Annotated in this window: 47 protein-coding genes and 7 pseudogenes; 34 read left to right on the top strand and 20 right to left on the bottom strand. The window is 70.0% G+C overall.

The features are described from left to right. Positions 1–575: 575 nt before the first annotated feature. Together ACIF80_RS14855 and ACIF80_RS14850 are read left to right on the top strand one after the other, a co-directional pair. The gene (locus tag ACIF80_RS14855) at positions 576–1232 is read left to right on the top strand and encodes a DUF3105 domain-containing protein (protein ID WP_399804137.1); all 657 of its coding nucleotides are present in this window, start codon (positions 576–578) and stop codon (positions 1230–1232) included. Continuing rightward, positions 1229–1921 (top strand): DUF305 domain-containing protein, encoded by a 693-nt coding sequence (locus ACIF80_RS14850; RefSeq protein WP_399804134.1) that lies wholly within the window; start codon positions 1229–1231, stop codon positions 1919–1921. The genes ACIF80_RS14855 and ACIF80_RS14850 overlap by 4 nt, the downstream gene beginning before the upstream one ends. A 244-nt stretch (positions 1922–2165) precedes the next feature. Here ACIF80_RS14850 and ACIF80_RS14845 read toward each other — a convergent pair whose 3' ends face one another. Beyond that, positions 2166–3269: a sensor histidine kinase gene (locus ACIF80_RS14845; protein ID WP_399804131.1), complete on the bottom strand. Its 1104-nt coding sequence runs from the start codon at positions 3267–3269 to the stop codon at positions 2166–2168. Next, positions 3266–3931 carry a response regulator gene (locus ACIF80_RS14840; protein WP_399805240.1) on the bottom strand — a complete coding sequence of 222 codons (666 nt, stop codon included), beginning with the start codon at positions 3929–3931 and terminating at the stop codon, positions 3266–3268. The genes ACIF80_RS14845 and ACIF80_RS14840 overlap by 4 nt, the downstream gene beginning before the upstream one ends. 322 nt (positions 3932–4253) lie before the next feature. Between ACIF80_RS14840 and ACIF80_RS14835 the strand changes: the two genes are divergently transcribed. Beyond that, the gene (locus ACIF80_RS14835; protein WP_399804128.1) at positions 4254–4808 is read left to right on the top strand and encodes a histidine phosphatase family protein; all 555 of its coding nucleotides are present in this window, start codon (positions 4254–4256) and stop codon (positions 4806–4808) included. A gap of 314 nt (positions 4809–5122) precedes the next feature. Here the strand turns inward: ACIF80_RS14835 and ACIF80_RS14830 are convergent, their stop codons facing one another. From ACIF80_RS14830 to ACIF80_RS14820, 3 genes are all read right to left on the bottom strand, one after another. Next, entirely contained in the window at positions 5123–5866 is a 744-nt protein-coding gene (locus ACIF80_RS14830; RefSeq protein ID WP_399804124.1) for a DUF1775 domain-containing protein, read from the bottom strand. Between the two features lie 409 nt (positions 5867–6275). Then, positions 6276–6893: a sigma-70 family RNA polymerase sigma factor gene (locus tag ACIF80_RS14825; RefSeq protein WP_399804121.1), complete on the bottom strand. Its 618-nt coding sequence runs from the start codon at positions 6891–6893 to the stop codon at positions 6276–6278. A 183-nt stretch (positions 6894–7076) separates the two neighbouring features. Further along, a complete protein-coding gene (locus ACIF80_RS14820) occupies positions 7077–7811 on the bottom strand; it encodes a hypothetical protein (RefSeq protein WP_399804118.1) in 735 nt (244 codons plus the stop codon). A 244-nt stretch (positions 7812–8055) separates the two neighbouring features. Between ACIF80_RS14820 and ACIF80_RS14815 the strand changes: the two are divergent. Continuing rightward, a pseudogene (locus ACIF80_RS14815) lies at positions 8056–8184 on the top strand (MFS transporter); the annotation flags it as partial. A gap of 264 nt (positions 8185–8448) precedes the next feature. On the opposite strand, the gene ACIF80_RS14810 reads toward ACIF80_RS14815, so the two are convergent. Next, positions 8449–8991, bottom strand: a complete 543-nt coding sequence (locus ACIF80_RS14810) for a hypothetical protein (RefSeq protein WP_399804115.1) — start codon at positions 8989–8991, stop codon at positions 8449–8451. Positions 8992–9555: 564 nt separating this feature from the next. Here ACIF80_RS14810 and ACIF80_RS14805 point away from each other — a divergent pair. From ACIF80_RS14805 to ACIF80_RS14770, 8 genes and pseudogenes are all read left to right on the top strand, one after another. Next, complete coding sequence (locus ACIF80_RS14805; RefSeq protein ID WP_399804112.1) at positions 9556–11232, top strand: FAD-dependent oxidoreductase; 1677 nt, start codon at positions 9556–9558, stop codon at positions 11230–11232. Then, on the top strand, positions 11229–12746 hold the full coding sequence (locus ACIF80_RS14800; protein ID WP_399804109.1) for an ATP-binding protein: 1518 nt from the start codon (positions 11229–11231) through the stop codon (positions 12744–12746). The genes ACIF80_RS14805 and ACIF80_RS14800 overlap by 4 nt, the downstream gene beginning before the upstream one ends. Continuing rightward, on the top strand, positions 12743–13093 hold the full coding sequence (locus ACIF80_RS14795) for a UBP-type zinc finger domain-containing protein (protein ID WP_399804106.1): 351 nt from the start codon (positions 12743–12745) through the stop codon (positions 13091–13093). The genes ACIF80_RS14800 and ACIF80_RS14795 overlap by 4 nt, the downstream gene beginning before the upstream one ends. 394 nt (positions 13094–13487) lie before the next feature. Then, positions 13488–13862 (top strand): annotated as a pseudogene (locus tag ACIF80_RS14790) (AAA family ATPase); the annotation flags it as partial. Then, a complete protein-coding gene (locus ACIF80_RS14785; protein WP_399804103.1) occupies positions 13862–16075 on the top strand; it encodes an RNA repair domain-containing protein in 2214 nt (737 codons plus the stop codon). The pseudogene ACIF80_RS14790 and the gene ACIF80_RS14785, both read left to right, overlap by 1 nt. 492 nt (positions 16076–16567) lie before the next feature. Continuing rightward, on the top strand, positions 16568–17593 hold the full coding sequence (locus ACIF80_RS14780) for a glutathione S-transferase family protein (RefSeq protein ID WP_399804100.1): 1026 nt from the start codon (positions 16568–16570) through the stop codon (positions 17591–17593). Between the two features lie 86 nt (positions 17594–17679). Further along, positions 17680–18033, top strand: coding sequence for a DDE-type integrase/transposase/recombinase (locus tag ACIF80_RS14775; protein ID WP_399804097.1), 354 nt, complete (start codon positions 17680–17682; stop codon positions 18031–18033). A 1005-nt stretch (positions 18034–19038) separates the two neighbouring features. Continuing rightward, entirely contained in the window at positions 19039–19287 is a 249-nt protein-coding gene (locus tag ACIF80_RS14770; RefSeq protein WP_399804094.1) for a hypothetical protein, read from the top strand. Positions 19288–19413: 126 nt separating this feature from the next. On the opposite strand, the gene ACIF80_RS14765 is transcribed toward ACIF80_RS14770, so the two are convergent. Next, positions 19414–20832, bottom strand: coding sequence for a sugar porter family MFS transporter (locus tag ACIF80_RS14765; RefSeq protein ID WP_399804091.1), 1419 nt, complete (start codon positions 20830–20832; stop codon positions 19414–19416). A 510-nt stretch (positions 20833–21342) separates the two neighbouring features. Here ACIF80_RS14765 and ACIF80_RS14760 point away from each other — a divergent pair. Further along, positions 21343–21543: a class I SAM-dependent methyltransferase gene (locus ACIF80_RS14760; protein WP_399805237.1), complete on the top strand. Its 201-nt coding sequence runs from the start codon at positions 21343–21345 to the stop codon at positions 21541–21543. Beyond that, positions 21543–21986, top strand: coding sequence for a hypothetical protein (locus ACIF80_RS14755; RefSeq protein WP_399804088.1), 444 nt, complete (start codon positions 21543–21545; stop codon positions 21984–21986). The genes ACIF80_RS14760 and ACIF80_RS14755 overlap by 1 nt, the downstream gene beginning before the upstream one ends. A gap of 351 nt (positions 21987–22337) precedes the next feature. On the opposite strand, the pseudogene ACIF80_RS14750 reads toward ACIF80_RS14755, so the two are convergent. The 4 genes and pseudogenes from ACIF80_RS14750 to sufC form a co-directional block, all read right to left on the bottom strand. Then, positions 22338–22638, bottom strand: a pseudogene (locus ACIF80_RS14750) (DDE-type integrase/transposase/recombinase); the annotation flags it as partial. Positions 22639–23112: 474 nt separating this feature from the next. Then, entirely contained in the window at positions 23113–25263 is a 2151-nt protein-coding gene (locus ACIF80_RS14745) for a hypothetical protein (protein WP_399804085.1), read from the bottom strand. Between the two features lie 266 nt (positions 25264–25529). Beyond that, positions 25530–26048, bottom strand: coding sequence for an isochorismatase family cysteine hydrolase (locus ACIF80_RS14740; RefSeq protein WP_399804083.1), 519 nt, complete (start codon positions 26046–26048; stop codon positions 25530–25532). Positions 26049–26458: 410 nt separating this feature from the next. After that, positions 26459–27223: a Fe-S cluster assembly ATPase SufC gene (sufC, locus tag ACIF80_RS14735; RefSeq protein ID WP_399804080.1), complete on the bottom strand. Its 765-nt coding sequence runs from the start codon at positions 27221–27223 to the stop codon at positions 26459–26461. A 159-nt stretch (positions 27224–27382) separates the two neighbouring features. Between sufC and ACIF80_RS14730 the strand changes: the two are divergent. Beyond that, positions 27383–27806 (top strand): annotated as a pseudogene (locus ACIF80_RS14730) (inorganic diphosphatase). A gap of 229 nt (positions 27807–28035) precedes the next feature. Here ACIF80_RS14730 and ACIF80_RS14725 read toward each other — a convergent pair. From ACIF80_RS14725 to ACIF80_RS14715, 3 genes are all read right to left on the bottom strand, one after another. Next, positions 28036–28494: a DoxX family protein gene (locus ACIF80_RS14725; protein ID WP_399804077.1), complete on the bottom strand. Its 459-nt coding sequence runs from the start codon at positions 28492–28494 to the stop codon at positions 28036–28038. Positions 28495–29370: 876 nt separating this feature from the next. Beyond that, positions 29371–30033, bottom strand: coding sequence for a class I SAM-dependent methyltransferase (locus ACIF80_RS14720; protein ID WP_399804074.1), 663 nt, complete (start codon positions 30031–30033; stop codon positions 29371–29373). A 589-nt stretch (positions 30034–30622) separates the two neighbouring features. Further along, positions 30623–32086 (bottom strand): short-chain fatty acid transporter, encoded by a 1464-nt coding sequence (locus tag ACIF80_RS14715; RefSeq protein WP_399804071.1) that lies wholly within the window; start codon positions 32084–32086, stop codon positions 30623–30625. 909 nt (positions 32087–32995) lie between these two features. Here ACIF80_RS14715 and ACIF80_RS14710 point away from each other — a divergent pair. Together ACIF80_RS14710 and ACIF80_RS14705 are read left to right on the top strand one after the other, a co-directional pair. Beyond that, positions 32996–33716, top strand: a pseudogene (locus tag ACIF80_RS14710) (IS6 family transposase). 77 nt (positions 33717–33793) lie between these two features. After that, positions 33794–33910 (top strand): annotated as a pseudogene (locus ACIF80_RS14705) (integrase); the annotation flags it as partial. A gap of 452 nt (positions 33911–34362) precedes the next feature. Here the strand turns inward: ACIF80_RS14705 and ACIF80_RS14700 are convergent. Beyond that, positions 34363–34860, bottom strand: coding sequence for a peptidylprolyl isomerase (locus tag ACIF80_RS14700; RefSeq protein ID WP_381218891.1), 498 nt, complete (start codon positions 34858–34860; stop codon positions 34363–34365). 146 nt (positions 34861–35006) lie between these two features. Further along, entirely contained in the window at positions 35007–35522 is a 516-nt protein-coding gene (locus ACIF80_RS14695) for a GNAT family N-acetyltransferase (RefSeq protein WP_399804068.1), read from the bottom strand. 77 nt (positions 35523–35599) lie between these two features. Here ACIF80_RS14695 and ACIF80_RS14690 point away from each other — a divergent pair, with 77 nt between their 5' ends. Together ACIF80_RS14690 and ACIF80_RS14685 are read left to right on the top strand one after the other, a co-directional pair. Further along, on the top strand, positions 35600–36178 hold the full coding sequence (locus tag ACIF80_RS14690) for a TetR/AcrR family transcriptional regulator (protein WP_399804065.1): 579 nt from the start codon (positions 35600–35602) through the stop codon (positions 36176–36178). Between the two features lie 478 nt (positions 36179–36656). Next, positions 36657–37409 (top strand): IS6 family transposase, encoded by a 753-nt coding sequence (locus ACIF80_RS14685; RefSeq protein WP_399804062.1) that lies wholly within the window; start codon positions 36657–36659, stop codon positions 37407–37409. Between the two features lie 150 nt (positions 37410–37559). On the opposite strand, the gene ACIF80_RS14680 is transcribed toward ACIF80_RS14685, so the two are convergent. Further along, positions 37560–39320: a PucR family transcriptional regulator gene (locus tag ACIF80_RS14680; RefSeq protein ID WP_399804059.1), complete on the bottom strand. Its 1761-nt coding sequence runs from the start codon at positions 39318–39320 to the stop codon at positions 37560–37562. Positions 39321–39575: 255 nt separating this feature from the next. Between ACIF80_RS14680 and ACIF80_RS14675 the strand changes: the two genes are divergently transcribed. The 14 genes and pseudogenes from ACIF80_RS14675 to ACIF80_RS14610 all read left to right on the top strand — a co-directional run bounded on the left by ACIF80_RS14675 (position 39576) and on the right by ACIF80_RS14610 (position 53930). Continuing rightward, positions 39576–40103, top strand: coding sequence for a general stress protein (locus ACIF80_RS14675; RefSeq protein ID WP_399804056.1), 528 nt, complete (start codon positions 39576–39578; stop codon positions 40101–40103). A gap of 68 nt (positions 40104–40171) precedes the next feature. Next, positions 40172–42088 (top strand): molecular chaperone DnaK, encoded by a 1917-nt coding sequence (dnaK, locus tag ACIF80_RS14670; protein WP_399804053.1) that lies wholly within the window; start codon positions 40172–40174, stop codon positions 42086–42088. 10 nt (positions 42089–42098) lie between these two features. Continuing rightward, entirely contained in the window at positions 42099–42683 is a 585-nt protein-coding gene (gene grpE, locus ACIF80_RS14665) for a nucleotide exchange factor GrpE (RefSeq protein ID WP_399804050.1), read from the top strand. Between the two features lie 6 nt (positions 42684–42689). Beyond that, positions 42690–43631 carry a DnaJ C-terminal domain-containing protein gene (locus ACIF80_RS14660; protein ID WP_399804047.1) on the top strand — a complete coding sequence of 314 codons (942 nt, stop codon included), beginning with the start codon at positions 42690–42692 and terminating at the stop codon, positions 43629–43631. Next, positions 43631–43999: a chaperone modulator CbpM gene (locus tag ACIF80_RS14655; RefSeq protein WP_399804044.1), complete on the top strand. Its 369-nt coding sequence runs from the start codon at positions 43631–43633 to the stop codon at positions 43997–43999. Before ACIF80_RS14660 ends, ACIF80_RS14655 begins: the two co-directional genes overlap by 1 nt. Then, positions 43990–46629 carry an ATP-dependent chaperone ClpB gene (gene clpB, locus ACIF80_RS14650; RefSeq protein WP_399804041.1) on the top strand — a complete coding sequence of 880 codons (2640 nt, stop codon included), beginning with the start codon at positions 43990–43992 and terminating at the stop codon, positions 46627–46629. The genes ACIF80_RS14655 and clpB overlap by 10 nt, the downstream gene beginning before the upstream one ends. Then, positions 46626–47084: a thioredoxin gene (gene trxA, locus ACIF80_RS14645; RefSeq protein ID WP_399804038.1), complete on the top strand. Its 459-nt coding sequence runs from the start codon at positions 46626–46628 to the stop codon at positions 47082–47084. Before clpB ends, trxA begins: the two co-directional genes overlap by 4 nt. A 6-nt stretch (positions 47085–47090) precedes the next feature. Continuing rightward, a complete protein-coding gene (locus ACIF80_RS14640; RefSeq protein WP_399804035.1) occupies positions 47091–47351 on the top strand; it encodes a UBP-type zinc finger domain-containing protein in 261 nt (86 codons plus the stop codon). Continuing rightward, the gene (locus tag ACIF80_RS14635; protein ID WP_399804032.1) at positions 47351–49132 is read left to right on the top strand and encodes an FAD-dependent oxidoreductase; all 1782 of its coding nucleotides are present in this window, start codon (positions 47351–47353) and stop codon (positions 49130–49132) included. The genes ACIF80_RS14640 and ACIF80_RS14635 overlap by 1 nt, the downstream gene beginning before the upstream one ends. 47 nt (positions 49133–49179) lie before the next feature. After that, positions 49180–49668: an Hsp20/alpha crystallin family protein gene (locus ACIF80_RS14630; protein WP_399804029.1), complete on the top strand. Its 489-nt coding sequence runs from the start codon at positions 49180–49182 to the stop codon at positions 49666–49668. A 475-nt stretch (positions 49669–50143) separates the two neighbouring features. Then, entirely contained in the window at positions 50144–52075 is a 1932-nt protein-coding gene (locus ACIF80_RS14625; protein WP_399804026.1) for an MFS transporter, read from the top strand. 26 nt (positions 52076–52101) lie between these two features. Next, positions 52102–52494 carry a DUF2267 domain-containing protein gene (locus ACIF80_RS14620; RefSeq protein ID WP_190177582.1) on the top strand — a complete coding sequence of 131 codons (393 nt, stop codon included), beginning with the start codon at positions 52102–52104 and terminating at the stop codon, positions 52492–52494. A 391-nt stretch (positions 52495–52885) separates the two neighbouring features. Continuing rightward, positions 52886–53500 (top strand): annotated as a pseudogene (locus ACIF80_RS14615) (IS630 family transposase); the annotation flags it as partial. A gap of 100 nt (positions 53501–53600) precedes the next feature. Further along, positions 53601–53930, top strand: a complete 330-nt coding sequence (locus ACIF80_RS14610) for a hypothetical protein (protein WP_399804021.1) — start codon at positions 53601–53603, stop codon at positions 53928–53930. Between the two features lie 258 nt (positions 53931–54188). Here the strand turns inward: ACIF80_RS14610 and ACIF80_RS14605 are convergent, their stop codons facing one another. From ACIF80_RS14605 to ACIF80_RS14595, 3 genes are all read right to left on the bottom strand, one after another. After that, the gene (locus ACIF80_RS14605) at positions 54189–55388 is read right to left on the bottom strand and encodes a PP2C family protein-serine/threonine phosphatase (protein WP_399804018.1); all 1200 of its coding nucleotides are present in this window, start codon (positions 55386–55388) and stop codon (positions 54189–54191) included. A gap of 237 nt (positions 55389–55625) precedes the next feature. Next, positions 55626–55748 carry a hypothetical protein gene (locus ACIF80_RS14600; RefSeq protein ID WP_399804014.1) on the bottom strand — a complete coding sequence of 41 codons (123 nt, stop codon included), beginning with the start codon at positions 55746–55748 and terminating at the stop codon, positions 55626–55628. Positions 55749–55881: 133 nt separating this feature from the next. Then, positions 55882–56331, bottom strand: coding sequence for a DUF1931 family protein (locus ACIF80_RS14595; protein ID WP_350856401.1), 450 nt, complete (start codon positions 56329–56331; stop codon positions 55882–55884). Positions 56332–56883: 552 nt separating this feature from the next. On the opposite strand from ACIF80_RS14595, the gene ACIF80_RS14590 reads away from it, so the two are divergent. Continuing rightward, on the top strand, positions 56884–57369 hold the full coding sequence (locus ACIF80_RS14590; RefSeq protein WP_399804010.1) for a hypothetical protein: 486 nt from the start codon (positions 56884–56886) through the stop codon (positions 57367–57369). Positions 57370–57671 lie beyond the last annotated feature (302 nt).

The raw sequence follows: 57671 nt of genomic DNA, 5'->3' as shown, positions 1-57671 counted from the left end.
CCCAGGGACCGCTTAACATCACTCGTGATGAGAAGCGGTGCGCAGCCGGCGCGAGACGGAGGACGCGGTCCGCGGTGGACTGTTCGCACCGCGGTCCTCTGCCCTGTCCTTGCCTTCCTGCTCGCCGCCTTGGTGGTGTGCCTGGGATACACCGGGCACAGTGGCGCCGTTGATGACGCTGCTCCCTCGACGGCCATGCCCGTCGGCAGGACAGTGGCGGCCGGGCCCCCGGCCGAGCATCACATCACGCCTCCCGTCCGGCAGGGCGACTGCTCCCCCGGCGATTCCTGCTGTTCTTCTGCCGTCCACGATGTGGCGGGCGTACTCGGCGCGCCCTCGCACACCCTGCCTCTGGTCCTGACCCGCATGCCGGGCTTCCCGCGGCCGGAGCAGCGCCCCACGGTCCTCGCACAGCCTCCGCCGGTGCACAGTGCTCCCGACCTCCACGTCCTTCAGGTGCAACGGACCTAGACGGTTCCTCGGCGCCCTGCGCTCACGTTCGCGCAGGTGCCGAGCGGTATCCGTCCAGCGCCCCTGTACCCACCGCCGTCCGGCGGGGAAGGACACATTCAGTCATGAGCAAGACCGGCAAGAAGGAAGCCGCGGCTGCCCGCAAGGCCCGCGTCGAAGAGATGCGTCGCACCGAGAGAGTTCGGGAGCGTCGCAACCGCGTCATCACCATCACGCTCAGCACGGTCATCGTCGCGGGCCTGGTCGGGTGGGGCGGGTATGCCCTCAACAACGCCAACGAGAAGAGCGAGCAGCAGGCGGCCGAGGCGAAGAAGCCCGTACGGGGTGAGAAGACCTGGGAGGCGAAGGAGCTCGGCCGGGACCACGTCCAGGGCACCGTGAAGTACGCGATGAGCCCACCGGTCGGCGGCGACCACAGCCAAGCGTGGATGACCTGCGACGGCACCGTCTACACCGAGGCGATACCGAACGAGAACGCCGTCCACTCCCTCGAGCACGGCGCAGTCTGGGTCACCTACAACGACAAGGCCGCCGACGCCGACCTCAAGGCTCTCGGGGACAAGGTTGCCAAGACCCCGTACAGCCTGATGAGCCCGGTCACGGGCCAGTCCGGGACGATCATGCTGTCGGCCTGGGGACGCCAGCTCACCGTGGACAAGGCATCGGATCCGCGGATCGACCAGTTCTTCACCAAGTACGTCCAGGGGCCTCAGACCCCTGAGCCGGGTGCCGCCTGCTCGGGCGGCCTGATGGCATCATGACCGGCACGGTCATGGCGGAACGAGCCACCGGTTCAGGAGAGGCGCACGGCCGACGGCCCGGCCTCACCCGCTGGCTGATCGTCGGCGCGGCCGCCCTCGTCGCCGTCGTCGTGACCCTGTCGGTCCTGGTCATGGTGAGCGAGGAGAACGATCGGGCGGCCGGCGTTCCGGCTGCGGACTCCGCCGACGCGGGGTTCGCTCGCGACATGGCCGTCCACCACCAACAGGCGGTGGAGATGTCGTACATCGTCCGAGACCGCACGGCTGACGAGGACATCCGGCGTCTCGCGTACGACATCGCGCAGACTCAGGCCAACCAGCGCGGCATGCTGCTCGGCTGGCTCGATCTGTGGGAGCTGTCGAAGATCTCGCCCGACGGGTACATGGCGTGGATGCGGGGTGGCCACGGGGGCCACTCGTCGAAGGACGGGTCCCTGATGCCGGGCATGGCCACGCCCGCGGAACTCGGCCGGCTCGGCGAGCTCGAGGGCGATCAGGCGGAGATTCTCTACCTCCAGCTCATGATCGACCACCACCTGAGCGGCGTCGACATGGCCCGTGCCTGTGCCTCGCAGTGCGAGGTGGACACCGAGCAGAGGCTGGCGCAGAGCATGGTCGAGGGCCAGCAGTCGGAGGTCGAGTTGATGACCGACCTGCTGAAGGAACGCGGGGCCGCGCCCCGGAAGTGATTCCTCTCCGGTCGGGTGCCGCCCAGCGGCGGCGCCCGACCGCTTTCCCAGCTCCGTGCAGGCAGCGCCCATAGGGCATGGGGGCACCGTCTGCGCCCTGTCTGCGTCCGTCAGCGTGCCGATACGTCGCCAGCGGACACCGCGCCGGGAACGAGTGGTCATGACCAGCACTTTCGCAACACGCTCCCGTGCTGACGAGTCGCTCCACCGGCCTCGACGCACCGGACCGTTCGGGCTCGCCCGCTCACCACGTGCCGTCGGCCGGGAGTTCCAGGCACAGTTGGTAGCCGCCGTCCGTGGTGGGGCCGCAGGTGACTGTGCCACCGAGCAGCTCGGCACGCTGACGCAGGCCGATCAAGCCATAGTGGGCACTGGGAAGGGGCAGAGCGGGCCGGGTCGGTGCCGTATTGGTGACTGTGACACGGACGGTTGTGTTCTCGTGGCGGATGCGGACGGCCGCTGTCGCGCCGGGGGCGTGCTTGCGCACGTTGGTCAGCGCTTCCTGGACGGTGCGGTAGATGGCGCGCTGGACCGGCGGTGGAAGGCTGTCGGACAGGTCCGTGTGCAGCTCGGCCTCGATGCCGCTGTTGTCGACCAGCTGAGGGATGTCGACCAGGGAGGGCTGTGGGATGAGTTCCGTGGGGCGGCCCCCGGAGGCCCGCAGGACGCTGACCATGTGCCGCAGTTCGTCCAGGGTCTGCACGCTCAGCCTGCGGATCGTGGCTGCGGCTTGTTTGACTTCGGCGTCCCGGCTGCCGACCTGGAGTACTCCGGCCTGCACCGCGATGAGGCTGACCTGGTGGGAGACCACGTCATGCATTTCTCGGGCGAGCGCCGTGCGTTCCTTGGCCAGCACGGTCTGGGCTGTCAGCTGCCGCTCGTGGTCGCGTGCCCGGGAGATCTCGGCGAGCCGCAACGACAGATCACGCCGGGTTTGGACGAGCTGGCCGAGGAAGACGGGCGCGGCCGCCGTCGCCGCTGTGTAGCCCAGGGTGACAAAGGTCGACGGTGCCGAGAGGTCGAAGTCCGGCGACGGCAAAGAGGTCATGTCGCTGAGGGTGAACGCCACGGCGCAGACGGCCAGCAGGGCGCGGCGGCGGGTGAGTGAGGCGAGCGTGTACAGCGCGGCCAGGGCGGCGAAAACCGCGTCGGAGACGAGGACTGCGGGAAGGGTGAGCAGGAACGTGAGCAGCGGCAGGCGACGGCGCAGGAGAAGAGCGAAGGCAGCGGCCAGGGCGCAGACCAGGCGCAGCGGCTCGGAGGTGTCGACATGGCCCCAGACATCGATCAGTGAGGCTCCGACGAGGGCGGCGTCCAGCAGCGGGGCGGGCAGGCGGCGCGTGCTCATGATCTCTTCCGGTCCCGCGGCGGCTTGAGCAGGCCGGCTCGTTCCGCGAGCAGGGCGGCCTGGACGCGGCTGCCCACCTCCAGCTTGGTGAGGATGGCGCTCACATGGTCCTTGACCGTGCCGGTGCTCAGGTGCATCCGTGCGGCGATGTCGGTGTTGGACAGCCCCTCGGCGATGAAGGCGAGTACGGCGCGCTCGCGGCCGGTCAGCGGGTCGAGGCTGCGGGCGGCGTCTTCCTGCAGGCCGGAGTTCAGATAGCCGTCCACGACGGTCCGGGTGACCTTGGACGACAGAACGGTGCCGCCGGCGGCCAGGGTCCGCACCAGGTAGGGCAGTTGATCCGGGTCGGTGTCCTTGAGCAGGAAGCCGGCGGCGCCCGACCGGAGTGCCGTGGCGACGTACTCGTCCATGTCGAACGTCGTGAGCATGGCCACCACCGGGGGGTGCGGCAGCCGAAGGAGGTCGGCCAGGACGGTGAGGCCGTCCACGTCGGGCATCCGGATGTCCAGCAGCACGACGTCGGGGCGTCTGTCCTGCGCCGTTCGGACCGCCTGGCCGCCGGGGACCGCCGCCACGACCTCGATGCCGTCGGTCGCCTCGAGGAGGTGCTGGAAGCCCGTACGGATCAGCGCCTCGTCGTCGACCACCATTACCCGGATCACGCGTGCTCCACTCACCATCGGGCCCACTGTCCGATTCGTACCATGCGAGGCCGGTCCCGGGGGTGGCCGACACTGAATGCGGCCGGGTGGCGGGAGTGTGCCGGCCAGTCGGCGGGGTCGGTTCCGGACGGGTGCCGGATGGTTGCCGTGCATGGCTCTGCCCGACTGTGGAGGTGGGATTTCCGCATACCGCCACCAAGCCCGCCCACCTGATCAACCGACTGGCGGCGGACGCAAGAGTTCCGTGCCACACCACCGGTTCCACGGAACCTCGGCCGTCCCGCACCGGCCGGCCCGTTGCCGGGCAGGAAGGGGATCAGCCATGACGATCCGCCTGACACTTCTGTGCGCGATCGCCGGGGACGACACCGGCGGGGCTGTCTTCGACGACGATGCCCTGGGTGAGCGCGGCCTGTCCGAGGCAGACGCCACCGGGGCAGCCCTGCCCCGGTACTCGGTGGCCGTCCGGGCACCTTCGGCCCGCTGCGCCCGGACTGCTCACGCTCTGGCCCTCAAGACCACCCTCGAGCCCGCGCTACGCGGCTTTGACTACGGCAAGTGGCGCGGCCGCACAGCCGCCGAAGTCGCCGCCACCGACCCCTGCGGGTTCTCCGCCTGGCTGACGGACCCGGATGCCACGCCCCACGGAGGCGAGTCCGTGCGCCGGCTCTGCCAACGGATCGCGCATTGGCTGAACAGCCTGCCGCCCGACATGGACCGCGCACTGGCCATCACGGAACCGGCCGTTGCCCGGGCCGCGCTCGTCCACACTCTGTCAGTACCGGTGAAAGCCTTCTGGCACCTCGAAGTGCCGCCTCTGTCGACGGTGTCCGTCACGTCGCGTGCCTGCCGAGCAGCGCGCGCCTGCGCCGCGTGACCCGGAGAGTCGCCCTGTTTCAGAGCGTCCGCCGGATCGCCGTACAAGCGCGCAGCGCGAGCAGGATTCGCCTTCTCCGACGCCTGGGCGTCGTCTTCGAGCGACTGCAGGCCCGGAACAGCCGACAGGACCACTCACCAGCCTCAGCGGCGAAGGGGCGGTCGCGTCGTTCGGTGCGGGCATGACCCCGCACCATGCCCTCGTCCACGCCTCCCCGAACACCGAGGCAACCGGGATCCAAGTCCGCCGGGACCGGCCTGCGCGGCGCCGCACGGGGCGCCGCGCAGGGTGCGCCTCCGTCCTGAGCGGGAGACTCAGGCAGAGCCGCTACGACGGCTCTTGAACCACCAGACCCCTCCCCCGAGCAGGAGGGCGGCTGCCCCGATACCGAGGGGCGCGGCGACAGGCATGCCGTCGTCGTTTGTGCTGTCCGCCGTGGGCCGCGTCGACGGCGTGGCCGAGGGGGTCGTCGGCTCGCCGGAGACGGTGTCGGACGAGGGCGCGGCCGTCGTGGGCTCTTGCGTGGGGCTGGGACTCACCGGCTTCGCGCCGGGAGCGGCGGGTTTCAGTTCCAGGCGGGGTGCGGGGTGACCGTGACCGTGGCCGTCCTCGCTGGTGTCGTCCTGTTCGATCCAGCGGTCCACGTGGTCGTCGCTGTAGGTCTGCAGGGTCTTGAAGACCAGCGATCTGGCATCGGGCAACTGGCGGACGGTGACGACGTGATCGGCGTCCTCTCCCACGGCGAGCTTCGGTCCCGAGACGGTGTAACCCCGGCCGGTGGGAGTGAGCTTCCAGCCGTCCGGGCCTTCCTTGTAGGTGATGTCGCCGGGTTCCATGCCCTTGGGCAGGATCACCTCCAGCTTGGTGATGCCGGCCGAGCTCGATTCCGAGGCGGCGGAGAAGGTCAACGCGACGTTCTGGTCGAGGGCTCGGGCGCCCTCCGCCTCGACCTCCGCGTGGGCCGCGGCCGGCCCCGCGGTGGCGACGGCGACCACGAACGCGGCCGCTGTGAGGGCGCAGCAACGGCGCAGGCTGCGTACCGAAGTGGTGTGGTGCACTGGGAACTCCCTTGTTCTGATGGTGTGGGGGCTGCATTCACCTGCGGGAGCAGGCTTTGTGATCAGGGCGGGGCACTCGGCCGATGGCCTCCGGTCCGCCTGGAGACAGGCGCCGGTCGAGGGCGATCGGCCGGCGGCGCGCCGGCTCGGGCCACGGCGCCCCCGCACGGCTTCGGTCACCTCGTAGCCGGCCTCGGTGATGCTCGCCGCGCGGTGGCCGCAGTTCATGCCGGGCACGGTGTGGGCGTTCCCAGCCATGGAGGGTGCTCCTGTCTCTCTGTTCCGGGTGGTTGTACGTCTGGGAGATCCGGGGTTTCGGGGCCGCGGGACACACGGTGCGGCGCCGGAACCATGGACCGCACCACGCTGCCGCCGGACGGCGAACCGGGCGGCAGCGTGGTGCGGTCGGTCAGGCCGCGGCGGCCACCGGCGTGCAGTGCTCGGCGTCCTCCAGCCACTCGATCAGCGAGATGCGGGCGCGGGCGACGCGTGAGCGCACCGTGCCGATGGGGCAGTCGCTGACGCTCGCCGCCTCCGCGTAGGGAAGGCCCACCAGCTGGGTGAGGACGAATGCCTCCCGGCGGTCGTCCGGAAGCGTGTCCAGAAGTTCGACGAGGGCGATGCCGTCGTCGAAGCCGGGCAGGCCGCGCGGCTGGGTGCGTTCGGCGGCCGACTGCCAGTCCTCCGTGTCCGCCAGGCGCGGGCGGGAGGCGGTGCAGCGGATGCTGTCGACCACCGCGCGACGGGCGATGGACAGCAGCCAGGTGCGGGCCGAGGAGCGGCCCTCGAAGCGGTGCAGGCTGCCCAGGGCCCGCATGAAGGTGTCCTGGGTCAGGTCGTCGGCGCTTTGGGGGTCGGCGCCGAGGAACGTCACATAGCGGCGGACGTCCCGGTGCAGGGCACGGACGAAGCGTTCGACGGCGTCGGGGTCGCCGCTGCGGGCGGCGAGTGCCCATGCGGTGATCGAGTCGTCCCTCGACGCTTCTCCTGATTTTTCATGTGCTGAAGGCAGGGCAGGCGTGATCACCTGGTGTCTCTCCTTCTCGGGAATCCGGACAACCGGGGTCCGTACCGGCACGCGGAACAGCGGGCGGCACGGTGCGATCCGGTGAAGGGGTGGACGGCCGGGCACAGGAGTGCGCGGCCGATGCCCGAGGCGGGAGCCGACGGCTCGTCGTCCTCGTGGACGGCCTCGGGAAACCGGCTGTCGTCAGGCGACAGCGGTCCCCGCGGGCGGTCCCCGAGAAGTGATCGCGTGAGCGAGGAGGAGCCGGCGCAGCGCGCGGTCCGAGCGGCCCCGGCGGGCGCGGATGCGCGGCCGGTGCGGCGGCTCGGGCAGCCGCAGGATCAGGCTCAGCGGTGCGACGAGCCAGCCCGCGAGTGCCCGCAGGATGCGGAAGACGGCACGCTCGCCGTGGGCGAGCCACAGGCCGCACAGCAGCGCGGCCAGCAGGTGGGCGGCGAGCATGCCGGTCGAGGACATGCCGCCCATCCCGTGGTCCGGGGAGTGCGCCGCCCCCATGTGGTCCATCGACCCCATGGAATGCAGGGCGCCCGTCGGGTGGTGCATGAAGCCCGTGGAGGCCGGGGCGGCCTCGTGTTCCGCGCCCGGTCCCCCGTGCGAACCACCCACCAGGTGGTCCAGCCACCGCCGGACGAGCGTTCCGTCGCGGGACGTCTCCGGGTGGACGACTGCCTGGGCGAACGAGAACCACGCGTGGAGCACGGCCTGTGCGACGACCGTGAAGGAGCCGACCAGGGCCGGCCCGCGCTCCCGGCCGGCCGACCGCCAGGCCGTGCCACCGATCGCCGCCGCTCCCGCGGCCATGGCCCACCAGGACACCGCGGTCTCCGACATCATGACGTGGCCCAGGGAGGTGAGCAGCACGCAGACGGCCGCGAACACAGCGGCCCTGAGCGTACGAGAACACCCCCCAGCAGTCATGGCGGCCTCATCCTCGCAGTCCGGATCCCACGCGTCACGAGAGAGTACGCAGATGACCCCGGGTCCCGACTCAATCCAGTCACTGTGACGCAGGCCATAACAGCCGACCGGAACTCACGGGTCGTCGCTGCCGACTCCTGCTGAGGACCCGGGAAGTACCGCCGGGGCGGAGCGGGGTCGGGGAGGGGTGCCGGTGGCGGCGGAGCGGAGTGGGATCCGGGCTATGGCCGAAAGCCGTCCGGCGAGGGCGGCGCCCGGCCGGGCCGGGCAGGACTCGGCCCTGGTCTCGGCCGGCTTCTTCGCCGGGTTCGCGATCGGCCCGCCGCTGTTCGGCCTGCTGGCCGCGGCCGGGCAGTACGGGGCGCGGTGGCTGCCGGGCACGGCCCTGCCGCTCGTCGGGAGTCAGCAGTCCACGCCTTCTGGTGCGTTGGCTCGTGGGAGGGAGCCGTTCTTCAAGGACTGTGAGCATCCGCGGTCGCGGTGGTCGAAGTGCCCGCATCCGTACAAGATCCGGTATCGGTCTGCGGCCGGGTAGCAGATGAAGGAGTCCGGGTTGCGACCCAGGACAAGGCCATCGCGCGTTCGACGGAGGTCTACAACGCGAAGAAGGCGGCGTCACAGGGGTGGGCGATGGCGGTCAGGGCTCGTCCTCCTCCCGTTCGCCGTCCGGTCCCTGGGCCCGCACCCGCTGGACGTGCTCCAGGGAATCACGCAGTTCGGTGAGCCAGTCGTCGGTGTGCCGCTGGACCAGGCGCACGCACCAGGCCAGCGCCTCGCTGCGGCTGCGGGCCACCCCGCCGGCGATCAGTGTGTCGAGGACCAGGCGCTCCGGCTGGCGCAGCCGGGTCATGACGGGCGCGGCGACATGGGTGAACAGGGCGCGCCGCCCGTCGCACTCCACTCCCCAGGAGACCTTCCGGCCGAAGCGGTGCTCCGCATCCCGGGCGACCGCGATCCGGGCATCCCGGGTGCGTTCCCGGAACTCCTGGATCCGGCCTTCGATCGCCGCTTCCCGCTCGGCCGGAGAGGCGTCCTCTACCGGCCGGGGTCCGGGAATGCGTCCGATCACCGTGATCTCCTCGCGGTCGACCGTGACCTCGGCCAGTTCCTCGAAGAGATCGTCGGGGAGCCGGCCGGTGAACCAGCCCCTCAGTTGCTCTCGCTGCTGTGCCGTAATCATGTAATGACGATTACTCGGCATCTTCATGAACACAAGGGCTTGCGGAACGGTCTGCCGACAGCAGAATCGGAATTTCAGGTCTATTGACCTGGGGCTTTCACGGCACTGGGCTTCCCGAATACTGATCGAATGCCCAGAGAACGCCACTGACCTGGGAAGACGGGCTTGCCGAAGGCTCCCTCCGCCGCGGAAAAGAAGTCACTCACCAGGCGAAGCGCGCGGCTCTGTCTCCGCGTGCTCGCGTCCGGGCCGGGGCGTCGGCGACGGTCTCGCAGGCCGGCGGTGCTGCTGGTGGGGACGGACCGCAAGACCGGACCGGATCAGGCGATTCCGATCCGTCCACCCCTGCCGTGATCGGCCGCGTCATGCCGTCCGCCTCCCTGTGTGGTGAGCCGTCCTCGGTCCGGCCTCCCCCACCGGGTGATCACGGAAGCGGGCGGGCGGGACGGCAACCCTCCGCACATTCGGACAAATCGGACGATCGACCATACGATGGGCGGGAGCCGGCGCGGTGCCGCAAGGGCGCACCGGGCCGCCTGTCCGACCACGCGGGGTGGCAGACACATGGCACAGGCCGTGGAGCCGACGCGGACCGTCATCATGACCGTGGACGACGACCCGGGGGTCTCCCGCGCCGTCGCCCGGGACCTTCGGCGGCGCTACGGCGCCTCGTACCGGATCGTGCGCGCGGAGTCCGGCGAGTCCGCGCTGGACGCGCTGCGCGAGCTGAAACTGCGCGGCGACCTCGTCGCCGTCATCCTCGCCGACTACCGCATGCCGCGGATGAACGGCATCGAGTTCCTCGAACAGGCCCTGGACGTGTACCCGGGCGCGCGGCGGGTCCTGCTGACCGCGTACGCGGACACCAACGCGGCGATCGACGCGATCAACGTCGTCGACCTGGACCACTACCTCCTCAAGCCCTGGGACCCGCCCGAGGAGAAGCTCTATCCGGTCCTGGACGACCTGCTGCAGGCCTGGCGGTGCAGTGACTACCGGCCGGTGCCCAGCACCAAGGTGGTCGGGCACCGCTGGTCGGCGCGGTCGTCCCAGGTGCGGGAGTTCCTGGCCCGCAACCAGGTGCCCTACCGCTGGTACTCCTCCGACGAGCCCGAGGGCAGGCGGCTGCTGGCTGCCGCCGGGCAGGACGGGCAGCGGCTGCCGCTGGTGGTCGCCCCGGACGGCACCCCCCTGCTGGAGCCGGAGGCACCGGAGCTCGCGGCCCACGTGGGGCTGGCGACGACACCGGCGGCCGACTTCTACGACCTCGTCGTGGTGGGCGGCGGCCCGGCCGGGCTCGGCGCTGCCGTGTACGGGGCCTCGGAGGGGCTGCGGACGGTGCTCGTGGAGCGCTCGGCGACCGGCGGACAGGCCGGGCAGAGCTCCCGGATCGAGAACTACCTGGGTTTCCCGGACGGCGTCTCCGGCGCCCAGCTGACCGACCGGGCCCGCCGGCAGGCGGCGAGGTTCGGCGCCGAGATCCTCACGGCGCGCGAGGTGACGGGCCTGGAGGTGGGCGGCGCGGCCCGGACCGTACGGTTCTCGGACGGCTCGGCGGTCGCCGCACACAGCGTGATCCTGGCGACCGGGGTGTCCTACCGGCAGCTGTCCGCGGTCGGCGCGCGAGACCTGACCGGCTGCGGGGTGTTCTACGGTTCGGCTCTGACCGAGGCGCCGTCCTGCCAGGGCCAGGACGTCTACATCGTGGGCGGCGCCAACTCGGCGGGGCAGGCGGCGATGTACCTGGCACGGGGCGCCAAGTCGGTGACCCTGCTGGTGCGGGGCTCCTCCCTGTCGGCGTCGATGTCGTACTACCTGGTCCAGCAGATCGAGGAGGCCCCCAACATCTCCGTGCGCACGGGCACCGTGGTGGAGGCCGCGCACGGCTCCGGCCACCTGGAGAAGCTGACCCTGCGCGACACGGCGAGCGGGCGGAGCGAGCTGGTCGACACCCAGTGGATGTTCGTGTTCATCGGCGCGGCCCCGCTCACCGACTGGCTGGACGGCATGGTGCTGCGGGACGGGCGCGGGTTCATCCTGGCCGGGCCCGACCTCACGTCCGACGGGCGTCCGCCCCCCGGCTGGGAGCTGGACCGGCCGCCGTACCACCTGGAGACCAATGTGCCCGGCGTGTTCGTCGCGGGTGACGCGCGCGCGGAGTCCGCCAAGCGGGTCGCGTCCGCCGTAGGAGAGGGAGCCATGACCGTGATGCTCGTCCACCGGTATCTGGAGCAGTCATGAGCGGCCGGCCGATGCCGTGCGGCCCGAAGGAGATCGGCTCGCTGTTCCTGTTCGAGAAGCTGTCGGGCGAACAGCTGGGCCGGCTGTGCCGCGAGGGGCGGACGGAGCTGTTCGACCCCGGCCCGGTTTACACCGAGGGCGAGCCGGCTGCCTGTTTCTACGTGATGCTGGAGGGCACGGTGGTGCTCTCCCGCCGGGTCGGTGGCGACGACGTGGAGGTCATCCGGTCCTCGCAGCGCGGGGTTTACGCGGGCGCCATGCAGGCGTACCTCGGGGACCGGCTGCGGCAGGTCTACAACAACTCGATGCGCGTCACGGAGCCGACGCGGTTCTTCGTGCTGCCCGCCGGGACGTTCGCGGACATCATGCGCGAGTGGTTCCCGATGGCGGTGCATCTCCTGGAGGGGCTGTTCTTCGGGTCGAAGAGCACCCAGGCGGCCGTAGGGCAGCGGGAGCGGCTGCTGGCGCTCGGGTCGTTGTCCGCCGGGCTCACCCATGAACTCAACAACCCGGCGGCGGCGGCCGTCCGGGCCACCGCGACGCTGCGGGAGCGGGTGGCCCGGATGCGGCACAAGCTCGCCCTCATCGCCGAAAGCCCTTTTTCCAGGGACCAGTTGGCGAATCTCATCGACATCCAGCAACGGACCGCCGAGCGGGTCGCCAAGGCACCGGTGCTCACCCCGCTGGAGGCGGCCGACCGCGAGGACGCCCTCACCGACTGGCTGGAGGACCACGGCATCGAACAGGGCTGGCAGATCGCGCCGGCCTTCGTACAGGCCGGGCTCGACGTGGACTGGCTGGAGCGGGTCGCGGCGGCCGTCGGGCAGGAGATCCTGCCGGGCGCCGTGGGCTGGCTCAACTACACGGTGGAGACCGAGCTGCTCATGGACGAGATCGCGGACTCCACCACCCGAGTCTCCCGTCTGGTGGACGCCGCCAAGCAGTACTCCCAGCTGGACCGCGCCCCCTACCAGGTCGCCGACGTGCACGAACTCCTCGACAGCACGCTGCTGATGCTGTCCGGCAAGATCGGGCCGCGGATCAGGATCGTCAAGGAGTACGACCGTACGCTGCCGCGGATCCCCGCCTACCCGGCGGAACTGAACCAGGTGTGGACCAACTTGATCGACAACGCGGTCTGCGCGATGGACGGCGCGGGCGGCGACGGCACGCTGACCGTGCGCACCGCGCTCCACGACGACCAGCTTCTCGTCGAGTTCCGGGACACCGGGCCCGGCGTGCCGCCGGAGATCCGCGACCGCATCTTCGACCCGTTCTTCACCACCAAGCCGGTCGGCCGGGGCACCGGTCTGGGGCTGGACATCTCCCGGCGGATCGTCGTCAACAAGCACCACGGCAGCATCGGCGTGGAGTCGGTGCCCGGCGACACCCGTTTCCGGGTACTGCTGCCCCTGGCCGCCGCCGAACCCGAAGGAACGGCACTCTCCTCCGCCTCGTCCGACGGGCCGCCGCTCGCGTCCGAGGACCGTACGACATCCCAGGAGCCGGCATGACCAGCGACACCGGAATCGACCCCCGCGTCCTGCCCAGCGGCACCGGCTGCGTCGAGTGCGACGCCGCAGGCGGCTGGTGGTTCCATCTGCGGCGCTGCGCGCAGTGCGGCCACATCGGCTGCTGCGACGACTCCCCCGGCAAGCACGCCAGCGCCCACCACCGGGCCGCCGGGCACCCGGTGATCCGCAGCTACGAGCCGGGCGAGGGCTGGTTCTGGAACTACGACACGAACGAGCTGTACGAGACCGGCCCCGAACTCGCGCCGCCGGTGAGCCACCCGGCGGACCAGCCGGCGCCCGGCCCGGCGGGCCGCGTCCCCGCGAACTGGGCGGACGTGCTGCGCTGAGCCGTCCCGAGCTGTCCGCTGTCGCGCGTGCGCGGCATATTGTCATGCGCATGCCATACACCATCCACCCGCAGCTGCCCACAGACAGCCGGACCCTGAAATCGCCCAACACCGGAAACCGAGCCTGCGGCACGCCCAGCCGCCCTCATACGAGCGACCGAAGGGCGGGAAACACAGAGCCGGCGGCACGTCACCCGCCCACACGGGGGTGTCCTACCGATCGGCGACTATTCGGTGGATCTGTTCTCCTCGAGCTCCTACAGTGACCGGACCCGACATCGTCACGAAAAGCGGATCATGCGTGTGCCCTACCCCCGTACGCCTCATCTCCCATGGTCGCCGGGGGCGGCGTCGGACGACATACGAGCCGGTGATCTGTCCGGGCTGCGCGGCCGCGAGGTCGCGGGCCAACGGGGAGGTCCTGCGGGAGGGGCTGGGCCGGCTCGACTCGGCGCTGGCCGGCGGCGGGACCGTGGTGTGGGACGCCACGTCCCTCAACCTGCACCAACGTTCCCTGGTGCTCGGGGTGGCACGGCGCCGCGACGCCCTGGTCACTCACGTGGTCGCACTGGTCGACGAGGAAGAGTTGGCACGGCGCAACAAGGGGCGCGCCCACCCGGTGCCGCCCGAGGCGCTCGCCTCGCAGCTGCACCGGTACACCCCGCCCTACCCGGGCGAGGCCCACCGCACCTGGTACATCGGAGCGGGTGGAACCGTCGAGGACACCGCAGGCACGTTGGACGGCATCCTGGACGGAGGAGAGACGTGATGCGTACGAGCGACGAGATCTATCACCGGGTCCGCTGGGACCCGCGGTTCGATCCGGCCCGGTTCGTGCTGGGGATCGCCCAGCGCGGTGCCGCCCCCGAGCGGGTCCCGCTGCCCTCGTTCGTACCCGGCGGCGACATCCCGTGGCACCGGGTGCTGTTCGTCGAGGCGGACGGCGAGCTGCTCTGGGACCGCACCACCGGTGTGGACCGCATCGACACGTCGGACGCCGGCCGGGTGCAAAACCCGCGCCTGCTGCGAGCGCCCTTCTTCACAGCCGGGACGCCCCACGCATGGGAACCGGCAGAGGGATGGCGACCCGTGGACGGCGCGCCCCGGACGACCGTGCCGAGCGCGGGAAGTCTGCGCGTACTCACCTGGAACACGCTGTGGGACCGGTACGACAGCGACCGCCTCGACACCACCCGGCGCCGCCCCCTGCTGCTCTCGGCCCTGGAGGACGCCGACGCGGACGTCATCGCGCTCCAGGAGGTCGAAGCCGGTCTGCTCGCCCTGCTGCTGCGGGCACCCTGGGTCCGCGCCGGTTACACCCTGGGCACCGCCCCGGGAGGGAAGGACATCGAGGACAGCGGGCTGCTGCTGCTCAGCCGGCTGCCCGTGCGGGAGGCGGGGCGGCACGAACTCGGACCGCACAAGGCCGTCACCGCCATCACCATGGAGACCGGCTCCGGTCCACTCGTGGTGGCCACGACCCATCTGAGCAGTGACCACTCCCCCAACGGCCCGGCCCGGCGGCAGGCTGAACTGGGCCGGCTCGCCGAGGGACTCGGCGGCGTGGACGGCGATCTGATCCTGGTCGGTGACTTCAACGACGGCGGCGACGGACCGGCCGCCGCGCTCGGGCTGCGGGACGCCTGGACGGAGGTCCACGGGCCCGGCGACCGGACGCCCACGTTCGACCCGGGCGTCAATCCGCTGGCCGCGGTGTCCTCGCTGGCCGGCCGGGCCTCCCGGCTGGACCGGATCTTTCTGCGCGCGGGACGACTGCGGGCGACCGGGGCATTCCTGCGGGGCGACTCCCCCACAACGGACGGGCTCTACGTCTCGGACCACTACGGCGTGGAGGCGGACCTTCAACTGAGCGGTACCGAGCCCACGGACGTCCTCGACGCCCGGCCGACAGCCCGCACCGCGCTGGCGTGGATACCTCCCCAGGAGCTGTGGCCGGTCCTCCAGGGCATCCGCCGGGAGCACGATCCGCAGTTCCACCGCTGGCCGCCGCACGTCAATCTGCTCTTCGGTTTCGTGCCGGAGTCCGACTTCGGGCGAGCCGCCCCGCTGCTGGCCGAAGCGGCGGCCGGCACGGCGGCCTTCACCGCCCGGCTGGACGGGGTGCACACCTTCGGGCACCGGGACGATGCCACCGTCTGGCTCGACCCGGCGGCGGCCGGCGAAGCACCGTGGGCAGGACTGCGCCGCACTCTGGAGGAGCGCTTTCCGCGCTGCCGCGGGCGCGCCGAGGGCTTCACCCCCCACCTCACCCTGGGCCGGACGAGGGATCCGCAGCGCCTCGCCGCCGCATGCGCCGCCCGGCTCGACGGCATGTCGGCACGGGTCGAAGAGCTGGTCCTGCTCTCCCGCCGGGGCGACGAACCGATGCGTCCACGCGCCACGATCGCTCTCGGAACGGGCGACGTACGGTGGCTGCCCGAAACCCCCGAACCCGCTGCCCCCGAGCCGACCGCAGAGAGCGAGGCCCAGGCCGCCCTGGCGCGCGATGGGAGGGGGCGCCGTGGGAGCGCCGCCACCCGGGCGCCCCCACGACCTCTCGGTGGCCATCGCACCGAGCCTGTCACCGTGAGGAGCCTCATGCGCCGGAGATCACGCCGCGTCGATGTCCGACCGGGGCCGGACCTCCACGATGAAGTCCGCCTCCTCCATGTCGCCCGCCTTGTCGTGCCAGAGGAAGACCCGCACGTGCATCGCGTGATGGAGGCCGGCCCTCTCCCACTCGGTCATCAGATCGCCGACGATGCGGCCGATGGCGTGCCTGGCGCCCTCGGTCGAGTCGGAGGCGGTGATCGCACCCTGCCACCGCTCGGGGTCACTGCCGTAGGGGCGCCAGCCCTCGGAGCCGTGCGGCTCGAACACCCGGTACACCCAGTCCGTCTCGGTGTTCATAACACCGATCCTGTCACCAAGGAGTCCCATGCGCCGCACCGGATCCACCCACGCCGAGCGGCGGAAGAGTGAGCTGTCCCGAGTTTCGTAGAGTCCGCGATCGTGCGACCAAGCGGTCTGCGGGGCTTCCTCCGGGCTCGCCCGGTACGCCTGCTCGTACTCGCCGGGTGGGACGTAGCCCATGGCGGAGTGGAGTCGTTCACCGTTGCGCCACGCGACCCACTGGAAAACGGCCCGCTCGACCTGGATGGATGAGGCCGGCGTCCTTCTTGGTCTTCTGCTGCCACAGGGCCATCTCCGGCGCGTCCAGCGGCAGGTCGGCGCGCATGTGGATGGCGGCCTGCCGGCCCACGATCCGACGTGAGTACGCGTCCAGGACGAAGGCGACGCAGACCCAGCCCGGCCAGGTCTGCGAGCGCGGCCGGAACGGTGGCCCGGGTCCTGCGATCCGATCGTGTACTCACCTCGGCCGGTTGCCCCCGGTCGGCCCCGGTCACACCGTGCCGACCGCCGAAAACGGGGAACGCGGTCACCGGGGTTCGAAGCGACGAGGAGGAGGACATCATGAGCCGCGACGAGGGGGACGGCGGCAACAGCGCCTACGGCCGGAAGGCGTTCAAGCGGTCGAGGGCCCATTTCGCGGACCGGATCACCGCGGACGGCAGGGACGGGTGGCCGGTGGAGGCCGGGCGCTACCGGCTCGTCGTCAGCCGTGCCTGCCCGTGGGCGAGCCGTGCGCTGGTGTCCCGGCGGCTGCTCGGTCTGGAGAACGCGCTGTCCCTGGCCGTCGCCGACCCGGTCCAGGACGACCGCAGCTGGCGCTTCACCCTGGACCCCGGCGGCCGTGATCCGGTTCTCGGCATCCGGTATCTGAGCGAGGCGTACGACCGGCGGGAGACGGACTACCCGGGCGGGGTGAGTGTCCCCGCGATCGTGGAGGTGGCCGGCGGCCGGCTGGTCACCAACGACTACCAGCAGATCACTCTCGACTTCGCCACCGAGTGGACGGCACTGCACCGCGCAGGCGCGCCCGACCTGTATCCCGAGAAGCGGCGCGACGAGATCGACGCGGTGATGGCGGAGGTGTTCGACGATGTGAACAACGGGGTGTACCGGGCGGGCTTCGCCACCGGTCAGCAGGAGTACGAGGTGGCGTGCGCGGGCGTGTTCCGGCGGCTCGAACTCCTGGCGCGGCGGCTGGCGGGGCAGCGGTACCTCGTCGGCGACACGATCACGGAGGCGGACATCCGGCTGTTCACCACGCTGGTGCGGTTCGATGCCGTCTATCACGGCCACTTCAAGTGCAACCGCTGGAAGCTGACGGAGAACCGGGTGCTGTGGGCGTACGTCCGCGATCTCTACCAGACGCCCGGCTTCGGCGACACCGTCGACTTCGACCACATCAAACGGCACTACTACCAGGTGCACACCGGCATCAACCCGACCGGCATCGTGCCCCTGGGCCCCGATCTGTCCGGCTGGTCGGCCCCTCATCACCGCGAGGACCTGGGCGGCCGGCCGTTCGGCGACGGGACGCCGCCTGGGCCGGTCCGCGCGGACGGGGAGACAGCCGAGCGGGGCCGCCCCTGACGCTCGGACCCACCCAGGCACCGCACCGGTGCGCAGCGATTCGACTGATCCATACGGAACCGACGCGACCGATCCGGGAGATCCACGTGGCGAAGAAGAAGCAATGCCGGGTGCCCCGGGTGCTGGTCACCGACAGGCTCCGCTCCTGCATCGTCGTCCACCGGGAGTTGATGCCCTCGGCCGGACACCGGCAGCCGAAGTACCTCAACAACCGGGCGGAGAACTCCCACCAGCCCACCCGGCAGTGCGAACACGCGCTGAAGGGCTCCCGTTCCACCACCGGGACACAGCGGTTCCTGTCCGTGTCCAGCGCGACCTCACCGCACTTCAGGCCCCGACGCCACCGTCTCACCGCCCCTCAGTACCGCGCCGAGATGCACCGCCGCTTCGAAACTTGGCACCGGATCACCGGCAGCACCAGCCTGCCCACCGAAGCCTGACACGGCCCCGGGCACCCGGTCCCACCGCATTCTGACACCCCATCAGCCAGACACACCATGGACGACTTGACAACGTCCGGGCCCCGCCAGGGCGTCCCCCCTCCGGGGCCAGGGCCTCCACGAGCTCCTCGATCGTCACCACTCGGCGTTCCAGCATCGCCCTCGCCTCGGCGAGTTCACCCTCAAGTCGTTCCACCAGTACCTGAGCGGCATCCCGCCGCTTCTCCAGCAACCTCAGCGGCGACGGCATCGCGCTCCCCATTCGACCTCGGCGATCAGACGCCACACCCTGCCGCAGAATCCTGCGAACCATGCCTGACCAGCGAAAAGTCATAAACGAAGTTCGGATTGCGGATGGCTTCCCAATCCTTTGCCCCACCTGGCCATGGCCTCACCTGTCGGTGACCGGGGAGAGCCATGCCGTGTCCTCCGGGCCCGGCGCCTCGGGGCCGGGCCCGGGCAGTCGGCGGACCTCGCCCGTTCGCAGGGCGATCGTGGCCCGTGGCCCCGTGGCCCCGTGGCCGCATCGGTCCGTCGCCGCTGCGTGAGAGCAGGACGAGTTCCCAGACCGTCGCCGTCATCGCGTCGAGCCGGGTGGCGCATGCGGCGGTGACTCGCCGCGGGTCCCGGGTCCGGCCCAGGGACAGACGTGGGGTGAAATTCTTGGCGGGCCCACGACAGCGCGGGAACCGCTGCTGCACCTGGCGCTGCCCAAGCCGCCGGTGCCGCCTCGAGCGGCGGCCGCCGCGGAGCCCGTCGAGCAGCCCGAGCCCCTGGGTGTCTGACGCGTCTCGACCGCTCCCCCTCCGCCGCGGGTGGAACTCCGTCAGCGAAAACGCCTGGCCCGCCCGGCCCCGGTACTGATCCCCTGTTCCCATGAGTCTGCTGGCGGAAGTGTTCGTTCGGGAACCGGACGGCGGCATGCGGATACTCGACGTGCCGGAGGACTTCCATCAGTCCGCCGGGTTCGAGTCCTGACGTACGACGGTGCGGGGATCGGTGCTGGTGCGCTCGCTGGGTGCCCGCTTCCTCCCCGTGCCGGCCGACAGAAATCTGGAGGTCGAGGCGGACCAGGTGCTGGGTTTCCTGCGCGAGATCGCCCTGCTGCGCGCCCCTCTCGGTCTGATCGCCTTCGGCACCAAGCACCCGCGGACGGCCGAGGAGCACCGGGAGCAGATCCAGCTCCGGCTGCGGATCATCGAGGAAGCCGCTCTGCGAGCCCTGGGGATCGGCGGCGGTGTTCTCATCCGGTGACGTACGGGATGCGGTGGCGTACGAAAACCGCCGCCCCGCTCGGGCAGTGACCGAGCGGGGCGGCGGACGGGACGAGGAGAGGGGCGGCGGGGACTTGGGCCCTCCTCCTCGGGACTGTGCCGGGAGTTACCCCATCTCCTCCAGCGCCTTGCCCTTCGTCTCCTTGACGAACTTCAGGACGAACGGGATGGAGAGCGCCGCGAAGAACGTGTAGATCAGGTAGGTGCCGGAGAGGTTCCAGTCGGCCAGCGACGGGAAACTCACGGTGATCATCCAGTTGGCGATCCACTGGGCGGAGGCGGCCACGCCCAGGGCGGCGGCGCGGATCTTGTTCGGGAACATCTCGCCGAGCAGCACCCAGACGACCACACCCCAGGACAGGGCGAAGAAGAGGACGAAGAGGTGGGCGGCGACCAGGGCAACCAGGCCCTGGGTGGCCGGCAGCTTGCCGTCGACCAGCGGGTGCGAGAACGCCCAGGCCTCCAGGGCCAGGCCGACGACCATGCCGGAGGAGCCGATGAGCGCGAGCGGCTTGCGGCCGATGCGGTCCACGAAGATCATCGCGATCACGGTGCCGACGATGTTGATGATCGATGTCGTGAACGAGTAGAGGAACGAGTCCGTCGGGTTGATGCCGACCGACTGCCACAGCGTCGCGGAGTAGTAGAACGCGACGTTGATACCGACGAACTGCTGGAATGCGGACAGGCCGATGCCGATCCAGACGATCCGCTTGAAGAGGAAGCTGCTGCCGAGCAGGTCCTTGAAGGTGGACTTGTGCTCGCGCTTCATGGCGTGCTCGATCTCGGCCACGCGGGCGTCGAGGTCGACGCCCTTGCCCTCGACCTCGGCGAGAATCTTCCGGGCGCGCTCGCGGCGGCCGACCGAGAGCAGGAAGCGCGGGGACTCGGGAATGACGAAGGAGAGCATCCCGTACAGCATGGCCGGGACGACCATGACACCCAGCATGACCTGCCAGGCCTCCAGACCCAGCAGTTCGCCGCGCTGGTCGCCGCCGGCGGCGTGGAGCAGACCCCAGTTGACCAGCTGGGAGGTGGCGATGCCGACGACGATCGCGGCCTGCTGGAAGGAGCCGAGGCGGCCGCGGTAGGCGGGCGGGGCGACCTCGGCGATGTAGGCCGGGCCGATGACCGAGGCCATGCCAATGGCTATGCCGCCGACGATGCGCCAGAAGGCGAGGTCGTAGAGGGAGAAGGGGAGGGCGGAGCCGATGGCGCTGACGGTGAACAGGGTCGCGGCGATCTGCATGCACCGGATGCGGCCGATGCGGTCGGCTATGCGGCCCGCGGTCGCGGCGCCGACGGCGCAGCCGATCAGGGCGATGGCGATGACCTGGGCCAGCTCCGCGGATCCGATGCCATAGCGGCTCCGGATGGCCTCGACGACGCCGTTGATCACGGAGCTGTCGTAACCGAAGAGGAAACCGCCCATGGCGGCCGACGCCGCGATGAAGACGACGTGCCCGAGATGCTCGGGATGAGCCCTACCGGCTCCTGGCCTGGGGGCCTGCTCTGTGCTGGTCACGTGTACTCCTCGGGCGCACCGGCAACGCTGCCGGAGTGAGGTCAGCCCTTCCCGGTGAAACCTGAAGGAAAAAGCAACGCCGCAGAGACCATGTCTTCAAATGCCGAAGTCAACACCTCTGCCGCTGCGAGATTTCACCGCCCGTCGAGCGGACTTGCGTTCAAATGGTGCAGTCAAATATCGGACATGATCCGACTACCCCGAAGTCGCGAAGGCACGCGGGCCATGGCACAGGAGTTCCCGGGCAGCGGGGCCTCGGCCCGGGCCCGCGCTTCGGCCGGACGAGCCTTTCCGAATGCCTGCGGGCATGAAGCGAGGGTGCTCAAGATCCGTTTGTGACGACGAACTCGACCACCCTCGTGACCGCACTGTCCGTGAAGATCGACGATGACTGGGCCGGGATCGCCCGGCTGCCGGGCAGGCCACCGAGACTGAGCCACTCCGAGTTGCTGTGCCTGGCCGTCATGCAGGCCCTGCTCGGCTTTCACAGCGAGGCCCGCCGGCCCCGGCATCATCGCCCTCCAACTCGCCCCGCTCGTCGGCGAGGTCATCGCCGTCGACCCCGAGAAGGGCATGCTCGAAGAGGGCCGCCGCCTGGCCGCCGAGCACGGCATCACCAACATCACTTGGCGTGAGGGTGACTCCACAACGCTCCCGACGCTCTCCGTCGGGCCCGTGCTGCTCACCGTCATGGGCGCGGCGTATCACTGATGGACCGCGACCGGGCCGCCCGAGACCTCGACCGGATCATCGAGCCGGGCGGAGCGATCGTCCTCGCCTCCCGCGGCGCTCCCGGCGACCTCGAGCCCGCCCCCTGGCGGCAGGTCGTCGACGAGGTCCGCACCCGCTGCCTCGGTCCCGAGCGCCGCGCCGGCTCCGGCGCCTACTCCCACCCCAGGGAACGCCACCAGGACGTCCTCGCCCGCAGCCCGTTCTCCCAGGTCGACACCGCGCGCTGGGACCACACCCTGACCCGCACCGTGGACGAGGTCCTCGGCTGGATCTTCAGTCTCTCCTACTCCAGCCCCGCCCAGCTCGGCGAGAAGAAGGACGCCTTCGAGCAGGACCTGCGCGCAGCGCTGCTCGCCTTCGCCCCGTCCGGCCGGTTTGACGAGGTGCTCCACACCGAGGTGGTCATCGCCACCACGCCCTGAAGATCCGCCTGGGACGGGAGAGGTCGGTCGTACCCCGTGATGGCGACCGGGGGGTCCATGCAGCCCAACAGAGCAAGATCGATCCCGACCGGATCTCCTCACTGCAACGGTGCGGCTCGCCCGGCTCATCACCGCCGGACAGACCGCAGCGAACCCGCAAGCCCGGGGCGCCGCCCGACTCGAAGTCGTCCAGGAACTCCTCAGCGACCTCCTGCCCCCACGCCGCGACCGCCGCTGCCAACGACTGAAGAAACCACCGAGGAACACGTCCGAAGGCGCTGTCACGTTGTTGAGGGTGTGAGCGCCTGACGGCGTGTCGGGTGTGGTGGGGCCGGGTTCCGGCTTTCGTGCTCAGGCCGCGGCAGGCCGGCCGGCGACGCTGATGACCTGATCCCAGATAGCGAAGCGGATGGTCGTCCCGGCGCGGTAACCGTGCGCGCTCATCAGGTGGCGGCGGGGCCGAAAGGGGGGTGAGATACCGCCGAACGCGGCCAGGAACCGCTGCGCCCCGCCGACGCTGCGGAAAGCCCCTCATCGCGCGTTCACGCCGCCTCGGCGGCTGGTGGCTGTTCTCCGCCCGGTTGTTCAGGCCCTTGTGACAGCGATGCTCGACGGAGGGCATCACCTCGCGGTGGGCCGCGCCGTAGGTTCGTCAACTACCGCCGCGGCTACATCCGGGCCACGGTGACGCCGGACCTGTGGACGACCGACTTCCGGGTCGTCCCCTATATCACCAGGCCCGGTGCACCGGTTTCCACCCGAGCGACATACGTCGTCGAGAACGGTCGCCCCGGCGTCCAGCTCGACAGCGAGGGACCAGCCGTCTGACCGGCGCCGTGGGGGCAGTACCGGGCCGGACGCGCTGTGCCGGGTGATACCGACGCACGGCCGGGTGCTTGAACAGGTGAGGGCCTGCTGGGTTCGGTGCGGATTGTTACATCCGCACCGCCACTCGGCAGGCCCTCGTGTCCACCGTGACGCCCCGCTGCCCCTGCCGCACCAGCGGCGCGAACATCTCCCCGCCGAACTCCCCGACCGTCACCCCTGGCAAAGCCCTGCCGGGCCCAGGCGTTGGTACGCAGCAGGGTGGGCGCGCCTGCAGGCTGTCGGCCGGGGCCGGGGCATGTCAGCGGCGGCGCCCGGACGATGCCCGCTGCGCCGTCTTCCTCGCGTGGGCCGCCGCGTCTGCCACCGTGCGGTCCGGGTGGTGGGCGTGCAGGGTGTCCAGGATGCGCAGCGACGTGCCCGGGTCCGCCTCGGCCAGGGCGTCGGCGAGGGCTGCAGCACCGCCGGGCCAGGCGGCGGCCGCCGTGTCGAAGGCGGGGAGCAGGGTCGTCGGCGGGATGCCGGCCGCGGCCGGGATGCCCGTCTCGCCCGCGTCGTACCGGCGCTTCACATGGCCGAGCATGTCGTCGATCCAGCGCTGGTCCAGCTCCTCGACGAGCACCGTGGCGCGGGCGGTGAGGGGGACCGTGTCCTCGAGGACGGACTCTCCCCGGGCCAGCAGCAGCCCGCGGGCGGCGGCCCCGGTCACCGGGTCGGTGAGCGCGGCGCGCAGCACCGTGTCGGGGATCTCGGCGACATCGAGGCGAGCGAAGTACTCGGACGTGCGGGCGGCATCGGCCTCGTCGGCCTTGGCCGCGGAGACGGCGTCGAGCAGTTCGCCCCATGCCTCGTCCGTGCCACCGCGGTGCGCGGCCCACGCGGCAAGCGTGGCGGCGGCGATCCGGGTGGGCCAGTGGCGGGTGGCGGCCACGGTCTCGGCCGCGTTCCACTCCGCCACGGTTTCCTGGTCGGGGGCGGCCACATGGCCGGCGGTGAGCACGTGGTGCATGACGGCGGCGCCGAGCGGGGTGAGCCCGTAGGTGTCGCCGGTACGGAAGACGCAGCCGGTGGCGGCCAGTTGGTCCAGGAGCGACGCCAGGCCGTGTGCGGGAGCGTCGAGTTCGGCGCGGTCGGCGTCCGTGACGGCGGTCATCCCGAGGAGTTGGGACAGCTCCTCGGGCGACGGGAGCTCGTAGGCGTCGGGGGCGTTGCGCGACACGGGCGTCGGAGCGTCCTCCAGTTCGGGCGGCAGGCCGTCGGACTTCGCGTCGACGATCTTGCGGGCGACCGAGTCGGGGGTGCTGCCGCGTTCGTACAGCGAGTAGAGGAGGTGCGCTGCGTCGAACGAGTACGCCTCCTGCGGGCCGGTGACCAGCGGCAGCCGTTCGGCCTGGGCGGCCAGGACGTCGGCGGCCAGCTCGAGCAGCTCCTGCGGGGTGCCGTCGGCCCACACGGCGGTGGCGGGGCCGGGCAGGCCGCAGCGTTCCGCGAGGTCGCGCAGCTCGTCGTCGAAGGCCCCGGCCGCAAGCGCCGCGGGTAGCGGGGCGGCGTGCAGCAGGTCCCGGATCTCGTCGGGCGAAGGGACCGCCGGCGGGGGCGGCAGCGGGACGGACGAGTCGCCGTAGTAGTCGAGGTGTTCGTCGAGCATGCGGTCGGCGAGTGCGACGTGCGGCATCGCCTCCGGGGCGGGGGCGAGTGCGGCGTGCCGGGCAGCGAACGCCTCCGCAAGCCCCGCCGCGGTCCACCGATCGGTCAACACATCGGCGATGCGCTCCAGTTCACCGCCGAGCGCGTCCTCGGGGCGTCGGTCGTCCAGCGGCGGTGTGGGCAGCAGCGGGCCCGCCGGTGATGCCTCGCGGGTGTCGCGGGCGAACGCGGCGAGCAGCGCCTCGCCGAGACGGATCCGCACGGCGAACGTCCGTTCCGCGAGGTCGGAACGGTGCAGCGGCTCGGGCAGGGCCGGCCGGTCGGCGTGCGGTGTGTTCTCGTGGGCGTCGAGCCAGGCCCCCACGGCGGCGGGGTCGTCCGGGTCGACACCGTCGGCGGTCAGCAGCGACGCGTACCAGCGGTGCCAGGTCAGATTCGCCGGGTCCGCCATGGCGCGGCGGAAGCCGGGCACGGCGTCCTCGACGGCGGCGAGCAGGCGCGCGTGACGCTTGGCGTTGAGCCGGCCCGCTGCCCGGACCCGGTCGGCGAGGGTGCCGAGGACGCCGGGCAGGGCGTCCAGCTCGTCGTCGCCGGCGCACAGCAGCTGCGGCAGGTCCTCGTGCAGCACCTGCCGCAGCAGGCCGGGGGTCGGCTCCGGCACGCCCGCCCTGCGGTCCGCTCCGCGCAGCGCGAGCATCGTCAGCACGGCGTCCGTGAGGCGCGCCGGCAGTGCGACGCCTCTCTCCCCCGTCGCCCAGCTGAGGAAGTCGTCGCGGCCGGTGTTCAAGGCGTTCGTACGAGTCACTCGTGGAGCGTATGAGTGCGGGCGGCTCCGGTGATCCTTCCGGGTCCGGGGTTAGCCCGATCGAGCGAGTGATACGTCTGTGCGGTCCGCTCCCCGGCACACCGGGCGGAGCGGCGGCGAGGCCGGTCGGAGCCCGGAACCGGCAGGAGCGGGGCGGGATTCGCGTGGTGGCGATGAGTTCGCGTCGGGCGGGCAGTCAGCACTGCACATGGACACCTCCGACACCACATCCCTGCCCGATCTCACACCCGCCGCCTGGTGCCGCATCAGGCAACGTGCGCCCGCTCCTCGTCGTCTGATGCCGGGGTGGCTGCGGTCAGTCGATTGGTGATCTCTTCGACGGTCATCATGAGCGCGAAACCCTTGCGCAGAACAGCGAGTTCTGGTTCCTGCCGCGACTCGTCGTCGGTGGCCGTGACATCGGATCCGAAGACGACCGTGTAGCCGCGTTCATATGCCTGCCGGGCCGTGGTGCCACAGCAGTAGTTGGTGAGCGTTCCCGTGACGATGACCGTGTCGCGGTCGAGGTTGCGCAGCATTGTGTCGAGCGGGGTGTCGTAGAACGCCCCGTAGGAGGGCTTACGGATCAGCACTTCATCGGGACAGCGGCCCATCTGGCCCCGTACCTCGGCAGGGCCCGGTCGGTGCCAGTCGCTGTCGGCGTGCGGGAGGAAGCGCAGGGCGTACGGCCGGTCCAGACCGAGGAGTATGCCCGTGAGCGGAAAGCCGGGCAGCGGGGCCGGGCCGGCGTCGGGGCGCTTCTGGACTCCCCGCTGCCAATTCATCTGCTGCCGCTGCTGGGCAGCCAGCGGATGAACACCTTCGAAACCAGACGTCGGGACGGACCCCTATGGGGCTCGTAAAGTCATCGCGACAGGGGGAGCCCGCGTGCACGACCCCTCGGCGGTGGCGCTGAACGCCCCTGCCGAGAGGTTCATCCGCAGCGTGCGGGCCGAGTGCACCGATCATGACAACTCCGGAAGGCCGCACCGGGCCCTGCAGCTTCGCGCACCAGCCGACGACCCGGACGTCATCCCCTTCCCAGCCCAGCGGATGCAGCGCCACGACGTCCTCAGCGGACTCGTCCATGAGTACCGCGACGACACACCCCGACGAAGATCACGACGCTCTGGCAAGCGCCCAGCTCCACGCATGTACGGACTTTCGGCATCCAACAGGCCGCCCCGCAGCCGGCTCATTGGCTTGCGGCGCTCTTCCCGTACGCCTCGTACCCCTCCTCCTCCAGCCGCTCGGCCAGTTCCGGGCCGCCGGAGTCGACGATCCGGCCGCCCGCGAAGACGTGTACGTGGTCGGGGTGGACGTAGCGCAGAATGCGCGTGTAGTGGGTGATCAGCAGGGTGGCGACCGCGCCGGTGGCGCGGACGCGGTTGACACCCTCGGAGACGACGCGTAGCGCGTCGATGTCCAAGCCGGAGTCGGTCTCGTCCAGAATGGCGATCTTCGGCTTCAGGAGTTCCAGCTGAAGGATCTCGTGGCGCTTCTTCTCGCCCCCGGAGAAGCCCTCGTTCACGTTCCGCTCGGCGAAGGACGGGTCGATCTGCAGCCGCTCCATCGCCGCCTGGACCTCCTTCAGCCAGGTGCGCAGTCGCGGGGCCTCACCGCGCACGGCGGTGGCGGCCGACCGCAGGAAGTTGGACATGGAGACGCCGGGGACCTCAACCGGGTACTGCATGGCGAGGAACAGACCGGCCCGCGCCCGCTCGTCGACCTTCATGGCGAGCAGGTCCTCTCCGTCCAGGAGAGCTGCGCCGGAGGTGACCTGGTATTTGGGATGCCCGGCGAGAGCGTAGGCGAGGGTGGTCTTGCCGGAGCCGTTGGGCCCCATGAGGGCGTGCGTCTCGCCCTGCCGCACGGTCAGGTCGACACCGCGGAGGATCTCCCTCGGACCGTGATCGGTCAGGACCTGGCAGTGCAGGTGGTCGATGACCAGCGTTGCCATGCCTTCTCACCCCTCTTCTTCCTCGTGGAAACGGGACACGGCCGATCAGCGGGGCACTATGGACATGCACGCCCAGCGTGCCGGTGATGGGGCTCATCGCAAACCGCGGCAATGCGCCGCTGACGGCCCCTGGCCCCATGGCGTGACCAGGAGGAGACAGTGGAACTCGACGTGATCGTGGAGATCCCCGAGGCTCCCTCAAAAAGTACGAGAGGGACCACGAGCTGTACCGCATCCGGCTGGACCGCATGCTGTTCACCTCGGCCAAGTACCTGGCCGACCACGGCTTCATCGAGGGAACACTCGGGCGCGACGGGAGCCGCTCGACGCACTTGTCACGGTCGGCGAGCCGACGTTTCCCGGATGCCTGACGAATGCCGGGCTGTCGGCATGTTCTGCATGAAGGACGAGCGCGGCCCGGACGAGAAGATCCTCGCATGCCTGCCCACGACCCACGCTACGCCCATGCCCAGGACATAAGAGACATCCCCGCCTTCGACTGGTTGGAGATCACCTACTTCTTCGAGGTCTACAGGACCTCGCGCCCGGCAAGAGCGTCGAAGGATCGCACTGGGTGGGATAGCGGCCCGGTAGCGGCTTTCCGCGGCTTGCGGGGCTGCTCGCCCCAGGCAGCTCCCCCCTGGAAGAAGACGTTCAGCTCCGTGCCCGCGCCTCGGCTCTCGGTGTTGCCTTCCCGCCCGGCAGCAGGAGAGTTGCACTCTCTCTCGCGGTGCACCCGCTCGGACGCGACGGTGCCCTCCCCCGAGGGGTGAGGACCGGGAGAGGGCACCGCGGGGTGGGCCCGTGGAACGTCAGGCGGCGACCGGGGTCTGTTCGGCCGTGCGCTGTTCCGCGGTCCGCGGGCCGTGGCGGCGGGTGAACAGCCGGTCCAGGCCGAAGGCTCCGGAGCCGGTGAACACCAGCAGGAACATGGCCCAGCAGTACATGGCCGCGCCCTCGCCGCTGTTCTGGAGCGGCCACAGGGCCTCCGGCTGGTGCACGCTGAAGTAGGCGTAGGCCATGGCGCCCGACGATATGAACGCGGCGGCCCGGGTGCCCAGTCCGAGCAGGACCAGGCTGCCGCCGACGAGCTCGATCACGGCCGCGTACCAGTTGGGCCAGGTCCCGGGCTCGGCGGTGCCGCCGCTGCCGCCCGCGCCACCGAGCACACCGAACAGGGCGGCGGCGCCGTGACAGGCGAAGAGCAGGCCGACGGCGATGCGGAAGAGGCCGAGGGCGTACGGCTGGGCGCTGTTGAGGCGTCCGGACATGTGGGGGATCTCCTTCGGTAGGCCGGCCCGAAAGGGACCGGGCCGGGGACGGGGACCGAGTCGAAACCCCGCGTTAGGTGCACCCAATTCATGTTTGCAAATGCAATATTTGACTTGGAGCAATGCGGGAATGAAGGGTCAACCGCTTGCCGTCGCGGGTGAATGCGGCTCGACCCCGCCCTCACACTCACGGGTGTAACCGTATGCACACCCAGAGTCATATTCTGCGGCCAGGTGTGACTTCGCGCGAGCCGAGTCGCCAAGCGTGTCCGCGTCACCCGCTCGGTTCGGTCTCCGCCACCGCCCGGGGCCGGCCTCCCGCGGCCGGCCCCGGTGCCGGGCCGCTCCGCCACGCGCGCGTGCTCCAGTCAGCGGGTGCGGCAACGCCGCCAGGAACGCCCGATCGCTCGCATCGAACCGTGGCCCGCTCCGGCCCGGCCGCCGCTCGAGCACCGTGATCTGATGACGCAGCGCCAGAAGCTCCACATCCTTGTCCCGGTCGCTCATCGGTAGCAGGCGCAGCATGACGAACGCGTTGGTCACTCTCGGGTAAACCCGTCGCAACAGCACGATCGATCATGTTGCCGCGGCCATCGACGGCCGCGGCAGAGCGCCGGTTCGAGCGACGGCCCTCAGGATCCGGTACTCCCCCACACCGGCTCTCAGCAGGACGGATGAGGATTTCGGCACGGGCAAGGCCACCGGCATGCTGCACGGCGTCTGCGCCGCCCCGCCCGCCGGTACCAGCTAGTGCCGCATCAGACACGTTCCCCCGTTGACGACCTTGCGTAACGGGTGTCGGCGCCGTGGCGATTCCGCACCGTCGGGACCGCATCCTCGCTGCGCGGTTCAGGACGCAGCCGCCCTTGTGGACTGTCAGCCGGGGTTGGCCGGCGGTTCCGCGGTGCCGACGATGAAGCTGCCGCCCACGGTCCGGACATCGGCTGACCATCCCAGCGCGGCGAGCTTGCCGGTGAGCTCTCCGGCGTCGTGGAAGACCTTCACGACGCGATACGGGCTGCCGTCGTCGAGCCGGCGCAGTACCGCAGGGACGGGCTGCTGGGCGAGAACTTCCTCGCGGGCGGCCTCTGCGGGGCCGTCGTCGATGAAGACGGCTCTGCCGTTCGGTGCGAGCGCTTCGGCGACGGTGTTCCAGAAGTCCGGCAGGCGGGACGGCGGGATGTGGGAGAGCCAGAAGGCGAGGAACACGGTGTCGTAGCGGCGCGGGGGCCGCCAGGTGAACAGGTCGGCCTGGATGAACCGGACATTGGGGGAAGCGACCCGCGCACGCGCGATGCCGAGCGTCTCCTCCGACACGTCGACGGCGGTCACGGAGCGCGCCCGAGCGGCGAGCGCCCCGGTCCACTGGCCCGTTCCGCAGGCCAGCTCCAGCACGTCCCCGGCGATCGGGAGATCATCCGCCGCGGCCAGCAACTCCCACAGTTCTGCGCGCTCGGCATAGGGCCGGTCGTATCCGCCCGCATGGGCCCGGTAGTAGGCGATCTGCTCCGTTAAAAGGGCATCCTCATCGCTGTCCATGGCCGCGACCCTACCGATCGTGTCACCCTCCCGTCCCTCTCAGTGCGGCACCGGCGACAACCCGCAGGGCACGCTCCCGTGGTACGGACCTCCCCTCGCCGCACCCTGCTTCCTGCGGCGGACAAGGTGCGACCGCCCGGCGCCCCGGGGGGACTGCCCCGGCCCGGCCGGACGCGCCCCGCGAGCCCGCGCGTGTTCCTCGAGTGCCCAGCCCGGGGCTGCGGCAGATGCGCGCCGGGCGGTCAGCGGCTCTGGCCCGGGCCCCGGCGGCGGGTGCGCTGCGGGGCGCGACGGCCTCACCGTGCGGGCGCGGTCCGGCTCTCGGCCTCGGCGGGGCCGGTGGCAGGTGCGGAGAAGCCGCCCGGGATGCCGGGCCGGGCGGCCGGTACCTGCACCGGGGCCCGGGCGGCAGTGGGCTGGCGGCTCGGCGTCGGGGCTGAGCGGCGCGGGCGAGGACAGTGGCGTTCGCAAGCAGCGGGGCGCAGGCCTCGCACGCCTCTTCGACGCACCAGACGCGGCCGATGGTGGAGTCGTGGCGCAGGATAACGACTCAGTCAACGCCGTCCAGCACGCTGCGGGTACGGCGTGGTCACGGGAACGGCAGGGTCTGCGCGAGGACGGTGACCACGATCAGCACCACGGGGAAGCAGGCGAGGAACATCGCGAACGTGTACCCCATGATGTCCCGGGCCTTGAGGCCCAGCACGGCCAGCGTCGGAAGCATCCAGAACGGCTGCAGCAGGTTCGCCGACGCCTCGCCGAGGTCGTAGACGACCACCATCCACCCCTGGTTGACGTGCAGCTGGTTCGCCGCCTCCATCACGTAGGGGGCCTCGATGACCCACTTGCTGCCGCCGCTGGGGACGAAGACACCCAGTACCGCCGAGTAGACCGCGATGAGCGGAGGGAAGAGCAACTCGTTGGAGACGCTCACCATCCAGCCGGCGATCTGCTTGGACAGGCCGGTGAACGCGATCATGCCGAAGATGCCGCCGTAGAAGGGGAACTGCAGCAGCACCCCGGACGCCGCGGGGGCCCCCCGCCGAACCGCCTCGACCATGCGGACCGGGCGCCAGTGGAGGCAGAGCGCCAGCAGGATCAGGACGAGGTTGACCGTGTTGAGGTCGATCGCCGCGACCGGGTTCCCCTCGACGCTCGTGAAGTGGCGCACCAGGTACCACAGACCGAGGATCCCGACCAGGACGGTGAGCAGCGGGCTGCGCTCCAGCCAGTCGCCGGGACGCGACCCGGTGGAGGCGGAGGCCGCGTCGTCCTTGCCGTCCTTCTCCGCCAGAAGCGGACGCAGCTCGATCCCCATCTCCTGGGCGGTCTTGGCGCGTGTGGGCGAGGGGGCGAGGTACCAGGCCGTGACGACCGCCACCACGAAGACGACGAAGGTCGCCAGCACGCTCTGCCAGGTGAAGATCGTTTCGGTGAGCGGGATGATCCCCTCGCCGTCCCGCCCCTTGGCGATGATCTTCTGCACGGCCTCCGGGCTGGAGGCCGGGCTGGCCACCTGCAGCGCCGCGGAACCCGACAGCCCCTGGGCCCACACCGTGCCGAGTCCGAGGAATGCCATGGCGCCGAGCGCCCGGTAGTCGACGCCGCGGACGACGCGGGCGATCTCCTTCGCCAGGATGGCGGTGAAGATCAGGCTGAACGCCCAGTTGAGATAGGAGCTGATCATCGCCACCGCGGCGGTGAACGCGATCGCCGCGCGCGGCGACTTGGGGACCTGCGCCATGCGGGCGATCAGCCGGGCGACCGGAGCGGACACCGCGACCGCGTACCCGCCGATGATGATCATCGCCATCTGCAGGGTGAACTGGATCAGCGACCAGAAGCCCTCACCCCATGCGTCCACGAGGGTGGTGGGGCTCTCCCCCGTCGCGAGCCCCAGAGCGAAGATCAGGAAGGTGCCGACGAGGACGAACCCGAAGGCGTCCGGAAGCCACCGCTCGGTGAAGGCGGTGAACCGCAACGCAACCCGCGCCAGCCAGGTGTCCCCCTCGCGCACCTCGGCGTCCCTCTCGGTGTGGACGTCCCCGACCATGGTTCGTCTCGCTTCCTCTTCGGACGGCTGTGCACCATGCGTACGAACAGCGTCGTCTGACGGTTGATCCGTGACTCGGGCGGAGATCTTCGCGGGTGGGAAGCCGGAAAGGGAAGGGGTGCCCTCGATTCTTTACACCTAGATCACACAGTGGGAAGGAACGCGGCAGAAAGGTGGTGGCGCAAGCCACTTCGCCGACCGGTTTCATGGGCCTGATCGACATGGCAGCCCGAGGGGATGTCGTGTAGGTGCCTCCTCGTGCGGGCGGTGCCGGTGCCCCACGAACGCAGTGGCCCTCACGTGACTGGCGCGAGGGAGACAACACAGACTGCTCCGAAGGGAGTTGGGCCGTCTCGTGCACCTGCGCCCGGGACGAGAAGTCCGGTACGTCCGTGGCGCCGGATGCTCGGGGCAGCCCTGAAAGCCGGGCGGACCTCGTCGCATCGGTTCCGGCGCGCGCCGTACCGGCGAGGGAGGGCGACGGTGTGGACGCCGACGGCGAAGGGCCGAGGGGAGAGACCGAAGCCTGCCTCGGCTCGCAGGCGGGCAGGACACTTACATCCCGTCCGCGACCGTGAAGGGGACGGCCCCGGCGTCCGACGCACAAGGCCGGCCCGCGGCCGCAAGAAGGCGCACGCGGTCCTGAAACGCCGTCCTGCCCGGCAGTAAACGATCAACATTCGCGCAGGTCTTGACCGACTGCCGGTGCGGCCTGGCGGTTGCGGGACATGACGTTGGTGACACAGGCCAGTGCCGGTGAGAACGAGACGCCTCGACAGGCCTCGGTCGGGCAGCGTGCGGGCCGGGTCGAGGCGCTGTCACATTGCGCAGTGTGTGAGTGGACACTGTCACATTGGCTGACGACGTGGGATGATCTTGGAGTTGATCGGGCAGGCGAGGAGACCGTCTGTGGAGAGTGTGCGGCCCTCGTACCAGAGGCACTGGTACCCGGTGGAGACCATCTCGCACGGTGTGTGGCTGTCCTTCCGCTTCCCGCTCGGCTTCCGCGAGGTCGAGGAGCTGATGCTCGAGCGCGGCATCGAGGTCAGCCACGAGACAGTCCACCCGTGGACGCGCCGGTTCGGCCCGGCTTATGCCGCTGCTCTGCCTCGGCGCCGTCCGGGGCCTGGTGATAAATGGCTGCCTGACCGAGGTCTTCGTGAAGATCAGCGGGGTGCGGCACCACCTGTGGCGGGCCGTGGGCCAGGACGGTACCGTGCTCGACATCCTGCTCCGTTCCCGGCGCGACGCGGCGGCCGCGAAGCGGTTCCTGGCCAAGCTCATGAAGAAGCAATGCCGGATGCCCCGGGTGCTGGTCACCGACAGGCTCCGCGCCTACGGCGCCGCCCACCGGGATTGACGCCCTCGGCCGGACACCGGCAGTCGAAATACCTCAACAACCGGGCGGAGAACTCCCGTCGGCCCACCCGGCAGCGCGAACGCGAGAGGAAGGGCACTCTGTCCCTCCGCCGGGACACAGCGGTTCCTGTCCGTGTTCAGCGCGATCTCACCGCACTTCAGGCCCCGAAGCCACCGCCTCACCGCCCCTCAGCACCGCGCCGAGGTGCACCGCCGCTTCGAGACCTGGCACCAGATCACCGGCGGCACCGCTCTGCCCACCGAAGCCTGACACGGCCCCGGCACCCGACCCCACCGCACCCTGGCGCGCCATCAGCCGGATACATCATGGGTAACTTGACAACGCCGCGCTGGCGCAATGCCAACGCCTGCCACTTCGACCTGCTCGCCGCCCAACGCTGCGAACGCGCCCGCGTCCGCAGCGAGAAGGGCATCCGCTGGAGCGGACGCCCCCTCGCAGCCTGACCAACCCGGCGCCATACGACCACTTGCCTTCGCCGTAACCGCTCAGCTGTCTGGGCCTACTGCCGCGCGGCCTGCCTGCTGCGGCTCCACCGCCCTCCCCGGCACCAAGACGGCAAGGGTGCTCGGCGCTTCACGCCGCAGCGTGCGGCGCCGAGCAAAGGTCGCAGTCAGAGCGAGGGTCGAGACCGTGCCCCCGTGGAACACGGCAGCGATCGTGGAGAGGAGTCCGATCGTCATCGGGCACGCACCTTCCTCCCCCCCGTTCGGCCCACCCCGGCTCACAGCCCGGGGTGAGCGTTGATGCGTTTCCTCCTCACCGTACGTGCGCCGTCGACTCCCCCTGCGTCCAAACTCATCACTGTCCGGGAGCCGCCCATGGCTACGGCCGCGTGCCGATTCCCGCCGAGGGGCACGTCGGGCGAACGCCCCTCGGCGGCGCCGGCGGCGAATCGTCAGAGCTGGCCGGACTCGGCGATGGTGATCTTCGCGGAGGTGCGGCCGTTGGAGGAGCCAAGGGCCTCGATCTTCTTGACCAGGTCCATGCTCTCGGTGTCGGCGACCTCGCCGAACACCACGTGCTTGCCGTCCAGCCAGTCCGTCACGATGGTCGTGATGAAGAACTGCGAGCCGTTGCTGTTCGGGCCCGCGTTGGCCATGGACAGCAGACCCGGCCGGTCGTGCTTGAGGGTGAAGTTCTCGTCGGCGAACTTCTCGCCGTAGATGCTCTTGCCGCCGGTGCCGTTGCCCCGGGTGAAGTCGCCGCCCTGGAGCATGAAGTCGGGGATGACACGGTGGAACGATGAGCCCGCGTAGCCGAAGCCCTTCTCTCCGGTCGCGAGGGCGCGGAAGTTCTCCGCCGTCTTGGGAACCACGTCGTCGAACAGGTTGAAGACGATCCGCCCGGCGGGCTCGTCGTTGATGGTGATATCGAAGTAAACCTTGGTCGTCATGCCCCCATCCTGACATTCCACCGAGTACCGCTCGCCTCCTACCCTGCCGTCGCCTGGGCGAATTGCGTGACCGTCGGCACGACCCGGTCTGCGTGGGAAGGCGCCAGATCACACGGCCTCCCGCCTCGCCGGGGGCTGTGTTCCCATCACCCCGTCGGAAGCAGGTCGAGGGTCCAGTTCTGGCCGACGAGATCGTGGCCGAAGCTGTGGTGGCGTTCCTCGTCGGCGAGGGTGAAGCCGAAGCTCTGGTAGATCTTGCGCGCCGTCACCAGCACGTCGTTGGTCCACAGCGTCACCTGCTCGTAGCCCGCCTCGCGGGCGAAGGCCAGGCACTCGGCGACCAGGCGTGTCCCGAGACGAAGACCCCTGCCCTGCGGAGTGACGAGCAGGAGCCGCAGCTTGGCCACCTTCGGCCGGTCGCCGGCGACCAGGAAGACGCAGCCCACGCGCCGGCCGTCGAGCTCGGCGATCCAGGCCGCCTCACGGGCCGGGTCGTGCTGGGCGCCGTAGTCGGCGACGAGCTTGGCGACCAGGACCTCGAAGTCGGTGTCCCAGTCGAACTGCTGGTGATAGCTCTCGCCGTGGGCCATCACCACCCATCCCAGGTCGCCGGGGCGGTCGGCGCGACGCACGACGGCTTGCTTCTGGCCTTGCTGCGTCATGAGCTGCTCTCCTGGCCCCCGTGATCGTTCCCTCCACGGAACTGAAACAATTGTTTCAGTCACGTTAGGCTAGCCGCGTGCCCCAGCAAACGCCAACCCCCTCCGCCCGGCAGACCGAGCTGCTGGAGGCGGCGTACCAGTACGCCCTCGCCCACGGTCTGACCGACCTGTCACTGCGCCCGCTGGCCGATGCCATCGGCTCCAGCCCGCGGGTCCTGCTCTTCCTCTTCGGAAGCAAGGACGGCCTGGTGCGGGCGCTGCTGGCGCGCGCCCGTGCCGACGAGCTGGCGCTCCTGGACCGGGCCAGGCAGTCCGATCGCCCCGCCGGGCTGGTCCCGGCCGTCGAGCGGGTCTGGGCATGGCTCGCCGCGAGGGAACACCGGCCGCTGCTGCGGCTGTGGGCCGAGGCGTACGCGCGCTCCCTCGTCGAGCCCGCCGGGGCCTGGGCCGGGTTCGCCCGTGCGACGGTGGACGGTTGGCTCGATGTCCTGGCCGACTGCCAGCCGCCGTCCGAGCGTGACGGCAGGGACGGTGCCACCCGCCGCACCCTGGCCCTGGCCGTACTGCGAGGCGCCCTGCTCGACCTCCTCGCCACGGACGACGAGAAGCGGGTCACCGAGGCCGTCGAGCACCAGCTCGCCCTGCTCCGGGACTGAAACGAGGGCCGGCCGCCTCGACTGGTTCTTACCGGTCCGCCGAGCCTGCCGGCACCCCTGGGCATCCGTCGAGGGCGAGCGCCTCCTGCCGGGGCTGAGGAAGCCGCCCGGCGGGGCGCCCTCCCCGACCAGGATTGCCCCCTGCCCGACCCGCGACGCGCCCGCCGGGTCGGCCTGCCGCACCAATGCGGGGAAGACCGCGGCGAAGTGCCACACCCGCTGCCTCCGCTCGTGCCCACGTCGCCGAGGAACTCCGCGTCCTCACCCCGCCCGACCGAGGGGTCTGGCCCGCGTACGAGAAGGCCGTCGCGATGACCCGCGGTTTCAAGGAACGGCGCCCCAGGCCCAGGTGACCCTGACCGTCCACGAGTTCCGGCACCGACCTGCTCGCCCGCCTGCCCGGAGGCCAGTGCCTGACCTCCACCGGCGTCGACGACCGGCCCCTGCCCGGCACTGTCACGTTGGCTGACCGGGCGGGATGATCTTCCGGTTGGTCACGCTGCGAGGGTCGTTTGCGGACACCGCGCCGCCGTCGTACCAGGGGCACCGGTACCCGGTCGAAATCATCTCCCGCTGCGTGTGGCGGTACCACCGCTTCCCCCTGTCGTACCGCGAGGCTGGGGAGCTGATGCTCCAGCACAACGTGCTCGTCTCCCACGAGACGGTCCGGCGGTGGTGCGCCACGTTCGGGCAGGCCTACGCCGGCACGCTGCGCCGCAGGCAGCCCCTGCCGGGGGGCATGTGGCACTTGGACAAGGTCTTCATCAGGATCAATGGCGAGCTGACGTACCTGTGGCAGGCTCTCGACCAGGACGGGATGGTGCTGGACATTCTCGTGCAGGAGCGCCGGGACACCCTCGCGTCCAGGCGGTTCTCCCGCCGCCTGATGAAGAAGACGTGTTCGGGGCCGCGGGTGGTCATCACCGACACGCTGCGCTCCCACGGCGTCGCCCACCGCGAGGTCATGCCCTCAGTCAATCATCGTTCCCACCAGGGCCTGAACAACCGGGCCGAGAACAGCCACCAGCCGACGAGGCAGCGTGAACGCGCCATGAAGGGCTTCCGCTCGGCCGGCGGAACCCAAAGGTTCCTGTCCGCGTTCAGCCAGATCTCACCGCACTTCCGGCCCCGCCACCTGATGGCCGCACCCGACTACCGCGCCGAGATGCAGCATCGCTTCACCACCTGGAACCAGATCACCGGGACCACCGCCATGCCCGCCACGGCCTGACCCAGAGCCCACCACCTCACCCCACCTCGACCTGAGGCCCCATCAGCCATCCTGCTTATGGACAACTTGACAACACCGTCCGGCGAGGTCACAGGCGACCTCTTCGAGTGCCGGGCTGACCCGCTGCGTCGGCCCTCCGGGTATCCGCGGTCAGCGCCGCCCGCCCAGGACGATCTTCCAGACGCGCGTTGCCACCTGCAGATTGAGCCGGGTGTCTACATCCGCCAGGTCGCGGTCGCTGATCTCACGGATGCGCTGCAGCCGGTAGCGCAGGGTGCTGCGGTGGACCGTCAGCGCGGCGGCCGCATCGTCGTAGTTGCCTCCGCAGTCGAAGTAGCGCGAGAGCGTCTCCACCAACTCCGTGTCGTGCCCTGCGTCGTAGTCGATCAGCTGGCCGAGCCACTCTCGCACGAAGTCTTCGAGCTCCCGGAGATCGTTTCCGGGCCCCAGGATCCGGTACAGCCCGAGGTCGTCGAAGAACGTCGTCCCGCTGCGCTGGCGGGAGTTCTGCCGCACATCCAGGGCCCGCAGTGCCTCCTGATAACAGCGGGGAATGCCGTCCGGGGAGTCGCAGCGGGTGCTCACCCCGATCGCTCCGTCGGGCGTCCCCAGCTCATGGGCCAACGCCGCGTACACGGCATCGTCGTCGGGCCTCGCTTCGGTCAGCAGGACCATCCGGTCGCCGCGACGGGTGATCAGCGGGCGGGTCGCCGAGGTGGCCGTCGCTTGCTCGACGGCACGGGTGAAGGAACTGTTCGCGGCGGTGCTCGGCCAGTGCACCACGACCACGTAGTGGGTACGTTGCAGGTCGTGGCCGACGGCTTCGGCCCGGGCGTAGGCGCTCGTCTCGTCAGTGCCCTCCAACAGGTCGTCGATCAGTTCGCGGCGCAGCCGCAGTTCGACCTCGGTGAGTTCGCGCATATGCATGAGCTCCTGGGCGAGCGACCGCTGGGCGTGATCCAAGGCGAACATGGTGTGCTCGTTGGCCGTCGCTTCGGGGTCCTCGATGGCGAGTACGCCGAGGACGTCGCCGCGCGGGCGGGCCAGGGCGATCAGCCGGTCCTTGACTCTGACCGGGCCCGCCTCGCGCGCGACCTGCCGCAGCATCTCTTCCTGGAAGGTCGAGGACCGCGCCGGATAGGGGTCGGGCCGGTCGGGACCGGCCCAGGACCTCAGGTTGCCGAACTGGTCCTCGATGAGCGCCGACAGCCCGGTGAGCTCGTACAGCGCTTGGGTGATGGCGTCCTCGCCACCGCCCCGGGCAGCGGCACGGGCGAGGGTCTCGTGCACGGTCTTCTGCAGGTGCAGCTCGGAGCGCATTGCGTCCAGCTGCCGCAGTGCGGTGTCCCGTTCGGTGCGGAGTCGGCTCAGTTCGCCGGCGTTGTCGTGCTGCGCGGCGCGCGTGACCGTCAGTGACAGGGCCGCCGATGTGAGCCCCACGAGGGTCGAGAGGAGGAAGTGCCCCTGCTCGTCGGGCCCGGAGTGGGAGGAGACCAGGATGTAGCCGAGCAGACCGCCGGCCTCGCGCAGGCCGAACGCCCAGGTCCAGGATCGCTCTGGAAGGGATACGGAGCCGTCAGCCTCGCCCAACTCCTTCATCCGTGCGTCGTCGACCTTTGGCGCTCCCGCGTCGTGGCCGGGGACGCGGGACAAACCGTCGCCCGTCGCGAGGTATCCGGCCTCCGCGTGGTAGGGACCAAGGGCACTGACGTGCCCCATGGCCAACCGCACGATCTCACTCTGCTCCGCGCAGGTGAACAGGGTGTGGGACAGCACCAGCAGCCCGTGTGGGTCCAGCGCCGTGAGCGGACGGGGGTCGTGCCGTTCGCTGCTCGCAGTGTTGCTCGGGTGGTGGGTCACTTCCTGGTCGGAGACGTGAGCGGACAGCCTCCGTGACGGATGGGAGGCCATAGATCACTCCGTTTCCCTCCGGTCATCGGAGGCGATCGGGCGAGTCGTGGGATCCACGCCTGGGCGAGCCCTGAACACCCAGCCTAGGCAAAAAACATCAATATTTGTCCGGATTTGAGCTTTGTTCTCGTGGACCGACCGACTGAGTCGTTTTCTGACCTGCCGGGTGCAGGCGGAGCGCGCTGCTCCCTTGCCACTCTGAGCTTGTCAGGGATCGCCGGGCGCACCGGTGGCCGTGGCAGGAAGGACTGGCTGATGAACGAGCAGGCCCGCAGGACCATCGCCTCGTACACGACCTACCAGGAGGCGGAACGCGCCGTCGATCACCTTTCCGATCAGGGTTTTCCCGTCGAGAGGGTGGCCATCATCGGGCAGGACGTGCGCCTGGTCGAGCAAGTGACCGGCCGCATGGGACATGGCGGGGCCGCACTGCACGGCGCGGCGAGCGGCGCCCTGCCCGGCGCACTGATCGGGTGGATCTTCGGGCTGCTGAACTGGCTGGACCCGGTCGTTTCGGGATTGCTCCTCGCCCTGTACGGGCTGGTTTTCGGAGCACTCGTCGGCGCTCTGCTCGGCCTGCTGGTGCACGCGGCCCAGCGTGGCCGCCGGGACTTCGCCTCGGTGAGCTTCATGCAGCCCAGCCGGTACGACGTCGTCGCCGACGAGGCAGTCGCCGACGAGGCGGTGCAGCTGCTGGCCGAGCTGCCCAGCGGGACCGGCACCAGCACAAGCAGCGGGGCTTGGAAGAGCAGCCGCCCGCGGAGCGGCCCCGCCGTTACCTGAGCGAGTGCGGAAGACCGGGCGTGACTCCGAGGGCGAACGGGGGCCGCCCGTCGCGGAAGGAGTTCCTCATGGCCAAGGCAGTAGGCATCGACCTGGGCACCACGAACTCGGTGATCGCCGTCTGGGAGGGCGGCGAGTCGACGGTCATACCCAACAGCGAGGGCAACCGCACGACACCGTCCGTGGTGGCCTTCACCGATACCGGCGAGCGCCTGGTGGGCCAGCTGGCCCGCCGCCAGGCGATCCTCAACCCCAAGGGCACCATCTACTCGGCCAAGCGGTTCATCGGCCGACACTTCGACGAGATCTCCGAAGAGGCCAAGGCCGTCGCGTACGACGTGGTGGAGGGAGACGGCGGCGCCGCCCGCTTCAAGGTGCGCGACAAGCTCTACGCGCCCGAGGAGATCAGCGCGCAGGTGCTGCGCAAGCTCGCCGACGACGCCTCCAAGCAGCTGGGCGAGCGGGTCACGGAGGCGGTCATCACGGTGCCCGCCTACTTCAACGACGCCCAGCGCACCGCCACCAAGGACGCCGGACGGATCGCCGGCCTGGAAGTGCTGCGGATCATCAACGAGCCGACCGCGGCCGCCCTCGCCTACGGCATGGACAAGAAGCAGCACGAGACGGTGCTCGTCTTCGACCTGGGCGGCGGCACCTTCGACGTCAGCATCCTCGACGTCGGCGACGGCGTGGTGGAGGTACGGTCCACGGCGGGCGACAGCCATCTGGGCGGCGACGACTTCGACCGCCGGCTGGTCGACCAGCTCGCCGACGGCTTCCAGAAGGAGAACGGCATCGACCTGCGCCAGGACCCGCAGGCGCTGCAACGACTGTTCGAGGCCGCCGAGAAGGCCAAGACCGAGCTCAGCTCGGTGACCCAGACGCAGGTCAGCCTGCCGTTCATCACGGCCGACGCCTCCGGGCCCAAGCATCTGACCACGACGATCATGCGATCCACGTTCGAGCAGATCACCGGCGACCTGGTGGAGCGCTGCCTGGGCCCGGTGCGGCAGGCCATGGACGACGCCAAGGTCAGTGACAACGACATCGACGAGGTCATCCTCGTCGGCGGCTCCACCCGCATCCCCGCCGTCCAGGCCCTGGTGCGCAGGCTGACCGGCGGCAAGGAACCCAACATGAGCGTCAACCCCGACGAGGTCGTGGCGAAGGGTGCCGCGATCCAGGCCGGGGTCCTCAAGGGCGAGGTCAAGGATGTCCTGCTGCTCGATGTCACCCCGTTGTCGCTGGGCGTGGAGACACGCGGCGGCGTGATGACGAAGATCATCGAGCGGAACACCACCATCCCGGTGCGCCGCACCGAGACCTTCTCCACCGCCGAGGACAACCAGCCCGCCGTCGACGTCGTCGTCCTGCAGGGCGAGCGGGAGAGGGCCGCCGACAACCGGGTCCTGGGCCGCTTCCAGCTCACCGACATCCGCCCCGCGCCGCGCGGCGAGCCGCAGATCGAGGTCATCTTCGACGTCGACGCCAACGGCATCCTCAACGTCACCGCGCGGGACAAGGACACCGGCAAGGAACAGGGCATCACCATCAGCGAGAGCTCCAACCTCGACCGCGGCGAAGTCGAGCGGATGGTCCAGGATGCCGAACGCAACCGCGGCCAGGACCAGGCCCTGCGCGAGGCAGTCGACGCCCGCAACGAACTGGACGCCATCGCCTACCAGGTCGAAAAGCGCCTCGGCGAGCTCGGCGACGCCGCGCCCGCACACGAGAAGGCCCGCGCCGAGATGCTGGTGTCCGAGGCCCGCGAGGCGGTCAAGAACGAAGCCGGGGTGGACAAGGTCCGGCCGCTGACATCCGAACTCCAGCAGGTCTTCGCGGGCCTCACGGCCCACCAGGCGGGAGCCGCCGCGGGCGGTCCGGCGGGCACCGGCTCACCGGACGAATCCGGCCCCGGCGGGGCCGCGCCGGACGGCGCCGGGGGCGACGACGATGTGATCGACGCCGAGTTCGACAAGGGCTGAGGTGGCCGCCATGCCCATCCCACCCCGGGGCCGAGAGCCCGACCCGCCGCCGGGAGACGCCGTACAGCCGCCGCGCGGAGACCTTACGCAGCCTGGAACGCCGACCGAGGAGGCCGAGCCGGGGCCCGACGCCGCAACCGGCACCACCGCACCCGACGACGAATACGCGGCCGCGCTGCGAGAGGCCGAGGACCGCTGGCGCCGCGCCCTGGCCGACCTCGACAACCTGCGCAAACGCCACGCCAGGGAGCTGGAGCGGGAGGCCGCGGCCGAACGCGCCCGTACGGCCGCGGCCTTCCTGCCCGTCATCGACAACCTGGAACTTGCCCTGAGCCACGCGGCCGCCGACCCCGATGCGATTGTCGAAGGTGTTCGGGCCGTGCGCGACCAGGCCGTGAACGTCCTGGAGCGGCTGGGCTACCCACGCCACGCAGAGAGGGGCGTGTCGTTCGACCCGGCCCGGCACGAGGTGGTCGGCGTGGTCCAGGATCCCGACGCCGATCCGAACACCGTGGTCCAGGTGCTGCGGCCCGGTTACGGGGAAGCCGAGCGGCAGTTGCGGCCTGCCGCCGTGACCGTCGCCAAGCGGGAGTGACCGTCCATGGCACGCGACTTCTACGAGGTACTCGGCGTTCCGCGCACCGCCGACCGGGACGAGATCCAGCGGGCCTACCGCACCCTGGCCCGCAGGTACCACCCCGACGTCAACAAGGACCCACAGGCGGAGGAGCGGTTCAAGGAGATCAATGAGGCCTTCAGTGTCCTGTCCGATCCGGAGCAGCGAGCCCGGTACGACCGCTTCGGCGAGGACTTCCGGAAGATCCCCGAGGACTGGGAGGAGCGGGTCGCCGCCGGCGCCGGCGCCGGAGCCGGCAGCGGCTTCCGGTGGACCACCGGTGGCGGCCCCCGGGTGCGGTACTCCACGGCAGGCTTCGGGGGCGAGGGGGTCGACGTGGAGGATCTGTTCGGCTCGCTGTTCGGCGGCGCCGGGCGGACGCGCGTACCCGGCGCCGACCAGGAGGCCGAACTGCCGCTCACCGTCGAGGAGGCATATCGGGGCGGCCGCCGTACGGTCACCCTGGCCGGGCCGGCCGGGCAGCGGCGCTACCAGGTCGACGTGCCGCCCGGCACCACCGACGGGCAGCGCATCCGGCTGGCCGGAGAGGGCGGGCGCGGGAGCGGCGACGACGCTCCCGCCGGGGACCTGTACCTGAGGGTGCGGATCCAGCCGCACCCCGAGTTCCGCCTCGACGGCCGGGACGTCCACGTGCGGCTTCCGGTCACCCCGTGGGAGGCGGCGCTGGGCGCGACCGTGCCGGTGCCCACGCCCAGCGGTGCCACGGCGAAGGTGACCGTGCCCGCCGGGTCCTCCAGCGGACGGCGCCTGCGGCTGCGCGGCGAGGGCATGCCGGGCCCGCGTGGCGCGAACGGAGACCTGTACGCGGAGCTGCAGATCATGGTGCCGCCCCGGCTGAGCGACCGGGAGCGCGAGCTGCTGGAGGAACTTGCCGCCGTCTCCTCGTTCGACCCCAGGAGGACCTGATGAGCGACCGACCAGCCGAGGCCCGCCCGTCCTACGCACGCACGACCGAGGTGGGCGTGCAGTACGCGATCGTGCCTGTGCCCAGGCTCTCGCTGGAGGCCGTGGCCCACCGCTCAGGCCTTCATCCCGACCTGATCCGTCGGTTCGTCGCCCTCGGGCTGGTGGACGCCGGCCGTGACGCCTCCGGACGGCTGGTGTTCGCCCCCACGGCCCCGGCGGCCCTGGCCCGCGTCCAGCGGTTGCGCACCGGGCTGTGCCTGAACTACGCATCCCTCGGTCTGGTGCTCGACCTGCTCGACCGCATCAGCCTGCTCGAAGCCGCGCTGCGACGTGCAGGCGTGAGGAGTGATCTACCACCATGGACATGAACCGCCTGACCCAGAAGTCACAGGAAGCCCTGCAGGAGGCCCAGAGCGCCGCCGGCCGCCTGGGTCACACCGAGGTCGACGGCGAACATCTGCTGCTCGCCCTCCTCGACCAGGAGGAGGGCCTGATCCCGCGACTGCTGCAGCAGGCGGGCACCGAGCCCAAGGAGTTGAGCGCGGCCGTACGCGAGGAGCTTTCCCGCCGGCCCAAGGTGACCGGCCCGGGCGCGGCGCCGGGCCAGGTCTTCGTCACCCAGCGCCTGGCCCGGCTGCTGGACGCGGCCGAGCGGGAGGCCAAACGCCTCAAGGACGAGTACGTGTCCGTGGAACACCTGCTGCTGGCCCTGGCCGAGGAAGGCTCGGCGACCGCCGCCGGGCGCCTGCTGAAGGAGCACGGCGTGACCCGGGATTCCTTCCTCGGCGCGCTCACTCAGGTCCGCGGCAACCAGCGCGTGACCTCCGCCAACCCCGAGGTGGCTTACGAGGCCCTGGAGAAGTACGGCCGTGACCTGGTCGCCGAGGCCAGGACCGGGCGGCTCGACCCGGTCATCGGCCGGGACGCCGAGATCCGCCGCGTCACCCAGATCCTCAGCCGCAAGAGCAAGAACAACCCCGTCCTGATCGGCGACCCCGGCGTCGGCAAGACCGCCATCGTCGAGGGCCTTGCCCAGCGCATCGTGCGCGGTGACGTGCCCGAAGGACTCCGCGACAAGATCGTGTTCGCCCTCGACATGGGCTCCTTGGTCGCCGGTGCCAAGTACCGCGGCGAGTTCGAGGAACGCCTCAAGGCCGTGCTCAGCGAGGTCAAGGCCGCCCAGGGACGTATCCTGCTCTTCGTCGACGAACTGCACACCGTCGTCGGCGCGGGCGCCGCCGAAGGAGCCATGGACGCGGGCAACATGCTCAAGCCCATGCTCGCCCGCGGCGAACTCCACATGATCGGCGCGACCACCCTCGACGAGTACCGCAAGCACATCGAGAAGGACGCCGCCCTCGAACGCCGCTTCCAGCAGGTCCTGGTCGACGAACCCAGCGTGGAGGACACCATCTCCATCCTGCGCGGCCTGCGTGAACGCCTCGAAATCTTCCACGGCGTCAAGATCCAGGACACCTCGCTGGTCGCGGCGGCGACACTCTCCCACCGCTACATCACCGACCGGTTCCTGCCCGACAAGGCCATCGATCTCGTCGACGAGGCCTGCGCCCGGCTGCGCACCGAGATCGACTCCATGCCCGCCGAACTCGACGAGATCACCCGCCGGGTGACCCGACTGGAGATCGAGGAGGCGGCCCTGTCCAAGGAGACCGACTCCGCCAGCAAAGCCCGCCTGGAGGAACTGCGCAGGGAACTGGCCGACCTGCGCGGCGAGGCCGACGCCAAACACGCCCAGTGGGAGGCCGAACGGCAGGCGATCCGCCGCGTGCAGGAACTGCGCCAGGAACTGGAGCAGGTCCGCCACGAGGCGGAGGAGGCGGAACGCGCCTACGACCTCAACCGCGCCGCCGAACTCCGCTACGGCCGCCTCCAGGACCTGGAGCGCCGACTCACCGCAGAGGAGGACCAACTGGCCGCCAAACAAGGGCAGAACCGGCTGCTGCGCGAGGTCGTCACCGAGGAGGAGATCGCCGACATCGTCGCCGCCTGGACCGGCGTCCCCGTCGCCCGCCTGAAGGAGGGCGAACGCGAGAAACTGCTGCGCCTCGACGAGATCCTGCGCGAGCGCGTCATCGGCCAGGACGAGGCCGTCAAGCTCGTCGCCGACGCCATCATCCGCGCCCGCTCCGGCATCCGTGACCCTCGCCGCCCCATCGGCTCGTTCATCTTCCTCGGCCCCACCGGCGTCGGGAAGACCGAGCTGGCCAAGACCCTCGCCCGGGCCCTGTTCGACGCCGAGGAGAACATGGTCCGCCTCGACATGAGCGAGTACCAGGAGCGGCACACCGTCAGCCGACTCATGGGCGCACCGCCCGGATACATCGGCTACGAGGAAGGCGGCCAGCTCACCGAGGCCGTACGCCGCAAGCCGTACTCCGTTGTGCTGTTCGACGAGATCGAGAAGGCGCACACCGATGTCTTCAACACCCTGCTGCAGATCCTCGATGACGGCCGCATCACCGATGCTCAGGGCCGCACGGTCGACTTCCGCAACACTGTGATCATCATGACGTCGAACATCGGCTCCGAGCACCTCCTCGACGGCGCCACCGCCGAGGGTGAGATCAAGCCGGACGCCCGCGCCCTGGTGATGGGCGAGCTGCGCGGGCACTTCCGCCCGGAGTTCCTCAACCGCGTCGACGACATCGTGCTGTTCAAGCCGCTCGGTGAGCGGCAGATCGAGCGGATCGTGGAGCTGCAGTTCGACGAACTGCGCCGCCGCCTCGCCGAACGCCGCATCACCGTCGAACTCACCGACGCGGCACGCGAGTTGATCGCCCACCAGGGCTACGACCCGGTGTACGGTGCACGGCCGCTGCGGCGTTACATCTCCCACGAGGTCGAGACACTGGTCGGGCGAGCCCTGCTGCGCGGCGACGTCCAGGACGGCGCGAAGGTCCGCGTCGACGCCGAGCACGGAGAGCTGGTGGTCACCTACGACCAGCCCGAGGACGTGAAGGGAGCGAGGGCGGCATGAGTACCGCGCAAGCCACCAACGTCACCTGCCCGCACTGCGGGCGCGCCAACCGGGTACCCGTGGCCGCCGAGGGCCGCCCCAGGTGCGGCAATTGTAAGCAGCCTCTGCCGTGGATGGCCGACGCGGGCGACGCCGACTTCACCGAGGTCGTCGAGCAGGCCACCGTGCCCGTCGTCGTCGACCTGTGGGCCACCTGGTGCGGCCCCTGCCGCATGGTGAGCCCCGCGCTGGAGAAGGTCGCCGCCGATCTCGCGGGAAAGATCAAACTGGTCAAGGTCGACATCGACAAGAACCCGCGCCTGGCGCGGCGGTTCGAGGTCCAGGCCGTACCGACGCTACTGGTCCTCGACAAAGGACGGACCATCGCCCGACAGTCGGGTGCCGCACCTGCCCTTGCCCTGCGGCAGTGGGTGGAGCAGTCGATCGCCGGCCGCGAACCGGCCGGGAAAGGATGATCGGCCATGACCGTACGAACCGACCCCCACCTCGCCCTCGTACGCCCCGTCACCCCGCGCACCCCAGGATGCGAGGAATGCCTGGCCACGCGTTCCCCCTGGGTCCACCTCAGGCTCTGCCTGACGTGCGGCCACGTCGGCTGCTGCGATTCCTCGCCGAACCGGCACGCCCGCCGTCACGCCGCCGCCGACGGCCATCCGATCGTGGCGTCGCTGGAGCCCGGCGAGGACTGGCGGTGGTGCTTCGTCCACGAGGCGTTCGTGTGATGCCCGGCGACGAGACGCGGCCGGGCGCAGCGCCTGTGCCGGACGAGGCCGAGGAGAGCGTCCCCTTCGAGACCCCCGACATCTACGGCGCCTATCCTCGCCTGTCGGACGACCAGATGGCCCGCCTGGCGCAGCATGGCCGGCGGCGCGCGGCTGACGCCGGTGACGTGCTGATCCGGGAGGGAGAGCGGTGCGAGACGTTCTACGTTGTCCTCAGTGGTTCGGTCGCCATCGTCGAGGGCTACGGCACACCCGGCGAACGCCTGCTGCGTGTGCACGGTCCTGGCCGCTTCTTCGGCGAACTCGGCCTCCTGAACGGACAGGTGGCCTTCTACACCGCTGTGGTCAGGGACCCCGGCGAGATCCTCGCCCTGTCCATGGATCAGCTGCGTGACCTGGTGACCCGGGACTCCATCCTTGGTGATGTGGTGCTGCGCGCCTGCATGGGCCGCCGTGCCCTGCTCGTCGGGCAGGGCGCCGGTTTCCGCATCATCGGCTCGCGCTACTCGCCCGACACCCGGCGGCTGCGCGAGTTCGCCGCCCGCAACCGGCTGCCGCACCGCTGGATCGATCTGGAGACGGACGAGGAGGCCGAGGCCCTGCTGCGCCGCTTCGCGGTTGGTCCGGAGCAGACGCCGCTGGTGATCTGGCGGGACACGACCCTGTTGCGCAACCCGAGCAACGCCGAACTGGCCCGGTTCATCGGTCTGCCGCCCCTGCCGTCGGGCAACGGCCGCGGCGATCTCCTCATCGTCGGCTCCGGTCCGGCCGGTCTCGCCGCTGCGGTGAACGCCGCCTCGGAGGGTCTCGGCACGACCGTGGTCGAGGCGATGGCCACCGGCGGCCAGGCCGGGACGTCGTCCCGCATCGACAACTGCTTCGGCTTCCCCTCCGGCATCTCCGGCGCCGAACTCACCGAGCGCGCTGTGCTCCAGGCGGGCAAGTTCGGCGCCCGGATCAGCGTCCCGGCGGAGGCGGCCCGGCTCGAACCGCGGGACGGCCACTACGCCGTTGGGTTCGCCGACGGCAGCGAGATCACCGCCCGTACCGTCGTCCTGGCCACCGGCGCCCGCTACCGCCGCCTCCATGTGCCCGGCATCGAGCCGTTGGAGGGCGCGAGCGTCCACTACTCGGCGACCGTCTACGAGGCCCAGCAGTGCCGTACCGACCCGGTGGCGGTGGTCGGCGGCGGCAACTCCGCAGGGCAGGCCGTGCTCTTCCTGGCCGGGTACGCACCGCAGGTGTATCTGCTCGTCCGTGGGCCGAGCATCGAGGCGCACATGTCCCGCTACCTGATCGATCAGATCGAGCGCCACCCGCGGGTGCGCGTGCTGCTGCACACCGAGATGACCGAGGCACTCGGCGACAAGGCGCTGGAGGCGGTCACCGTGGTCGACCACCGTACGGGCGAGCACCGCCACCTCGCGGTGCGGGCCCTGTTCGTCTTCACCGGCGCCGACCCCCACACCGAGTGGCTGTCCGGCACGCTCGCCCTCGACGCGCGCGGCTTCGTGCTCACCGGCGCGGAGGCGCAGGCCTGCTCCGTTCCCGAACTGTGGCAGAGCCAGGGCCGAGACTGCCTGACGTTGGAGACCAGCCTGCCTGGCGTCTTCGCCGCCGGCGACGTCCGCAGCGGCTCGGTGAAGCGCGTGGCCTCCGCGGTCGGCGAAGGCGCGATGAGCGTCCACTTCGTGCACCGCTACCTGGGCCACACGGCCGCGCCCGGTCGCACCGACAGCTCCCCGCACACCCGTCCGAAGGAGTCCGCTTGGCTCGCATGACACCCAGCGGGCGACGAGATCACGAGAAGGAGAAGGAGGCGATGGAAATGACCACGCCCGTCCGGCACCACCGAGGTGGCGCCATGCAGGCCAGGCCCCCTGGCTGGGCACGCAATCCGCTCACGGAGTTCGACCAACTGCTCAGCGAGATGAGCGGACTGATCGAATCCACGGTGGGAAGCGCTGCGCCCGCAGTCGCGTGGACACCCCTGGCGGATGTCACGGAGTCCGACGACGCCTTCCACATCGAGATCGAACTCCCCGGCGTCAAGAGCAAGGACATCGACGTCGAAGCGAACGGCCAGGAGCTGGTGGTCACCGGAGAGATCAAGGAGAAGGAACGCAAAGGCGTCCTGCGCCGGAGCACCCGCCGCACCGGAGCCTTCGAGTACCGGCTGCGGCTGCCCGGAGAGGTCGACACCGAAAAGATCAATGCGCAGATGTCGGACGGGGTGCTCACCATCACCGTCCCCAAGGCCGAGGTCGCGAAGCCCCGGCACGTCGAGATCAGCGAGACGAGTGAGAGCAGCGGCTGAGACGCGAGCGCCGCGGTTCCGGACACCCGCCCGGCACCGCGGCCGGGCCGGCGAGGCTCGACACCCGGGGTGACTCATGAATGACGTCCCGTATCACAAGCCCTCACCGTGGCGGAGGCTCGGCACGTGGCTCGTCACCGGCTCCCTTTCGGCGCCGAAGGCGCCAGGCGCGCAGCAGCCGAAGGGGGAGCAGACCCAGCGGTGCTCGCCGACCCATGTCCGCCTGGTCCTCGCGGTCGAATGCCCGTGCGTAACGCTCGGCGTCCCGGGCCGTCGGATATCGCTTGCTTCCCTCCGCTCCGCACCCACGCGCGCAGCGCCAGAACATCGTGTCGCCCTGATGGAGAAAGCGAAAACGGTGTCCCAGAAGGTGGCAGCGCAGCACAGAAGACCACCCTATGCGGACCGGCCCATTCCGGCCTGTTCTGTCCCTCTCCAGGCAACAGCCTCATGGCCCTGAACGAGGAGGCATGGCATGACCACCACCGCCGAGCTCGGTGTCGTCACCACCAAGGTCCCCGCCCGGCTTGACCGGCTGCCGTGGTCCCGATTCCATTGGCGGATCGTCATAGGTCTGGGAACCGTCTGGATTCTGGACGGCCTCGAAGTGACGATCGTCGGGGCGGTTGCCGCCCGTATGACCGAGCCGGGCAGCGGCATCAACCTGACCAGCGCCGACATAGGCACTGCCGCCGCCATCTACGTGGCAGGCGCATGTGCGGGCGCTCTCCTGTTCGGGAGGCTCACCGACCGCTACGGGCGCAAGAAGCTGTTCATGCTCACGCTCGGCATCTATATCCTCGCCACCGTCGCGACCGCGTTCGCCCACGACGCCTGGTACCTCTACCTCGCCCGTTTCATCACCGGTATGGGCATCGGCGGAGAGTATGCCGCGATCAACTCGGCCATCGACGAGCTGATTCCTGCCCGCAACCGCGGGCAGGTGGATCTGGCCATCAACGGCAGCTACTGGGTCGGTGCGGCGCTCGGCAGCCTGGTCGCCGTGCTGCTTCTCAACGAGAGTCTGCTGGCAGCCGACCTCGGCTGGCGGCTGGCCTTCGGCCTGGGCGGCATTCTGGGCCTGGGCATCATGCTGGTACGCCGCCACGTGCCGGAGAGTCCGCGCTGGCTGTTCATCCACGGGCATCAAGCCGAGGCTGAACGCATCGTCGACCGGATCGAGGCCGAGGTGCGCCAAGAGGCCGGCCGCGAGCTGCCGGAACCGGGCGAGGCGGTCACCGTACGGCAGCGCGACGTCATCCCGTTCAGGGAGATCGCCGGTGTGGCTCTGCGGCGGTACCCGCGTCGCGCCGTTCTCGGTCTGGCGCTCTTCGTCGGACAGGCTTTCCTGTACAACGCGATCGTCTTCGACCTGGGCACGATCCTGAATGGCTTCTTCGACATCGGCTCCGGCTCGATCCCCTACTTCCTTGCCCTCTTCGCGATCGCCAACTTCCTCGGGCCGCTCCTTCTCGGCCGACTGTTCGACACCGTTGGCAGAAAGCCGATGATCGCGGGCACCTACTTCGGCTCGGCAGTCGTGGCAGCCGTCCTCGCCGTCCTGCTGATCAGCGGCTCCCTGACGACATGGTGGTTTTTCCTACTAGTCTCGCTGACCTTCTTCGTGGCGTCCGCGGGAGCGAGCTCGGCCTACCTGACGGTGAGCGAGGTCTTCCCCATGGAGACCCGAGCCCTGTCCATCTCGCTGTTCTTCGCGATCGGCACGGCCGTGGGCGGAATCACCGGCCCGCTGCTGTTCGGCCACTTGATTCACAGTGGCGATGCCGACCTGGTGGCCATCGGCTTCCTCGTCGGAGCGGCAGCCATGGCCCTGGGCGGGCTGGCCGAGGTCTTCTTCGGTGTCCGGGCCGAACAACAGTCCCTGGAGAACATCGCCCGGCCGCTCACCGCTGAGGAAACCGAGGCAGCCTGGCGCAACGAGCCCGCACCACAGGACGCACGAGACCGCCTCCGGCCCGCGCACGTCCGGCAGGCCGCGCACGAGCGGGAACTGCGGATCGCCGACCGCACCGCCCGCCGCCGGGAGCGAGAGCGAGCCGGAGCCCGCCGCTACCGCCCGGGCACCGGACCGGGCAGCACTCTGTACTCGCCGGGGATGGCCGGCACCGCGAGCACGGCAAGCCGTACGTCCGCCATGGCCGAACAACGCCTCGACGACGAGATCGAACAGATCACCCACGTGCTCCAAGAAGCCGGCCCGACGAGCCGAGACCGACTCGAACAGGCCGTGGGCGGCCGTTCCTGGGGCCCCGGGCGCTTCCGCCGTGCCCTGCGTGAGTCCGTGCGGGAGTCCCGTGCCAAGGGCCTTGCGAACGGCAGCTACGCGCCGACGGACGGACCCGGCCGGCCCGACGGCGCACCGGGCGCCCCTCGTGATGAACGGTGACCGGGGAAGGCAGAAGGAAGGCAGCGATGAAATACGACGGATTCCTCGCCCGTGTACGCGAGCGAGGCGAATACAACGACCAGGACGAAGCCGCGGACGTCACCAACGCCGTGCTGGAAGTGCTGGCCCAACGGATCAGCCCGGGAGAGGTCAAGGACCTCGCATCCCAGCTGCCCGGCCCGCTGGGACAAGTTCTGGACCATGCCACGCCGCAGCAGGCGCAGAGCTTCGGGATCGAAGAGTTCTACCGCCGGGTCGCCGAGCGCACCCATGCCCGGCCGCGTACGGCGCAGTGGGACGCCAGCGCGGTCCTGACCACCGTTGCCGACGCTGTCACCGGCGGAGAGCTGAATCAGATCATCAGCCAACTCCCCTCCAGCTACGCGGTCCTGTTCGGCAAGGCCGACCTCGCGGACTGAGCCCGTGAGGCGCCCGGAACGAAAGGCCCACGGAAATGGTTGAGACAGGTTTCTCCTCGTTCGACACCATGGTGGACAAGGCCGATCGGCTCCTCAAGGACGTCGAGGAGGTCTTCGAATGGCCTGAGTAGCTGTTGTCGTTCCGATTTTGAGGGGTGCGCGTCGAACGGGAGTCTCGATCGGGTGGTTGCCGCCGGCTGCGGGCATGAAGGCAGGGCCTCTTGGCAGCTCGGGGTTGCGAAGCCAACCGAGAGTCGGGAGACCCTGTTGCCGCAGTTGTACGTGCTCGCGCCGGTGGAGTTCAACTCGGCTGCTCCGACGTGTGATGGTGTCGCTCACCGGTTCGGGAATGCGGCCGATCACCCGGAACGTGTTCGGCGGTATCCCTTGTGTCGATGAGAAGAGCCAGACCCAGGCGTTGGACCGCTCGCAGCCGATGAGGCCCGGCATGCCCGAGCGGCGCACCCACGACTACCTGCGGCACGGCATCACCAGCCTGTTCGCCGCGTTCAATATCGCCGACGGCACCGTCATCAGCCAGCTCCACCGCCGCCACCGGGCGATTGAGTTCAAGAAGTTCCTGGTGGCGATAGACAAGGCCGTACCGCGTGAACTCGACGTGCACCTGGTGTGCGACAACTACGCCACCCACAACACTGCCGAGATCAGAACCTGGCTGAGCCGGCACCCGCGCTTCCACGTCCACTTCACGCCGACCGGCTCCTCCTGGATCAACCAGGTCGAGCGCTGGTTCGGTCTGCTGACGGACAAGCTCGTCCGGCGCGGCGTGCACACCTCCGTCAAAGCCGTCGAGGACGGCATCCGCGACTGGATCGACACCTGGAACGAGAACCCGCGACCCTTCACCTGGACCAAGACCGCCGACGAGATCCTGAAATCTCTCGCCGACCACCTCACCAGAATCACCCCGCCAAACAGGCAGCAACTTACCCGTGTGATTTGCAGCGCAGGGCACTACTGGGTCGCGGGTGGTTGCCGAACGTGATGATCGTCTGACAGTCCGGTGGGATGGATTTCGTGGTTCTGCTGTCGGAGTGTGCGACGGGTTCAAAACGCTCTGTCCGGATCTTCCGGGAGGGGCGGCCGTGGATGACGTGCTGGAGCGGATCCCCGCACGGCGGGCGGAACTCGATGCGGCGGAGGAACGGCTGGCCAAGGAACTGGAAGCGGTCCGGGCTGAAGGGGAGGAACTCGGCTGCGCGGAGCGGGTGCTCATCCGGCTGAACGTGCAGATCGAAGCTGAGGCGGACGAGACGTATGGGCCGGCTGCCGGGCAGGTCGCGGGCCCGGCGGTGCTGCTGGTGCCGCACCGGGAGCAGGGCATGGACGGGACCGCTCTGCCCGAGCGGCGGTCAAGGGTGATCAGAGCACGACGTACAGACTCGGCACACCGAGACCGACCGCGATCGCCGTGATCAGGTTGCACAGACCCGTTTTGGTCCGGGGAGCGGAAGTCGGGGCGCAGACGAACCTCGTGTGGCAGCAGCCGCCCATCACGGCCGACAGCAGCATGAACCTGGATCCGCCTACCCGAGTGATCGATCGGACGAGCCCGCGCCGCTTGCATGCGCAGTGATGCGGCAGAAGCTGTGACAGGGCGCATGGCTGCATCGTGGGAACCGATCTTGCAAGCGCGGGATGGCGACCGTTCGGGTAGTACGTAGCTCTTGCGGTCACGGATCAGGGGGCTGCCACTCAAACATCAAAATCGTGGCGTCGTCGCTGAGTTTGTTGTGCCGATGCTCGAGGATGGCATGGATGAGCAGGCGCAGCACTTCCGGGGCGCTCTGCCCCGCTGCGGTCGACCGGATGATGTAGTCGGTGAAGCGCTCCAGGCCGAACTCTTCGCCTGCATCATCGCGTGACTCCACGACGCCGTCTGAGTAGAGCAGTATTCGGTCACCGGGTTTGAGGCTGACGTCGTGCACCTGACGGGCGGTCCCGGCGAGACTGGCGGGCAGCCCCAAAGGAGGCTCAGGTGGCCGCTCCAAGGCCTTATGGAGCAGGCGGTGGCGACGGATGAGCAACGGAGGCGGGTGGCCGCAGTTGCACCATCGCAGCACACCGGTGGGCATGTGCAACTGGGTGAAGACAGCCGTGCAGAACTGCTCCGGAAGCCACTTCGCCAGCGCCTCGTCCACGGTGCCCACGAGTTCGTTCAGGTTTGCCCCGCTGCGCCGGGCGTTACGGCAGCCTGCCATGGCGACAGAGGTGGCAAGTCCGGACGCCGGATTGTGCCCCATGCCGTCAAGGATTGTGGCGTGCAGAACGTCCTCGGTGAACCCATGGTCGAAAGCATCGCCGCCCAGTTCGTACGCAGGCTCCAGAACCGCCGTCGAAACGACCCGCCCGGTGCCGATCGACCGGGGAGGGAGAAAAGCCCTCACCATCTCCGTGGGCAGGTGCATCGGTCTGGTACGCATGCGCTGCGCGATGGTGTCGCTGTAGGTCCGCTTGGATGTGATGATCAGTGCGAGGAGCAGTGCCGTCGTTCGACAGCGCCGTAGCTTGAGCCCGTCCAGGGTGCTCATGTGCAGCTCCACGACGCCCAGCCGCTCCGCTCCGTCGGCCAGGGGCAGCCATACGTTCAGCTCGTCGGAGGGGCCTTCTTCCACTCGGAGAGTGTCGGTGCGGTAGGCCCATCCGGCCAGCGAAGTGTCGAGCTCCGGTTCCGGCTCGCCTTCGACAAGCGCCATCAGCAGTCTTTGCTGGATGTCGACCAGATAGATAACGGCCCTGCCCAGACCCATGGCCTCGGCATACCGGTTCAGGACCACGGGCAGTTCCGCAGGTGATGCCAGCTGGGCTGCTCTGACCAGCTCCTCCAGCAGCCGCTCCCCGGACCCGGACCCGACGGACATGTTCCTGTCCATGCCTTCGATGATCCCCGCGAGGTCGAGCCGCCACAATCTGAGCTCTCCGACACCTGAGATGTGGGCCGATCAGCCTGCGGTGCTGGGGCTTGCCCTTGCGGATTGGTCGGGAATCGGGATCGGCTAACGACATCAGCCGGTCGGGGATCGTACGGATCTCCGCAAGCCGCACAGCGGTCTGCTCCAGCAGCTGACGGGTGCTCGCCGCGGTCTCAGCCAGCTCACCGACCAGGTGCGTCAGCCGTCCCAAGGGCTGCTTGCCCAGCACGCGTCGAGCGTTGCGCTCCACCGCAGGACGAGTTCGACGTGGACGCGGCGCAGCGGGTTCTGGACCCGCCTGGCGCTGCTGGCGAAGGTCACGACCGCTCTTCGGCAGCACCCTGGACGTGGATGAAGCCCTGCGGCGGGCCGGCAGGATCGTTGCGGCAGCCGACGAAACAGAGCGCGCTGACGCTGGTTGGCCGTAGCCTGCACCGCCTGGTCCGGTCGCCACTCACAGCAGGAGGTCGAAGAGGGTTCGGGCCTCGTCCCAGTGCTGGGTCTGGGGGTTCTTCAGGTCGGGGTGGAGGATTTTGAAGCTCTGGGCAAGGGCCAGGCTGAGTCCGCCGATGATGTCCGGATAGGCCGCCTCGGTCTCCTCGTCGGGTGTGCGGTCCAGAGCGGGGTGGGTGGCGAGCTGTTCCAGGATCGGCTTGAGTTCTACTTCTTGGTCGATCTTCCGGAAGTGGTGAATGCTCTCCTGCAGGCCTTTCGTGATCGGTAGGTCACAGGGCCGGATGATGTCGCGCCCATTGGCCTTGGCAGTGGCTTGGGCGACGGTCAGCAGATCGTAGAGCTTGGCGTCGACGAAGTCGCTATAGCGCTTGAGATCGTTCTTGTCGACGTCCAGCCCCGCGGCCGCGCGGAAGAACCTTTCGAACCTGGCGATGGACATCACGGTCATGACGGCAACCTCCGGCTGCGGACGCCGGGGTGACTCCCGGCCCCCTGGGCTTCCCAGTCAGCCTGGCCGACGGGGGCGCGCGAACGCATGCGCATGTCGGGCCTAATTAGCCTCCCTGTATTGCCCTGCCAGGCCCAGGCACCCGATTGCCCGGGGAGTCGGACGGGCGTGCGGATCGACAGCAGGGAGAACACCGCGTCGCGGAGCGGCCCCACGTAAAGGGCGACCCTCAGATGGCGCCGCTGACGAGGCCGAACGCCGCGGTGGCGAACACGCCAGCGCACGCTCGGGAGAGGCCGGCGAACAGCAGCCAGAGCCGGTTGACGCGGACCATTCCGCCTGGGCCGTCTCGTTTGGATCATCGGATCGCTGGTCCGGGTGCGCCGTTGACCGACGCGCAGTGGGCGCGGATCGAGCCGTTACTTCCCGGCCGGACACCGAAGCGGGGTGGTCGGTGGCATGGCGTGCGGTGCGGACCAAGGGGGGTGCCCCTATGTGGTTCGTCAGGGAAATTGGGCTGCTCCTGGGCGGGCTGCGGGGCAGCATGGCGGGGTGTCTGATCTGCTGTGGGACGACGTCAAGTACTTCTTCGACCTTGATGAGATGGGGTTGCTGCCAGACGTGCGTGTCCCTGATGCCTCGGTGGAGGGCTGGCAGGCGGTCCTCGATCTCATCAGCTCCAGGGGCTGGAAGTGCCAGTACTCCGAGGGTGATGTCGTGATGCCGGTGCCTCGGGCGGAGGCAGTGCTGTCCCGCCCGGCTGACGCCGAATGTCCGGACCTGCGGGTCTGGCCGACAGTCGATGTTCTGGCGATCTTCCGTTTCCATGCCGCGGAGGAGATCGACTTCGACGTGGATCTGCGGGAGCTGCAGGGCCAGGAGCGACTTGATGTGTTCTGCGGTTTCCTGCGGGCGATCGGACGACGGCTGGGCAAGCCGGTTCTGATGGATCCGCAGGGAGATTACGGGCGTCCTGTGCTCGGGTTCGACGTTGAGATCGACCGGGTCGTTCTCCTGGCTGAGCCACCCGTCATGTGACCACTGGCGCTGGCCGCGATTCGTAGAAGGTGCCGTCATGAGCATCGCGAAGAGGACGTCGGCCCGGCGCCGGGCGAGGCAGAACAGGGCTTGGGTGTGGTGCTTGCCCTGGGCGATTGCACCTGCTGACGGGGGCCAGCGTGTCACGTGGCGCCGACGTTACGTCGGCGGCATCTGTGGGCACTTGCGATCGCGGGGACAGCCGACGAGAAGGGTCCAGCCATGCCGGTGTCGTCGCAGGGCGTTACGGTCGTGGCTCTCCTGGCGGATCCGGACGCGCCGACGGAGATCGCGCAGCGCAT

Source organism: Streptomyces sp. NPDC085927 (genome assembly GCF_044540975.1).
Taxonomy (GTDB): domain Bacteria; phylum Actinomycetota; class Actinomycetes; order Streptomycetales; family Streptomycetaceae; genus Streptomyces; species Streptomyces hirsutus.
The sequence above is the reverse complement of the archived record's forward strand: the minus strand, read 5'-3'. Positions and strand labels throughout refer to the sequence as shown.

Coding starts and splice junctions, on each gene's coding strand:
- ACIF80_RS14855 (WP_399804137.1), top strand. CDS start 576: ATGAGCAAGACCGGCAAGAAGGAAGCCGCGGCTGCCCGCAAGGCCCGC.
- ACIF80_RS14850 (WP_399804134.1), top strand. CDS start 1,229: ATGACCGGCACGGTCATGGCGGAACGAGCCACCGGTTCAGGAGAGGCG.
- ACIF80_RS14845 (WP_399804131.1), bottom strand. CDS start 3,269: ATGAGCACGCGCCGCCTGCCCGCCCCGCTGCTGGACGCCGCCCTCGTC.
- ACIF80_RS14835 (WP_399804128.1), top strand. CDS start 4,254: ATGACGATCCGCCTGACACTTCTGTGCGCGATCGCCGGGGACGACACC.
- ACIF80_RS14820 (WP_399804118.1), bottom strand. CDS start 7,811: ATGACTGCTGGGGGGTGTTCTCGTACGCTCAGGGCCGCTGTGTTCGCG.
- ACIF80_RS14810 (WP_399804115.1), bottom strand. CDS start 8,991: ATGATTACGGCACAGCAGCGAGAGCAACTGAGGGGCTGGTTCACCGGC.
- ACIF80_RS14805 (WP_399804112.1), top strand. CDS start 9,556: ATGGCACAGGCCGTGGAGCCGACGCGGACCGTCATCATGACCGTGGAC.
- ACIF80_RS14800 (WP_399804109.1), top strand. CDS start 11,229: ATGAGCGGCCGGCCGATGCCGTGCGGCCCGAAGGAGATCGGCTCGCTG.
- ACIF80_RS14795 (WP_399804106.1), top strand. CDS start 12,743: ATGACCAGCGACACCGGAATCGACCCCCGCGTCCTGCCCAGCGGCACC.
- ACIF80_RS14785 (WP_399804103.1), top strand. CDS start 13,862: ATGCGTACGAGCGACGAGATCTATCACCGGGTCCGCTGGGACCCGCGG.
- ACIF80_RS14780 (WP_399804100.1), top strand. CDS start 16,568: ATGAGCCGCGACGAGGGGGACGGCGGCAACAGCGCCTACGGCCGGAAG.
- ACIF80_RS14755 (WP_399804088.1), top strand. CDS start 21,543: ATGGACCGCGACCGGGCCGCCCGAGACCTCGACCGGATCATCGAGCCG.
- ACIF80_RS14740 (WP_399804083.1), bottom strand. CDS start 26,048: ATGAATTGGCAGCGGGGAGTCCAGAAGCGCCCCGACGCCGGCCCGGCC.
- sufC (WP_399804080.1), bottom strand. CDS start 27,223: ATGGCAACGCTGGTCATCGACCACCTGCACTGCCAGGTCCTGACCGAT.
- ACIF80_RS14725 (WP_399804077.1), bottom strand. CDS start 28,494: ATGTCCGGACGCCTCAACAGCGCCCAGCCGTACGCCCTCGGCCTCTTC.
- ACIF80_RS14720 (WP_399804074.1), bottom strand. CDS start 30,033: ATGGACAGCGATGAGGATGCCCTTTTAACGGAGCAGATCGCCTACTAC.
- ACIF80_RS14715 (WP_399804071.1), bottom strand. CDS start 32,086: ATGGTCGGGGACGTCCACACCGAGAGGGACGCCGAGGTGCGCGAGGGG.
- ACIF80_RS14700 (WP_381218891.1), bottom strand. CDS start 34,860: ATGACGACCAAGGTTTACTTCGATATCACCATCAACGACGAGCCCGCC.
- ACIF80_RS14695 (WP_399804068.1), bottom strand. CDS start 35,522: ATGACGCAGCAAGGCCAGAAGCAAGCCGTCGTGCGTCGCGCCGACCGC.
- ACIF80_RS14685 (WP_399804062.1), top strand. CDS start 36,657: ATGATCTTCCGGTTGGTCACGCTGCGAGGGTCGTTTGCGGACACCGCG.
- ACIF80_RS14680 (WP_399804059.1), bottom strand. CDS start 39,320: ATGGCCTCCCATCCGTCACGGAGGCTGTCCGCTCACGTCTCCGACCAG.
- ACIF80_RS14675 (WP_399804056.1), top strand. CDS start 39,576: ATGAACGAGCAGGCCCGCAGGACCATCGCCTCGTACACGACCTACCAG.
- dnaK (WP_399804053.1), top strand. CDS start 40,172: ATGGCCAAGGCAGTAGGCATCGACCTGGGCACCACGAACTCGGTGATC.
- grpE (WP_399804050.1), top strand. CDS start 42,099: ATGCCCATCCCACCCCGGGGCCGAGAGCCCGACCCGCCGCCGGGAGAC.
- ACIF80_RS14660 (WP_399804047.1), top strand. CDS start 42,690: ATGGCACGCGACTTCTACGAGGTACTCGGCGTTCCGCGCACCGCCGAC.
- ACIF80_RS14655 (WP_399804044.1), top strand. CDS start 43,631: ATGAGCGACCGACCAGCCGAGGCCCGCCCGTCCTACGCACGCACGACC.
- clpB (WP_399804041.1), top strand. CDS start 43,990: ATGGACATGAACCGCCTGACCCAGAAGTCACAGGAAGCCCTGCAGGAG.
- trxA (WP_399804038.1), top strand. CDS start 46,626: ATGAGTACCGCGCAAGCCACCAACGTCACCTGCCCGCACTGCGGGCGC.
- ACIF80_RS14640 (WP_399804035.1), top strand. CDS start 47,091: ATGACCGTACGAACCGACCCCCACCTCGCCCTCGTACGCCCCGTCACC.
- ACIF80_RS14635 (WP_399804032.1), top strand. CDS start 47,351: ATGCCCGGCGACGAGACGCGGCCGGGCGCAGCGCCTGTGCCGGACGAG.
- ACIF80_RS14630 (WP_399804029.1), top strand. CDS start 49,180: ATGACCACGCCCGTCCGGCACCACCGAGGTGGCGCCATGCAGGCCAGG.
- ACIF80_RS14625 (WP_399804026.1), top strand. CDS start 50,144: ATGACCACCACCGCCGAGCTCGGTGTCGTCACCACCAAGGTCCCCGCC.
- ACIF80_RS14620 (WP_190177582.1), top strand. CDS start 52,102: ATGAAATACGACGGATTCCTCGCCCGTGTACGCGAGCGAGGCGAATAC.
- ACIF80_RS14605 (WP_399804018.1), bottom strand. CDS start 55,388: ATGGACAGGAACATGTCCGTCGGGTCCGGGTCCGGGGAGCGGCTGCTG.
- ACIF80_RS14595 (WP_350856401.1), bottom strand. CDS start 56,331: ATGACCGTGATGTCCATCGCCAGGTTCGAAAGGTTCTTCCGCGCGGCC.